The 56,426-nt window shown below is 63.2% G+C and carries 50 protein-coding genes and 3 pseudogenes (1 of these 53 running past the window's edge); 27 read left to right on the forward strand and 26 right to left on the reverse strand.

All coding sequences use genetic code 11. From position 1 onward, the window contains the following. Positions 1-118, forward strand: a pseudogene (locus MUW49_RS08510) (ISAs1 family transposase); the annotation flags it as partial. Between the two features lie 8 nt (positions 119-126). Here MUW49_RS08510 and MUW49_RS08515 read toward each other — a convergent pair. Next, positions 127-1,194: an integrase arm-type DNA-binding domain-containing protein gene (locus MUW49_RS08515; protein ID WP_244812618.1), complete on the reverse strand. Its 1,068-nt coding sequence runs from the start codon at positions 1,192-1,194 to the stop codon at positions 127-129. A gap of 183 nt (positions 1,195-1,377) precedes the next feature. Then, positions 1,378-2,241 carry a YicC/YloC family endoribonuclease gene (locus tag MUW49_RS08520; protein ID WP_052815767.1) on the reverse strand — a complete coding sequence of 288 codons (864 nt, stop codon included), beginning with the start codon at positions 2,239-2,241 and terminating at the stop codon, positions 1,378-1,380. Positions 2,242-2,387: 146 nt separating this feature from the next. Between MUW49_RS08520 and rph the strand changes: the two genes are divergently transcribed. From rph to MUW49_RS08565, 9 genes are all read left to right on the forward strand, one after another. After that, positions 2,388-3,104 carry a ribonuclease PH gene (gene rph, locus MUW49_RS08525; RefSeq protein WP_052815768.1) on the forward strand — a complete coding sequence of 239 codons (717 nt, stop codon included), beginning with the start codon at positions 2,388-2,390 and terminating at the stop codon, positions 3,102-3,104. A gap of 341 nt (positions 3,105-3,445) precedes the next feature. After that, the gene (gene pyrE, locus MUW49_RS08530; RefSeq protein WP_010676102.1) at positions 3,446-4,099 is read left to right on the forward strand and encodes an orotate phosphoribosyltransferase; all 654 of its coding nucleotides are present in this window, start codon (positions 3,446-3,448) and stop codon (positions 4,097-4,099) included. A 179-nt stretch (positions 4,100-4,278) separates the two neighbouring features. Then, a complete protein-coding gene (locus tag MUW49_RS08535) occupies positions 4,279-6,708 on the forward strand; it encodes a heavy metal translocating P-type ATPase (RefSeq protein ID WP_244812620.1) in 2,430 nt (809 codons plus the stop codon). Next, positions 6,705-7,094: a Cu(I)-responsive transcriptional regulator gene (gene cueR / locus MUW49_RS08540; protein ID WP_010676100.1), complete on the forward strand. Its 390-nt coding sequence runs from the start codon at positions 6,705-6,707 to the stop codon at positions 7,092-7,094. The genes MUW49_RS08535 and cueR overlap by 4 nt, the downstream gene beginning before the upstream one ends. A 153-nt stretch (positions 7,095-7,247) precedes the next feature. Continuing rightward, complete coding sequence (locus MUW49_RS08545) at positions 7,248-8,402, forward strand: diguanylate cyclase (protein WP_039039690.1); 1,155 nt, start codon at positions 7,248-7,250, stop codon at positions 8,400-8,402. A 30-nt stretch (positions 8,403-8,432) separates the two neighbouring features. Then, positions 8,433-8,696, forward strand: a complete 264-nt coding sequence (locus tag MUW49_RS08550; RefSeq protein WP_052815770.1) for a YihD family protein — start codon at positions 8,433-8,435, stop codon at positions 8,694-8,696. 197 nt (positions 8,697-8,893) lie between these two features. After that, positions 8,894-10,342, forward strand: a complete 1,449-nt coding sequence (gene ccoG, locus MUW49_RS08555; protein WP_052815771.1) for a cytochrome c oxidase accessory protein CcoG — start codon at positions 8,894-8,896, stop codon at positions 10,340-10,342. 74 nt (positions 10,343-10,416) lie between these two features. Then, positions 10,417-11,406, forward strand: coding sequence for a serine/threonine protein kinase (locus MUW49_RS08560; protein WP_039039688.1), 990 nt, complete (start codon positions 10,417-10,419; stop codon positions 11,404-11,406). 209 nt (positions 11,407-11,615) lie between these two features. After that, positions 11,616-12,224, forward strand: a complete 609-nt coding sequence (locus MUW49_RS08565) for a thiol:disulfide interchange protein DsbA/DsbL (RefSeq protein ID WP_043153379.1) — start codon at positions 11,616-11,618, stop codon at positions 12,222-12,224. An 80-nt stretch (positions 12,225-12,304) separates the two neighbouring features. On the opposite strand, the gene phnE is transcribed toward MUW49_RS08565, so the two are convergent. The 5 genes from phnE to MUW49_RS08590 all read right to left on the reverse strand — a co-directional run bounded on the left by phnE (position 12,305) and on the right by MUW49_RS08590 (position 17,383). Further along, entirely contained in the window at positions 12,305-13,852 is a 1,548-nt protein-coding gene (gene phnE / locus MUW49_RS08570; RefSeq protein ID WP_043153383.1) for a phosphonate ABC transporter, permease protein PhnE, read from the reverse strand. Further along, complete coding sequence (locus MUW49_RS08575) at positions 13,840-14,601, reverse strand: ATP-binding cassette domain-containing protein (RefSeq protein ID WP_043153387.1); 762 nt, start codon at positions 14,599-14,601, stop codon at positions 13,840-13,842. Before MUW49_RS08575 ends, phnE begins: the two co-directional genes overlap by 13 nt. Beyond that, positions 14,598-15,443: a putative selenate ABC transporter substrate-binding protein gene (locus MUW49_RS08580; RefSeq protein ID WP_043153390.1), complete on the reverse strand. Its 846-nt coding sequence runs from the start codon at positions 15,441-15,443 to the stop codon at positions 14,598-14,600. The genes MUW49_RS08575 and MUW49_RS08580 overlap by 4 nt, the downstream gene beginning before the upstream one ends. Positions 15,444-15,567: 124 nt before the next feature. Next, the gene (gene pncB / locus MUW49_RS08585; protein ID WP_244812622.1) at positions 15,568-16,746 is read right to left on the reverse strand and encodes a nicotinate phosphoribosyltransferase; all 1,179 of its coding nucleotides are present in this window, start codon (positions 16,744-16,746) and stop codon (positions 15,568-15,570) included. Position 16,747: 1 nt separating this feature from the next. Further along, positions 16,748-17,383, reverse strand: coding sequence for a nicotinamidase (locus MUW49_RS08590; protein ID WP_043153394.1), 636 nt, complete (start codon positions 17,381-17,383; stop codon positions 16,748-16,750). A gap of 74 nt (positions 17,384-17,457) precedes the next feature. Between MUW49_RS08590 and MUW49_RS08595 the strand changes: the two genes are divergently transcribed. Both MUW49_RS08595 and MUW49_RS08600 read left to right on the forward strand, forming a co-directional pair. Further along, positions 17,458-18,108: a DNA mismatch repair protein MutT gene (locus MUW49_RS08595; protein ID WP_029314880.1), complete on the forward strand. Its 651-nt coding sequence runs from the start codon at positions 17,458-17,460 to the stop codon at positions 18,106-18,108. A 76-nt stretch (positions 18,109-18,184) separates the two neighbouring features. Continuing rightward, positions 18,185-18,673 carry a DUF523 domain-containing protein gene (locus MUW49_RS08600; protein ID WP_052815772.1) on the forward strand — a complete coding sequence of 163 codons (489 nt, stop codon included), beginning with the start codon at positions 18,185-18,187 and terminating at the stop codon, positions 18,671-18,673. Here the strand turns inward: MUW49_RS08600 and MUW49_RS08605 are convergent. From MUW49_RS08605 to MUW49_RS08615, 3 genes and pseudogenes are all read right to left on the reverse strand, one after another. Next, complete coding sequence (locus MUW49_RS08605; RefSeq protein WP_052815773.1) at positions 18,616-19,563, reverse strand: acyltransferase; 948 nt, start codon at positions 19,561-19,563, stop codon at positions 18,616-18,618. The genes MUW49_RS08600 and MUW49_RS08605 overlap by 58 nt on opposite strands. A gap of 7 nt (positions 19,564-19,570) precedes the next feature. Next, positions 19,571-20,470 carry an acyltransferase gene (locus MUW49_RS08610; protein ID WP_052815774.1) on the reverse strand — a complete coding sequence of 300 codons (900 nt, stop codon included), beginning with the start codon at positions 20,468-20,470 and terminating at the stop codon, positions 19,571-19,573. 132 nt (positions 20,471-20,602) lie between these two features. Beyond that, positions 20,603-22,121: pseudogene (locus tag MUW49_RS08615) on the reverse strand (YifB family Mg chelatase-like AAA ATPase). Between the two features lie 385 nt (positions 22,122-22,506). Between MUW49_RS08615 and ilvG the strand changes: the two are divergent. The 6 genes from ilvG (at position 22,507) to ompA (ending at position 30,328) form a co-directional block, all read left to right on the forward strand. Continuing rightward, complete coding sequence (gene ilvG, locus MUW49_RS08620; protein ID WP_052815776.1) at positions 22,507-24,153, forward strand: acetolactate synthase 2 catalytic subunit; 1,647 nt, start codon at positions 22,507-22,509, stop codon at positions 24,151-24,153. Further along, positions 24,150-24,407, forward strand: coding sequence for an acetolactate synthase 2 small subunit (ilvM, locus tag MUW49_RS08625; protein WP_052815777.1), 258 nt, complete (start codon positions 24,150-24,152; stop codon positions 24,405-24,407). The genes ilvG and ilvM overlap by 4 nt, the downstream gene beginning before the upstream one ends. Before the next feature lie 12 nt (positions 24,408-24,419). Beyond that, positions 24,420-25,364: a branched-chain amino acid transaminase gene (locus tag MUW49_RS08630; protein WP_052815778.1), complete on the forward strand. Its 945-nt coding sequence runs from the start codon at positions 24,420-24,422 to the stop codon at positions 25,362-25,364. A gap of 146 nt (positions 25,365-25,510) precedes the next feature. Next, entirely contained in the window at positions 25,511-27,352 is a 1,842-nt protein-coding gene (gene ilvD, locus MUW49_RS08635; RefSeq protein WP_052815779.1) for a dihydroxy-acid dehydratase, read from the forward strand. A 64-nt stretch (positions 27,353-27,416) separates the two neighbouring features. Beyond that, on the forward strand, positions 27,417-28,949 hold the full coding sequence (gene ilvA, locus MUW49_RS08640; protein ID WP_244812623.1) for a threonine ammonia-lyase, biosynthetic: 1,533 nt from the start codon (positions 27,417-27,419) through the stop codon (positions 28,947-28,949). A 248-nt stretch (positions 28,950-29,197) separates the two neighbouring features. Beyond that, positions 29,198-30,328, forward strand: coding sequence for a porin OmpA (gene ompA / locus MUW49_RS08645; protein ID WP_041211986.1), 1,131 nt, complete (start codon positions 29,198-29,200; stop codon positions 30,326-30,328). A gap of 52 nt (positions 30,329-30,380) precedes the next feature. On the opposite strand, the gene MUW49_RS08650 is transcribed toward ompA, so the two are convergent. Next, positions 30,381-30,776 (reverse strand): HPP family protein, encoded by a 396-nt coding sequence (locus MUW49_RS08650; protein ID WP_171864758.1) that lies wholly within the window; start codon positions 30,774-30,776, stop codon positions 30,381-30,383. A gap of 368 nt (positions 30,777-31,144) precedes the next feature. Between MUW49_RS08650 and MUW49_RS08655 the strand changes: the two genes are divergently transcribed. Beyond that, positions 31,145-31,684: a TetR/AcrR family transcriptional regulator gene (locus tag MUW49_RS08655; protein ID WP_052815780.1), complete on the forward strand. Its 540-nt coding sequence runs from the start codon at positions 31,145-31,147 to the stop codon at positions 31,682-31,684. Here the strand turns inward: MUW49_RS08655 and priA are convergent. After that, positions 31,681-33,888, reverse strand: a complete 2,208-nt coding sequence (gene priA, locus MUW49_RS08660) for a primosomal protein N' (protein WP_080990014.1) — start codon at positions 33,886-33,888, stop codon at positions 31,681-31,683. The genes MUW49_RS08655 and priA overlap by 4 nt on opposite strands. Positions 33,889-34,035: 147 nt before the next feature. On the opposite strand from priA, the gene rpmE reads away from it, so the two are divergent. From rpmE to MUW49_RS08675, 3 genes are all read left to right on the forward strand, one after another. Then, positions 34,036-34,251, forward strand: coding sequence for a 50S ribosomal protein L31 (gene rpmE / locus MUW49_RS08665; RefSeq protein WP_010676078.1), 216 nt, complete (start codon positions 34,036-34,038; stop codon positions 34,249-34,251). A gap of 116 nt (positions 34,252-34,367) precedes the next feature. Next, positions 34,368-35,801, forward strand: a complete 1,434-nt coding sequence (locus MUW49_RS08670) for a DUF2867 domain-containing protein (RefSeq protein ID WP_010676077.1) — start codon at positions 34,368-34,370, stop codon at positions 35,799-35,801. A gap of 179 nt (positions 35,802-35,980) precedes the next feature. Next, entirely contained in the window at positions 35,981-37,237 is a 1,257-nt protein-coding gene (locus MUW49_RS08675; RefSeq protein ID WP_052815781.1) for a malic enzyme-like NAD(P)-binding protein, read from the forward strand. 72 nt (positions 37,238-37,309) lie between these two features. Here the strand turns inward: MUW49_RS08675 and MUW49_RS08680 are convergent, their stop codons facing one another. The 5 genes and pseudogenes from MUW49_RS08680 to trmA all read right to left on the reverse strand — a co-directional run bounded on the left by MUW49_RS08680 (position 37,310) and on the right by trmA (position 41,207). Continuing rightward, entirely contained in the window at positions 37,310-37,492 is a 183-nt protein-coding gene (locus tag MUW49_RS08680; RefSeq protein WP_010676075.1) for a hypothetical protein, read from the reverse strand. 54 nt (positions 37,493-37,546) lie between these two features. Continuing rightward, positions 37,547-38,872, reverse strand: a complete 1,326-nt coding sequence (gene rstB, locus MUW49_RS08685) for a two-component system sensor histidine kinase RstB (protein ID WP_052815782.1) — start codon at positions 38,870-38,872, stop codon at positions 37,547-37,549. 113 nt (positions 38,873-38,985) lie between these two features. Continuing rightward, positions 38,986-39,075: pseudogene (locus tag MUW49_RS08690) on the reverse strand (two-component system response regulator RstA); the annotation flags it as partial. 25 nt (positions 39,076-39,100) lie between these two features. Next, positions 39,101-39,808 (reverse strand): two-component system response regulator RstA, encoded by a 708-nt coding sequence (rstA, locus tag MUW49_RS08695; RefSeq protein WP_010676073.1) that lies wholly within the window; start codon positions 39,806-39,808, stop codon positions 39,101-39,103. Positions 39,809-40,073: 265 nt separating this feature from the next. Further along, a complete protein-coding gene (gene trmA, locus MUW49_RS08700; RefSeq protein ID WP_244812625.1) occupies positions 40,074-41,207 on the reverse strand; it encodes a tRNA (uridine(54)-C5)-methyltransferase TrmA in 1,134 nt (377 codons plus the stop codon). A gap of 169 nt (positions 41,208-41,376) precedes the next feature. Between trmA and MUW49_RS08705 the strand changes: the two genes are divergently transcribed. Both MUW49_RS08705 and MUW49_RS08710 read left to right on the forward strand, forming a co-directional pair. Next, entirely contained in the window at positions 41,377-42,498 is a 1,122-nt protein-coding gene (locus MUW49_RS08705; protein WP_161469590.1) for a DUF5610 domain-containing protein, read from the forward strand. Between the two features lie 94 nt (positions 42,499-42,592). After that, complete coding sequence (locus MUW49_RS08710) at positions 42,593-43,126, forward strand: ATP--cob(I)alamin adenosyltransferase (protein ID WP_104452114.1); 534 nt, start codon at positions 42,593-42,595, stop codon at positions 43,124-43,126. A gap of 152 nt (positions 43,127-43,278) precedes the next feature. On the opposite strand, the gene malZ is transcribed toward MUW49_RS08710, so the two are convergent. From malZ to MUW49_RS08755, 9 genes are all read right to left on the reverse strand, one after another. After that, the gene (malZ, locus tag MUW49_RS08715; RefSeq protein WP_029314873.1) at positions 43,279-45,108 is read right to left on the reverse strand and encodes a maltodextrin glucosidase; all 1,830 of its coding nucleotides are present in this window, start codon (positions 45,106-45,108) and stop codon (positions 43,279-43,281) included. 245 nt (positions 45,109-45,353) lie between these two features. Continuing rightward, positions 45,354-46,202 carry an HDOD domain-containing protein gene (locus MUW49_RS08720; protein WP_113977665.1) on the reverse strand — a complete coding sequence of 283 codons (849 nt, stop codon included), beginning with the start codon at positions 46,200-46,202 and terminating at the stop codon, positions 45,354-45,356. 69 nt (positions 46,203-46,271) lie between these two features. Next, positions 46,272-46,691 carry an META domain-containing protein gene (locus MUW49_RS08725; protein WP_010676067.1) on the reverse strand — a complete coding sequence of 140 codons (420 nt, stop codon included), beginning with the start codon at positions 46,689-46,691 and terminating at the stop codon, positions 46,272-46,274. Positions 46,692-46,869: 178 nt separating this feature from the next. Further along, positions 46,870-48,231 carry a molecular chaperone gene (yegD, locus tag MUW49_RS08730; RefSeq protein ID WP_039039669.1) on the reverse strand — a complete coding sequence of 454 codons (1,362 nt, stop codon included), beginning with the start codon at positions 48,229-48,231 and terminating at the stop codon, positions 46,870-46,872. Between the two features lie 104 nt (positions 48,232-48,335). After that, a complete protein-coding gene (locus MUW49_RS08735) occupies positions 48,336-49,325 on the reverse strand; it encodes a 2-hydroxyacid dehydrogenase (protein WP_052815787.1) in 990 nt (329 codons plus the stop codon). 77 nt (positions 49,326-49,402) lie between these two features. Next, entirely contained in the window at positions 49,403-49,882 is a 480-nt protein-coding gene (locus tag MUW49_RS08740) for a CreA family protein (protein WP_041214236.1), read from the reverse strand. A 21-nt stretch (positions 49,883-49,903) separates the two neighbouring features. Beyond that, a complete protein-coding gene (locus MUW49_RS08745) occupies positions 49,904-50,350 on the reverse strand; it encodes an Mpo1-like protein (RefSeq protein ID WP_043153437.1) in 447 nt (148 codons plus the stop codon). A 227-nt stretch (positions 50,351-50,577) separates the two neighbouring features. After that, complete coding sequence (locus MUW49_RS08750; RefSeq protein ID WP_010676062.1) at positions 50,578-51,438, reverse strand: hypothetical protein; 861 nt, start codon at positions 51,436-51,438, stop codon at positions 50,578-50,580. Between the two features lie 156 nt (positions 51,439-51,594). Continuing rightward, positions 51,595-51,981, reverse strand: coding sequence for a TraR/DksA C4-type zinc finger protein (locus MUW49_RS08755; protein WP_010676061.1), 387 nt, complete (start codon positions 51,979-51,981; stop codon positions 51,595-51,597). Between the two features lie 462 nt (positions 51,982-52,443). Here MUW49_RS08755 and MUW49_RS08760 point away from each other — a divergent pair, with 462 nt between their 5' ends. The 3 genes from MUW49_RS08760 to MUW49_RS08770 form a co-directional block, all read left to right on the forward strand. Further along, positions 52,444-53,775 (forward strand): glutamine synthetase family protein, encoded by a 1,332-nt coding sequence (locus MUW49_RS08760; protein ID WP_010676060.1) that lies wholly within the window; start codon positions 52,444-52,446, stop codon positions 53,773-53,775. A 291-nt stretch (positions 53,776-54,066) separates the two neighbouring features. Next, positions 54,067-55,428: an aspartate aminotransferase family protein gene (locus tag MUW49_RS08765; protein ID WP_244812627.1), complete on the forward strand. Its 1,362-nt coding sequence runs from the start codon at positions 54,067-54,069 to the stop codon at positions 55,426-55,428. Positions 55,429-55,482: 54 nt separating this feature from the next. After that, on the forward strand, positions 55,483-56,426 hold the 5' portion of the coding sequence (locus MUW49_RS08770; protein ID WP_029314872.1) for a polyamine ABC transporter substrate-binding protein. 154 nt of this gene lie beyond the right edge of the window; 944 of the gene's 1,098 nt are visible here — the first part of the coding sequence; it begins with the start codon at positions 55,483-55,485; its stop codon lies beyond the right edge, outside the window.

Consider the following 56,426-nt stretch of genomic DNA (forward strand, 5'->3'; position numbering starts at 1 on the left):
CAGGGCCGAGACTTCACGCAAGGCGAGCGTAAGACGGAAGCAAAAAATCGCAGGAATGAGCAGTGAATATCTGGAAACGGTACTCAATGCGGGTCTCAAAAAACTGGGTGAAATTTAACAAAATGTTCACGCTCTCACCCTGCCGGCTTCACCAAGCACATTGGCTAATGGCTGTTTCTTACTATCTACTTTTTGGCCAAACAGCTTGGCAATGGCATGGTTCAAGGTGTCGTCAGAGATATAATCTCGCCGCTTGCTGGCCCGCCGTGATGGAAACACATAGGGCGATCCGCAGGCCCGTACTTTAAGTTCGGCAAACCATTCGAGGCTGGCTGAGCTCAGCGGGATAGTGATCGCGGTGGCAGTCTTACTTCGCTCGGCTGGAATGCACCACGTTCCCTCGTCAAAATTGAGCTCACTCCACATCGCCGCAATCAACTCACCTTTACGCACCCCTAGATGAACCAACAACGCGATTGCCAGGTAGTTTTCACGGACGAACTGGTCCCGGTGTTTGCGAAGAACAGTGAACAGTAAATCCAGCTCATCAAGACCAAGAATGCGCTTCCGGCTCTTTTCCTGCCCACCAGCATCCGACATGGTGAAAGCCTGGGCAGGGCTGTAGTCCAGTAGGTTCAGCTTGATCGCATGCTTGAAAAGCTGCTTGCAAACCATCAAGGCATCATTGGCAGTTGCATTGCGTCCTGAGTTGGCGACTTTATGGATGATGGCACGGATATCGCGAGCATTAACGTCTTTCAATGCCAGCTTGCCAATTTGTGGGGCAATCTCTTTTTGGTAGAGGCGCTTGGGGATCTGCGGGTGCTTCAGCCGTCTGCTGACATCATGCTGATACCAGTCGAGAAACAGTTGCTCGACGGTTTTGATGGTTTCTTGTTGATCGCGTTTGCGCTCTGCTGATGGGTCTTTGCCATTTTCCACATCTGCGTTGAGGCGGGCGGCCTCACCGCGAGCTTGCGCGAGAGACAGGTGAGGATATGACCCTATCGTGAACCAGACTCGCTTCTTGGCGATATTGGTATAACGGAGAACCCATTTGCGGGTACCGCTGGGGAGTCTTCGAAGATACAGGCCATCACCCACATTGATGTTACTGGTGGCACCTAGCTTGCCCTCCTTTTCATCTTCAGCATCTTGCTCTTTGATCTTCTTGGCGAGTTCACTGGCTCTCATACGGAGTCCTTCGGCTAGTGGTATCACGTTCAGAAAAAGGTGGTATCACGCTGCGTCGTGATACCAAACGTGATACCACTTTATCAGAACATCAGCGGACATCTCAAATCACCCAAAAACAACAAGCCCCTGAAAATCAGGGGCTTGTGAGTCATCTGAAACATCGGGAAACGCCAAAAAACGTCATTCTATATTCTGGATCTGCTCGCGCATCTGCTCGATGAGGACCTTCAGCTCGACGGCGGACTGGGTCACCTCGGCGTTGATCGATTTGGAGCCGAGGGTGTTCGACTCGCGGTTGAACTCTTGCATCATGAAGTCGAGGCGACGGCCGCAGGCGCCACCCTTCTTCATGATCTTGTTGGTTTCGCTGATGTGCATCTCCAGACGATCCAGCTCTTCGGCCACGTCGATCTTCTGGGCCAGCAGCACGATCTCCTGCTCGATGCGGGCCGGATCCAGCTCCACCTTGGCCTCGGCCAGCCGGTCGGTGAGCTTCTGGCGCTGCCACTCGATGATCTGCGGCAGGTGCTCGCGCACCTTCTTCACTTCCACCTGGATGCCGGCCAGACGCTGTTCGATCAGCGCCTTGAGGTTGGCCCCTTCGCTGGCGCGGGAGGCGAGGAAGTCTTCCATGGTCAGGTCGAAGCCGGCCATCAGCTCGGTGGCGACCACGTCCATGTCCTGCTCGGCGGCAGCCATGACCCCCGGCCAGCGCAGCACGTCCACCGGATTGAGCTGACCTTGGCCCGCCTCTTTCATCACCCAGTTGGCGCTCTCGATGATGAGTTTGGCCAGATCTTCATTGATGTGGAGCTGGCTGGCGGCGGCCTGGGCGGCCTCGAAGCGCAGGTTGCACTCCACCTTGCCGCGCTGCAGCTTGGCGCGGAAGCGCTCACGCAGAACCGGCTCCAGGCTGCGCAGTTGTTCCGGCAGGCGAATGTAGGTCTCCAGATAGCGCTGGTTGACCGAACGAATTTCCCAAACGGCTGTGCCCCAGTCGCCCTTGAGTTCCTTGCGGGCGTAGGCGGTCATGCTGTGAATCATTGATTGTTCCGGGCTTGATGAAGTGTGCGGCCAGTATACTCAGCCAGGCCTGCTCCGTCAGCCGACGAGGTGGTTTTAGCGGCTGATATTTGAGTAGCGATCGCTTATACTCCTGCGCCAATTCAGCCAGCCCAGAGGTCAGTCCCATGTCCCGTCCCAGCGATCGCAGCGCCGCCCAGGTGCGTCCGGTAACCATCACCCGCCACTTCACCAAGCATGCTGAAGGGTCCGTGCTGGTGGAGTTCGGCCACACCCGCGTGCTCTGCACCGCCAGCGTCGACACCAGCGTGCCGCGCTTCCTCAAGGGCAAGGGGCAGGGGTGGGTCACTGCCGAGTACGGCATGCTGCCGCGCTCCACCCACTCCCGGATGAACCGCGAAGCGGCCTCCGGCAAGCAGAGCGGCCGCACCCTGGAGATCTCCCGTCTGATCGCCCGCTCCCTGCGCGCGGCGGTAGACTTGAATGCCCTGGGCGAACACACCATTACCGTTGACTGCGACGTGTTGCAAGCCGACGGCGGTACCCGTACCGCCGCCATAACAGGTGCCTGCGTGGCGCTGGTGGATGCGCTGAACTGGATGGTGGAGAAGAGGCTGATCAAACAGAGCCCGCTCAAGCAGATGATCGCGGCCGTCTCCGTCGGTATGTTCGAAGGGGAGGCCATCTGCGATCTGGAGTACATCGAAGACTCCGCCGCCGAGACCGACATGAACGTGGTGATGACCGAAGATGGTCGCATCATCGAGGTGCAGGGCACCGCGGAGGCCGAACCCTTCACCCACGAGGAGCTGCTGGAGATGCTGGCCCTCGCCAAGGGCGGTATTGCCGACATTATTGCGCTGCAGAAGCAGTCACTTTCCTGATACCAGGACCTGTTGATGTTTCGGCACAAGTCGCGTTGCAGTGTCAAAGGATGCCAGGCTAGGCGCAGGATGCCGCCAATGGTTATTCCCTTGGCAAGTCCTGCAACAACGCATGGCATCCTTTGCCACGCAACCCGTAGGGACGGGTCTGTTTTTGTGCATAACGTCGTTATTCGATGCCTCGTTTGGATTACCAAACTTCGCATCTCATGCCTAGTTCTGCGCAAAAACCGACTCCGTCGCGGCTGTGACGAAGCGTCAACAGATCCTGCAAACGCGGCATTGACCGCGTTTTTTTATACCCCCACACAAGTAAACGACAAGCCAAGCAAGGAGCCAGAATGAAAGCCTACCAGCGTCAATTTATCGAGTTCGCCCTGGAGAAACAGGTTCTCAAATTCGGTGAGTTCACCCTGAAATCCGGCCGCAAGAGCCCCTACTTCTTCAACGCCGGCCTGTTCAACAGCGGTCGCGATCTGGCCCGCCTCGGCCGCTTCTATGCCGCCGCCCTGATGGACGCCGGCATCGAATTCGACGTGCTGTTTGGCCCGGCCTACAAGGGGATCCCCATCGCCTCCGCCACCGCGGTGCAGCTGGTGGAGCAGCACGACGTGGACGTGCCCTGGTGCTTCAACCGCAAGGAGGCCAAGGATCACGGCGAGGGCGGCAACCTGGTGGGCAGCCCGCTCAAGGGGCGCATCATGCTGGTGGACGACGTCATCACCGCCGGCACCGCCATCCGCGAATCCATGGATCTGATCCAGGCCAATGGCGCCTCCCTGGCAGGGGTGCTGATCGCCCTGGATCGCCAGGAGAAGGGCAAGGGCGAGCTCTCCGCCATTCAGGAAGTGGAGCGTGACTACGGCGCTCACATCATCGCCATCATCCAGATGAGCGACTTGATCCAGTATCTGGAAGAGAAGCAGGCCGAGCAGCCGGAGCTGGCGGCGCAACTGGCCGCCATGAAGGCTTACCGCGCCCAGTACGGTATCTGAGTCGCCGCGTATACCGCGCAATAGTTGAAGGCGGCGCCCGTTTGTTCTCTGGCAGCAAACGGGCGCCGTTTTTTCATCTGCAAAAAGTGGATCATGTGGCTTGAGCTTACCCTTACGGTAAAGGTTAGGGTTTGCCAGTCGGCGTTTTGTGGTGCCGACGGGTTCCGGGGAGGAACAACATGAGCACTCATCTTCAATCACCCATTCATCTGCAGTTGCCGCTCAGCGGTATGAGCTGCGCCAACTGCGCCGGCCGCATCACGACCGCCCTCAACAAGCTCGACGGGGTATCGGCCACCGTCAACTTCGCACTGGAGCAGGCGGCCATCGACCTGACCAGCCCCGATCGCCTGCCAATGGTGCTCGACAGCATCAAGAGTCAGGGTTACGACTACGGCAGCGAGACCATATTGTTTCAAATCACCGGCATGACCTGTGCCGGTTGCTCGGCCCGTCTGAACAAGATGCTGGCGGCGCTGCCCGGCGTCATCTCCGCCGACGTCAACTTCTCCATCGAGCAGGCTCGTATCGTGCTGGTATCCGGGATGCAGACCCCCGCCGCCCTGCGCGAGCAGATCGAAGCCCTCGGCTTTGGCGCCCAACTGGCGCAGGGCTCCGCCAGCGGCCGCCGTCAGCAGTTGCTGGAGCGGGAAGCGCAGGAGGCCGCCACTGCCCATCAGGCGCAAACCCGGGTCATCGTCTCGGCCCTGCTGACCCTGCCGCTACTGGTGGGGATGCTGGCCATGGCCGGACTGTTCCCCTGGCATTTGCCCGCCTGGCTGGAGCTGGTGCTCGCCACCCCGGTACAGTTCTGGATCGGGGCCCGCTTCTATCGCGGCGCCTGGCTCGCCATCAAGAACCGCTCCGCCAATATGGACGTGCTGGTGGCGACCGGTACCAGCGCGGCCTACTTCTACAGCCTCTATCTGCTGCTTAATCTGGGGATGGCCGCCAGTGGCCAGCTCTACTTCGAGGCGAGTGCCATCATCATTACCCTGATTTCCCTCGGAAAACTGCTGGAAGCGCGAGCCAGACGCAGCACCCAGTCCGCCATTCGCGAGTTGATGGCGCTGCGGCCGGAAACCGCCACCGTCTGGCGCGGCGAGCGCTGGCAGAGCGTCGCCATCGACGAGGTGCTGCGCGGCGACAGGCTGCGGGTGCTGGTGGGGGAACGGGTACCGGTGGACGGCAGAATCGTGAGCGGTGAGAGTGAGCTGGACGAGTCGATCCTCACCGGTGAGAGCCTGCCGGTGCCGCGCGGTGAGGGCGACAAGGTGCTGGGCGGTGCCATCAACCGCTCCGGTGTGCTGGAAATTGAAGCCACTACGGTGGGGGAGGACTCCAGCCTCAGCAAGATCATCGCATTGGTGGAAAACGCCCAGATGGGCAAGGCGCCGTTGCAGCAGCTGGTGGACAAGGTCTCCGCCGTGTTCGTGCCGGTGGTGATGGCCATCGCCCTGTTCACCCTGCTGGTGTGGTACGCCATCACCAGCGACTTCGGTCAGGCGCTGCTGGCGGCGGTAGCCGTGCTGGTCATCGCCTGTCCCTGTGCGCTGGGGCTGGCGACGCCGGCGGCCATCGTCACCGGTACCGGGGTGGCGGCGCGCCACGGCATTCTGATAAAAGATGTCGATACCCTGCAGAAGGCCCACACCATCAAGGCGCTCATCTTCGACAAGACAGGTACGCTCACTCAGGGCAGGCCCGTGCTGGCGAGCTGGAGCGGCAACGATGAGCAACTGCGCCTCGCTGCCGCTCTGCAGCAGGCGAGCGAACACCCGCTGGCGCTGGCCATGCGCGAGGCGGTCGGCAAAGAGGCGATGCTGCCCCAGCCCGACGCGGTCGAGGTGCGGGTCGGTGCCGGTATTGTCGGTCAGGTTGCCGGTCACGCAGTCGCCATCGGCAATGGATCCCTGCTGGCCCAGCTCGGTATTGAGGTGCCCGCGCAGGATCAACAGCCTGCCGACGGCGCGACCCGGGTCTGGGTGGCCATCGACGGCGTGGTGGCTGGCATCGCCGCGCTGGCCGATACCCTGCGCCCCGAGAGCCCGGATGCCATCGCCACCCTGCGCCAGCGCGGCATCGCCAGCTGGCTGGTGAGCGGAGATGCGCCGGCGCCGGTGGCCCATATCGCCGCCAAACTGGGGCTGGACGGGGCCTTTGACTCCGTGCTGCCAGCCGGCAAGGTGGAAAAAGTCGAGGCGCTGCGGGCGCAAACCCGTGGGCTGGTCGCCATGGTGGGAGACGGGGTGAACGACGCCCCGGCGCTGGCGGCGGCGGATGTGGGTATCGCCATGGGCTCCGGCTCCGACGTGGCGATGGAGACCGCCTCCATCACCCTCATGCGGTCTGATCCGCGGCTGGTGGCCGATGCCATCGACATCTCGGCGGCCACTTGGCGCACCATCCAGCAGAACCTGTTCTGGGCCTTCGTGTTCAACATCATCGGCATTCCGCTGGCGGCACTGGGTTACCTCAGTCCCGAGCTGGCGGGGGCGGCCATGGCCCTGAGCAGCATCACCGTCTTGAGCAATTCCCTGTTATTGAAGCGCTGGCAGCCCCGGGCGGGCAGCCTGCGTGCATCTGAATCCCAAAGGAGTCATTCATGAACATCAGCAAGGTCGCCAAGGCCACCGGCCTGACCGCCAAGACCATCCGCTACTACGAGAGCATCGGCCTCATCTCGTCGCCAGTGCGCAGCGACAACGGGTATCGCAGTTATACGGATGCCTCCCTGCGGGAGCTGCGCTTCGTCAAGCGGGCGCGGGAGACCGGCTTCAATCTGGAGGAGTGTCAGGAGCTGCTGGCGCTCTATCGGGACGAGCACAGAACCAGTGCCCAGGTGAAGAAGCTGGCCCAGGAGAAAATCGTCGATCTGCGCTCCCGCATCGCCGGTTTGCAAGCCATGCTCAGCGCCCTCGAGGAGGTGGTGAGCTGCTGTCACGGAGATGCGAATCCCCAGTGCCCCATCCTCGACGAGCTGGAGAAAGGGTGAGGGAGGGTTGCGCCATTCGACCCTGCAGAAAAGGGACTGTCGGGGCCTGTGCGGGAGAGGACGCGCTGAGTGGCAGCTTAATAGCGGTCGATTGATTGTTGAGCAGGAAAGGGGAGTGTTAAACTGTGCGGCTCTTGTACAGGGAGTACCCAGTTGACACAGAGTGTGAAATATCAGGTGCGGCGGGCCATCATGGTCCAGCTCTATACCCATGCCTCCTTCAGCCTGCCTTGCCTGGGGCTGCTGGCGATCAGCTGGAGCCTGCTGTTCCACGATTACCTGCCGGCCAGCGAGTCGCTGGGCTGGCTCGGTCTGGTCCTGCTGCTGTTGCTGGGGCGCTGGTGGCATCTGCGCTGGCGCCAGCCCAGGCTGGCGGAGCTTCCGCTGCCGGTGCTCGAGCGCGAGCTCTTTGTCGGGGTGACCATCACCTCCATCGTCTGGGCACTGGGCGTGCTGCTCTACATGGACAAGCTGCCCGACACCTATCGTGCCGCCATGATGATGCTCTCCAGCCTGATCCTGACCGGCAGTGCCATCATGCTGTTCGGCAGCCGTCGTACCCTCTATGGGGCCGTGCTGCCCCTCGGGTTTGCCATGTTGTTCGAGCTCAGTGGCGGCAACACCCAGGAGCGTATCGTCTCCTGCATGCTGGCGGGGTATCTGTTCGTCTTTCTGCCGACCCTGCTGCGGCGCCTGCGGCGGGATCAGGTGGCCTCTCTCTACCACAGTTTTTCCAATGCGGACCTGGTGGCCGAGCTGAAGGCGGTCTCCGAGCACCTCAAGCTCACGTCCCGCCTCGACGGTCTGACCGGCATCGCCAACCGGGCCCATCTCGACGACTCCCTGGCGCGCGCCTGGCGTCGCTGCCACCGTGCCAGGGCGCCTCTCTCTCTGGTGCTGGTGGATGTGGACTACTTCAAGCAGTTCAATGATCACTATGGTCATCAGGTGGGGGACCAGTGCCTGCAACAGGTGGCGAGCCTGCTGGCCGAAGTGCTGCGGCGGGAAGACGATCTCGCTGCCCGTTACGGCGGAGAGGAGTTCGCCCTGCTGCTGCCCTGCACCACCTTGCAGGGGGCCATGCAGATCGCCGAGCAGGTGCGTACCTCGTTGCGAGCCCTCGGCATTCCCCACCACAAATCCCGGGTCTCGGGGCGGGTCAGTTGCAGCTTCGGGGTGGCGACCCTGGTGCCGGATCAGCATCACTCCATTGCCGAGCTCATCCAGAAAGCGGATGCGGCGCTCTATCAGGCCAAGCATAATGGCCGGGATCGTATCGAAGTAGCCTTGATGGGTAAGGTTGCCTGAGTTTCACAAGACAGATTAAAGAGGTCGTCTATGCAATGTCATCGTATCGAAGAGCTGCTGGAACTGCTGCAGCCTGCCTGGATCAAGGAGCAGGATTTCAGCCTGGTGCAGTTTGTTGCCAAACTGGCCGAGGAGGCGGGATTTGACGGTCCGCTGTCCGCACTGACCGACGACATGCTGATCTACCACCTCAAGATGCGGGAATCCGACAAGCAGGCGATGATCCCGGGGCTGGCCAAGGATCACGTGCCCGACTTCAAGGAAGCCCTGCTCAAGGCCCGCGGCATCAAGTAATCCGGGCGTCACATCGCCATCAGAGAAAGGTTTCAAGAGAATCTATTAAAAGGCGCATAGTCAACTGGCTATGGGCCTTTTTTGTTGCCTGAAATTGCGACGGGACTCGAACTATAGATACATTTAACCCACACAATTAGCAGGTTGTTTAAGATATAATCGCTTTCATAACAATATGAGTGGAGCGATGTGTTGCAATGGCCGACAAGGACAAGATCGACATCAAGGATGTGACCGGTGACGTCACCGGGACTTTCAATCCCAACACCTTCAAGGCGGGAGATGACAGGTTCAACCCCGGCAACCGCATCTATGTCCGCTCCCAGACCGGCTACTGGCAGCGGGTGCGCAAGGCCATGGGCTGGTTCTTCGTCGCGCTCTTTGTCCTCCTGCCCTGGCTGCGTTATGACGGCCGTCAGGCGGTGCTGTTCGATCTGGAGCACCAGCAGTTCCATATCTTCGGTGCCACCATCTGGCCGCAGGATCTCACCCTGCTGGCCTGGGTCTTCATGATCGCGGCCTTCGCCCTCTTCTTTGTGACCACCTTCCTGGGCCGGGTCTGGTGCGGCTACCTCTGTCCCCAGACGGTGTGGACCTTCCTGTTCATCTGGTTCGAGGAGAAGCTGGAAGGGGCCGCCAACAAGCGTCGCAAGCTGGATGCGGCACCCTGGAGCGGTGAGAAGCTGGCCCGGAAGGGCGCCAAGCACCTGGCCTGGATCCTGCTGTCGCTGGGTACGGGGCTGACCTTCGTCGCCTACTTCCAGGATGCCTTCCACCTGGTGCCCGATTTCGTCACCCTGCAGGCGGGAGGCTGGGTCATCTTCTGGGTGCTGTTCTTCGCCGCCTGCACCTATGGCAACGCCGGCTGGATGCGCGCCATCATGTGTATCCACATGTGCCCCTATGCCCGCTTCCAGTCCGCCATGTTCGACAAGGACACCTACATCGTCGGCTATGACAGCCAGCGTGGCGAGACCCGCGGCGCCCGTGGTCGCAAGGCCGATCCCAAGGCTCTGGGGCTGGGGGACTGCATCGACTGCGACCTCTGCGTGCAGGTCTGCCCGACCGGCATCGACATCCGTGACGGTCTGCAGTACGAGTGCATCAACTGCGGCGCCTGTGTCGACGCCTGCGATCAGACCATGGAGCGGATGGGGTATCCGAAGGGGCTCATCAGTTACACCACCGAGCACAAGCTGGCCCACAGTGAAACCCAGGTAGCGCGGCCCAAGCTGATTGGCTATGGCCTGGTGATGGTCGTCATGCTGGGGGTCTTCGTCTATAATGCCATGTCCATCATGCCCATGGGGCTCGACATCCTGCGGGATCGCAACCAGCTGTTCCGGGAAAACAGTGAAGGGCTCATCGAGAACACCTATACCCTGAAGATCCTCAACAAGACCCTGAACTCCCAGACCTACCGGCTGGACGTGGAAGGGCTGCCGGAGTACCAGTGGTTCGGACCCCGCGAGGTGACCCTGAAGGCGGGCGAGATCTATACCCTGCCGGTGAGTCTGGCGGTGGATCCCTTCAACCTGAAGCGCCCCACTCTGGACGTCCAGTTCGTGCTCAAGCGGGAAGGCGCGGCGCCGGATGACAGCAAGGGGACCTTGCGCCAACCGAGCAAGTTTATCAGCAGGTTGTGACGGCAAGGCGCACCGCCATGCACGGCAACGGCAGACAGTGGTGATAGAATGGGGCGCAACAGCGCCCCTTTTCTATGGTGGATGACATGCGTTTCAACTATTCCGACCTCAATCCCGATCTCATCATGGATGCCATCGATCTCAGCGGCTTGCGCATCGACTCCGGCCTTATCGAGCTCAACAGTTACGAGAACCGCGTCTATCAGTTCCAGGATGAGGATCGCCGTCGCTACGTGGTGAAGTTCTACCGCCCCGGTCGCTGGAGCCGGGCCCAGATCCTGGAAGAGCACGCGTTTGCCGCTCGCCTCTGTGAAGCTGAGATCCCGGTCGCCGCTCCCATTGCCTTTGCCGGCGAGACCCTGCTGGAGCATCAGGGCTACCCGTTTGCCATCTGGCAGAGCGTCGGGGGGCGTCAGTTCGAGGTGGACAACCTGGACCAGCTGGAGTGGGTGGGGCGTTACCTCGGTCGCATCCACAGCGTCGGTGCCAGCCATGCCTTTCATCACCGGGTTCCGCTGGATGTGGAGAGCATGCTGCACGAGCCGCGTCAGTTGCTGGCGGCAGGCGAGTGGTTGCCGAGCGGGCTGGCCAAGTCCTTCTTCGGGGTGCTGGACGAGCTGATCCGGCACGTATGCGACGCCATGACCCTGGATGTGGCACGCATCTCCCTGCATGGGGACTGCCACCCGGGCAACATCCTGTGGCGTGACGGCCCCCTGTTTGTCGACCTCGACGATTGCCGCACCGGCCCCGCCATCCAGGATCTCTGGATGATGCTGAACGGGGAGCGTCATGAGCAGCAGATCCAGCTCGATACCCTGCTGGCGGGGTATGAGGAGTTCATGGAGTTCGACCCGCGGGAGCTGGCGCTCATCGAGCCGCTGCGCGCCATGCGCATCGTCCACTACATGGCCTGGCTGGCAAGACGCTGGGAAGATCCCGCCTTCCCCCGCCACTTCTCCTGGTTCAACACCGAACACTACTGGCGCCAGCAGATTGCGACCCTGCATGATCAGCTCGAGGCATTGAAGGCCCCGCCGCTCAGCCTGATGCCGCAGTGGTAGGGGCGCGAACCCGGCAGATCGCCACGCCACGGGGCGTTCGTTGGTGGTGTCGCCCGCACCATTGCCACAGCGGCAAGGTGCCCGTGGGAGGCGGGATGGCGGTCCCGCCTGTCTGCCTTTGCCATTGACGGCACGAGGGTGAGGCAATAGGCTTGGACTGCTTCGGTTCGCCGGGCGTGCCTCACAGTGATCCCTTAACAGGAAACGTCATGAAAAAAGTACTATTTTTCCTCGCTGCCATGCTGATGATCCCCATGGTTCACGCCGCCCCGCAATTCAAGGAAGGTGTCAACTATGACGTGGTCAGCCAGACCGGCAGCGCCCAGCCGGAAGTGATGGAGTTCTTCTCCTATTTCTGCCCGCACTGCGCCAAGTTCGAGCCGATTGCCGAGGATCTGAAGAAGAGCCTGCCGGAAGGCGTGCCGATGAAGAAGAACCCGGTGGCCTTCCTGGGCCGTGAAATGGGCCCCGAGATGCAGCGTGCCTACGCCGTCGCCAATCTGCTGAACGTGGAAGGCAAGCTGACCCCGGCCATCTTCGACAAGATCCACACCCAGCGCCAGATCCCCCAGAGCCGCGCCGACGTGAAGCAGGTTTTCGTGGACAATGGCGTGCCGGCTGAGGAGTTCGACGGTGCTGTCGACAGCTTCGCCGTCTCCGGCATGGTCTCCCAGTTCGACCGCAACACCGAGAGCTACAACGTGCGCGGCGTGCCGGCCTTCCTGGTGAACGGCAAGTACATGGTGAAAATCGAATCCATCACCTCCCAGGAACAGTTCAACCAGCTGGTGCAATTCCTGCTGGCGAAGAAAGACTGATCCAGACTGACCTCGTGAAAAAAAGCCCGCCGGTGCAAACCGGCGGGCTTTTTGTTTATCAGGGCCATGCAAGGCGGGCCTCAGATCTGGCAATCCCGCTGGCTGGGGGCCGGGCGAGGCAAACGGGTGCGGCGGCTGAGGGCCTCCGCCAGCCAGACCAGCAGCAGTATGGCCAGCAGCAGGGTGGCGGTCTGGTCGTAGCGGAACAGGCTGAGCGAGACATAGAGCTGCTGTCCCAGGCCGCCGGCGCCAACCACGCCGAGTATGGTGGCGGCCCTCAGGTTCATCTCGCCGCGATAGAGGCTGTAGGCCAGCCACTGGCGCGCCACCAGGGGGAACACCCCGTACCAGAAGCAGGCCGTAGGGCCGGCCCCGCTCAGCTGCAAGGCGAGGCGAGGGGCGGGATCCGCGTTCTCCAGGGTCTCCACGAACAACCGCGCCAGCACCCCGGTGGTGTGCAGGGTCAGCGCCAGTATGCCCGCCACCGGCCCCAGTCCGACCGCGATCACCAGCAGGCTGGCGAAGATGAGTTCGGGCACGGAGCGCAGCAGGTTGAACAGCAGCCGCAGCGGCCAGCAGTGGCGCGCGAGGCAGGCCAGCGGCAGGGCCAGCAGGGCGCTGAAGAGGGTGCTTAGCAGCGCCATCTGCACCGTATCGAGCAGGCCCATAGCCACTGTCTTGAGGAAGGGCCATGACCAGTCCGGTCGCAAAAACTCTCCCAGGAAGGTGCCCAGGCCCCCCAGTGAGAAGCTCAGCATGCGCCAGTCGAGCTGATACAGCGCGAGGACAGCGGCCAGCCCCAGGCAGATCAGCAACAGCAGGCCGGGGGAGCGGCTGTGGCGCAGCCAGGCGCTGAGGCCATCCGCGAGCGTCACCAGCAGGATGAAGGCCAGCAGCAGGGTCACCACCTCGCCACCGGCAAACATGCGCAGGGAGAGTTCGAGCTGCTGACCGAGCCCGCCGGCGCCGACGAAGCCCATGATGACGGAGGCGCGCAGGGCGCACTCCCAGCGGTAGACGGTGTAGGAGAGCAGTTCCTGACGCACCGCAGGCAGCACGCCGTACCAGAGCGCCTGCAGCCGGCCGCTACCGCCCAGCAGCAGGGCGCGGGCCGGTTGCAGGGCACCGCTCTCCATGATCTCGTTGTAGACCTTGGCCAGCATGCCGCCGTAGCTGACGGCGATGGCCAGGATGGCGGCGAGCGGCCCGAGCCCCGACAGACGCACGAACAGCAGCGCCCAGATGAGCTCGGGCAGGCTGCGCAGCACGATGGCGACGAGGCGCGAGAGGGCCCGCAAGGCGCCGCGCAGCGGGCTGGGCACCGGCCCCAGTTCGGCCAGCGACAGGGCGCGGGAGCCGAGCAGGGCGAACGGCACGCCGAGCAGCAGGGCGCCCGCCAGTCCCAATGTCGCCACCGCCAGACTCTCCAGGGTCGCGGTCAGGGTCAGGACGAGGAAGTCCCGATCCATGCGGGGCGGCCAGCTGGTGGCGAGGACGTTGCCCATCTGCCGCCAGCTCTGGCCGTCGAACAGGCCGAGCCAGCCGTCGGCCTGTTGCCACAGGCTGTAGCCGATGAGCAGCAGCAACCAGGGCAGGGGATGGCGCCAGCGGCTAGTCAAATTGAACACGCCGCCGCCTCGTCATCACCGGCGTAGAGCTCGGCCAGCATGGCCGGGGTGACGGCCGCCGCCGGACAGTCGAACAGCACTCGCCCCTCCCGCAGGCCGATGATGCGGGGGAAACGGCCGAGCGCCAGCTCGACCGCATGCAGGTTGGCGATGAGTGTGCTGCCCCGGGCGCGGGCCTGTGCCAGCAGGGCATCCAGGCTGCCTTGGGCGAGCACGGGATCGAGGGCGGAGACGGGCTCGTCCGCCAGGATCAGATCCGGCTGCTGATAGAGCACCCGTGCGATGCCGACCCGCTGCAACTGGCCACCGGAGAGCTCGCCGCAGCGCTGTTGCCACTTGTCGGCGAGGCCGAGGCGCGCCAGCTCGGCTAGCGCGCCTTCGGGGTCGCAGGGGCGCAGCAGGGAGAGTAAGGAACGGCCGAGGGACCACTGACCGAGCCGGCCGGCCAGCACGGCGGTCACCACCTGCTGGGAGGCGGGCAGCGGCGGTTGCTGCCAGACCATGCCGATCCGGCTGCGCAGCCGCTGGCGGTCCCGGGTGGAGAGGGTCCAGGGATCCTGGTCCCAGAGGGTGAGCCTGCCTTCGCCGCGCAGCTCGGTGCCGAGCAGCCGCAGCAGGCTGGTCTTGCCCGCGCCGCTCGGCCCTATGATGGCCACGCACTCGCCTGCCGTTATCTGCAGGTTGAACGGCTGCAGGATGCGGCTCTGGCCGAGCCGCAATCCTTCCCCGTCCAGCGCGACGGCGATCACTTCAGCAGGCCGGCCTGGGTGGCGGCGGCTTCGATGCCCAGGTAATTCTCGGGCTTGGTCTCGATGAAGCGGGTAGCGCGTTGCAGCTTGAGGATCTCGGCCTGGGCGGGCACCGCCGGATCCAGGCTGAGGAAGGCTTGCTTGATCTTCTCTTGCAGGGCCGGATCCATATCACCGCGTACTGTCCAGTTGTAGTCAAAGTAGGTCGGGGTGGTCCAGATCACCTTGACCTTGGTGGTGTCGACCTTGCCCTCTTCCACCAGTTTCTCCCACACGGAGGCATTGAGCGCACCGGCCGGCACCTTGCCGGAGGCGACCCAGGCGACGGTGGCGTCGTGGGCGCCGGAGAAGGCGACGTGGGCGAAGTCACGTTCTGGGTTGATGCCCTGCTCGGCCAGGAAGTGGCGTGGCATCAGGTGACCGGAGGTGGAGGAGGGGGAGCCGAACGCGAAGTCCTTGCCCTTGGTGTCGGCCAGGGTCTTGATGCCGCTGTCGGCATTGGCGATGAACTTGGAGGTGAACTGGGCATCTTCCTGACGCTGCACCAGGGGTACCACCTTGTCGGCACGGCGGTGTGCCTGCACATAGGTGAAGCCCCCGAGCCAGGCCATGTCCAGCTTGCCGGCGGCCAGCGCCTCGACCACGGCGGCGTAGTCGTTGACCGGCACGAACACCACCTCGCGGCCTGTTTTCTCGGCCAGGTAGTCACCCAGGGGGGCAAACTTGCGCTGCAGCTCGGTGGGGGCTTCGTCCGGGATGGCGGAGACCCGCAGCGGTTCGGCGGCGACGGCGCTCAGGCTGGCGAGCAGGGTGGTGAGGGCGAATATCCATCTGGAGGTCATGAGTGGTTCCTTGTGGTCTGGCGTTCGAACAAGCGAAAGGTCCGACGGGGGCCGGACCTTTCAGGTGAGTCATGGTAGGGGGCCATCGGCGCAGTGCGCAAGATGGGACACTCAAAAAGGCGTCTTATACCCCGACGTGGAAGGCCTGCTTGAGGTTGCGGATGAAGTCCGCGTCCCGGCACAGGGTCTTGCCCGGGCTGTCGGAGATCTTGGCGACCGGGCCGCCGTTGCACTCCATCAGCTTGAAGACGATGTTCATCGGGGTGACGCCTGGCAGATCGCAGGTGAGCTTGGTGCCGATGCCGAAGCTGGTGTTGATGCGACCACTGAAGTGGCGGAACAGCCGGACTGCCTTGTCGAGGTCGAGGCCGTCGGAGAAGACCAGCGTCTTGGTGGCGGGATCGATACCGAGGCGCTGGTAGTGGCTGATGGCCTTCTCGCCCCAGACCACGGGGTCACCGGAGTCGTGGCGCAACCCCTGATATCGGCTCGCCAGCTCGAAGTCGAAGTCGCGCAGGAAGGCATCCATGGTGATGCAGTCGGTCAGGGCGATGCCGAGGTGGTTGGTGAACTCGTCCAGCCAGCTGGTGAGGGCCGCGCGCTGGCTGAGTTCCAGCGGGAAGCCGAGTTGCTGGTGAGCCTGGAACCACTCGTGGGCCTGGGTGCCCACCGCCGGCAGCCGGTATTTCTGGGCCAGCTGGTAGTTGCTGGTGCCGCGAAACGCCGGCAGCCGATCCTGGAGGCGGCCCACCACGGCATCCTGCACCGCATGGGAGAAGCGGCGGCGGGTGCCGAAGTCGATGAGGTTGAACTCGGTCATCTCCTCCCGGCTCAGCTCCCGTTCCAGCTTGTCGATCTTCTGGTCGAGCCGCTCCAGTGCCTGGCTGACGCCGAACTGGGGGTAGCGGAAGCGGTTGCGCATCTCGCTGATGATGGCGAGCACCGGGATCTCCCACAGGATGACGTCCTGCCAGGGCCCTTCGACCCGCACATTGATGCGGCCATCCTGCTCGAACACCTTGAGCAGGGAGGCATCCAGCGGCTTGCGGCGCAGGTGATCCAGATAATCCGGGGTGAAGAAGGGGCGCTCGGCCAGAAAATCGAGCTCGGGTCTGGTCAGCCGCAGGGAGCCGGCGAGGTGCAGCTGCTCCTCGATCTCGCCCATCATGGGCAGCAGATCCTCTTCGTTGCGGCTGTAGAATTCGGCCACCACCTCGGCATCCGGGTAGCGATGGAACACAGCCTGCTGCATGTGCAGCTTGTAGGCATCGGTGTCGAGCAGGCTGTTGAGGATCGGGGGCATATCAGGCGTCCAGCAGGCGTTGTACATCGGCCAGGGTCTGGGCCAGCTCGGCGCCGGCCTCGATCATCTGGGCACGGGCCTGGGCGATCGTCTCGGGGGCGATGCCGCGGCAGGCATCGAGGTGGACGATGACCCGGAAGCCGGCGCGGAGCAGTTGCAGCACGCTGGTCTTGACGCAGTAGTCGGTGGCGAGGCCGCCGACCAGCACGGTCGCGACGCCGCGGGCCTGCAGGAACTCGATGAGCCCGGTGCTGCGACGCTCGGCGAGGTCGTGGTAGCAGGCGCCATAGGGGTGCAGATCCGGCTCGACCCCCTTCCAGACGAAGAAGTCGTAGTCGATGGGGGCGGGCAGGCCGTCGAGCAGCTCGAAGCCAGGGGTGCCCGGCACGCAATGGGCCGGCCAGGTGAGGTCGGCGTTGGGCAGATCCAGCGGTTGCAGCATGGCGGCCGGCTCGCTCACGACCCAGGCAGCGTTCGCGGGGTGGGCGTCCTTGCTGCCGACTCGCAGGGTGGCGAGGGCGGCCTGGGCGTTGAGCGCCGCCACAATATCATCCCCGCCTGCGACGGGCAGCTCGTTCGGACAGAGCGGAGTAAACCCCTTCTGCGCATCAATATCCAGGCTGGCGATGGTTCCCATGGGTGACTCCTGCACATAATATTCTTGTGATATTATCTACCAAACATTATTAGAAGGCGAGCAGGTCGACCAGGATGCCGAGAATGAGTCTGGATATGGTGGTGCTGCGGTTGCGCGAGGAGCGGCTCGAACTGCTTCTCGAGACCCGGGATCGCCCCCCCTTTGCCCACTGCTGGCAGTTGCCGGCCCTGCGCATCGACGAGACCCGGGATCGGGATCTGGACGCGGCTCGCCATCGCCTGCTGGCAGAGTGGGGGCTGGAGCACTGCTACAGCGAGCAGGTCTGTACCCTCGGCAACCTGGAGCGGGATCCCCGCGGCTGGTCCACCACCCTCGTCTATCTCTGTCTGGCGGATCCCGATGGGGGGGCGGTGCGCGGTCGCTGGCATCCTCTGGACGATCTGCCCGGCCTGCAACTCGCCTTCGATCACGGCAAGCTGGTCGCCATGGGGCTGGAGCGGCTGCGCATCAAGAGCCGTTACAGCACCCTGCCGCTGCATCTGCTGGGGGCGGAATTCACCCTCTCCGAGGTTCAACGGGCGTTCGAGATCGTCCTGCAGACCCCCATGAACACGGCCGCCTTTCGCAAGCGGCTCCACCGTGCCGACATCCTGGTGGACACAGGGCGCAAGCGCACCGGCAAGCAACGTCCCGCTATCCTCTATCGGCTGGAGACCCCCTGTTGCGTCATGTTCGATCAGGTGATGCACGGTGCGGAAGCATAAGCCGATGTCTGCGAAAGCCGGATTGTCGCCCCATAGCGGGTCTGGTGCACTGGCACCTCACACAGGAAGTGAAAGCATGGGAGAGACGGGAATGCACAAGGTGCTGGTGAGCGCCTGTCTGCTGGGGCAGCCAGTGCGTTACGACGGCCAGAGCAAGGGGATTGTCAGCGACTGGCTGCAGGCGCTGGGAGCGGAGGGGCGGGTGCTGGCCTTCTGTCCCGAGGTGGCGGGGGGGCTGCCGACCCCGCGACCACCCGCCGAGCGGCAGGGTGAGTCTGTAGTCACCGAAAGCGGGCTGGATGTGACGACCGAGTTCGATCGCGGCGCCGCCCTGGCGCTGGCGCTCTGCCAGCAGCAGGGCATTCGCTTCGCCCTGCTGAAAGAGGGGAGCCCCTCCTGCGGCAGCGGCCGTATCTACAACGGCCGCTTCGAAGGGGTCTCGGTGGCGGGCGAGGGCAAGACCACCGCCCTGCTGCGCCGCCACGGCATCGCCGTGTTCAGCGAGGATCAGCTGCCCGAACTGGCGTCGGCGCTCTCCTTGGCGGTCAATGGGATGGGCGCCTGAGCCCGCTGCCAGCCTTCCAGTATTTCGTCCTTCTCCTGCCAGCGCTGGTTCAGCCACTCCTGGAAGCCGCGCTTGAACTGCTTGTCGTTGAAGTAATCCCCTACCAGTTGCTCGTCCACCGGCAGCTCCTCGATCCGCACCCGGATGCGCTTCATCCGCCCCATCAGGAAGTCCTTGAAGGGGGTCTCGGTGTTGTCCGGGTAGCTGATGGTGACGTTGATCAGGCTGTCGAACTGATCGCCCATGGCCGCCAGGGTGAAGGCGAGCCCGGCCGCCTTGGGCGGCATCAGGTGGCGAAAGCGGGAGCGGGAGGCGTCACGCTTCTGTTCGGTGAAGCGGGTCCCCTCCACGAAGTTGATGACGGTGGTGGGGATGTGGCGAAACTTCTCGCAGGCGTTGCGGGTGGTCTCGATGTCCTTGCCCCGCAGGTGCGGATTGCGCAGCAGAAACTCTCTCGAATAGCGGCGCATAAAGGGCATGTCCAGCCCCCAGCAGGCGAGCCCCAGCAGCGGGATGTAGATGAGCTCGTGCTTCATGAAGAACTTGGGCACCGGCAGCCGGTCGCGGAAGAGATGGCCCAGCACGACGATGTCGGTCCAGCTCAGGTGGTTGCTGATGATGAGATACCAGCCATCCTTGCGTAGCCGGGTGTCGTCCTCCACCTGCCAGTCGATGCGGGTGGTGAGGCGGATCACCAGGGCGTTGCAGCCGAGCCACAGGCGCATGAAACGGTTGTTGAGGCGACTGCAGGCACGACCGAAGGCCGGCACGGGGAGCAGCAGCTTGGCCAGGGACACCAGCAGGATCAGGCTGGCGCACAGGGCGGTAAACAATATGGCCAGGCCGGTGCTGATGAGCAGCACCAGGGGGCCGGGGAGCAGGCTTAGCATGAGTGTCTTACTGCGTCTTGTCCGCCAGTAGCTGGCCCAGGGTCTGGTCTTTCTCGCACCAGATCCCGTTCAACCACTGCTGAAACTCTTGTTGGAACTCGGGGTCATTGAAGTAATCCCCCACCAGATTGCGTTCGATCGGCAGAAAGCGGACCCGAACCTTGATCTCCCTGACTCGACCGCACATGAAGTCCCAGTAGCTGGGGATGCCGCCTGGATAGGCGATGGTGACATCCACCAGTTTGTGCAGCTGATCCCCCATGGCCGCCAGGGTGAAGGCGACGCCACCCGCCCTCGGGTGCAGCAGGTGACGATAGGGAGCGCCCTGTTTGTCGTGCTTGCTGGCGGTGAAGCGGGTGCCCTCGACGAAATTCATCACGCTCACCGGAATGTGGCGGAATTTGGCACAGGCCTTTCGCGTGGTTTCTATGTCTTTTCCCCTCAGATGTGGGTGCTTTTCCAGAAATTTTCGGGAATAACGCCGCATGAATGGGAAATCCAGCGCCCACCAGGCCAGACCGAGAAAAGGTACCCAAATCAGTTCTTTCTTGAGGAAAAACTTCAGGAAGGGGATTTTTTGATTAAAAATCCGCTGCAATACCAGTATGTCGACCCAGGATTGGTGGTTGGCAATCACCATATACCACTCATTCCGGCGCCCTTTGTCCACTCCGACCACATCGAAAGGGGTGTTGATGATGGTTTTCTGGATCAGATTGTTAAAACCTATCCAGTGGGTGGCGCAGCCGTCCAGGAGGGTGTTGCAGAGACGTCGCGCCCCCTTGAAGGGCAGCAGCAGCTTGATGAGGCCAAGCAGCAGGACGGGGACAAACCAGAACAGGGTGTTGATGAAATAGAGCAGGGTCGAGAGGCTGCCGCGCAGTCGCTCTATCAGCTTGTTGAGCATGGTGGAATCCGTCTTCGTATCGGTGGATGGCAACCAAGTGGTCAGATCTGTTGCCATAATATCAGCCGGCCCACGACTAGACCATGGTGGCGCCCTTTCCGGGTCGGGAGGTGGCTGCTGCCGTTTCCCCGCTCACTGGCCCCCGCGCAGCCGTGACAACAGCCTATCCATGGCACGATAGCCCAGGGCTTCGATCAGATGCGCTCTCTCGATAGTGGCGTGTCCCGCCAGATCGGCGATGGTGCGCGATACCCGCAGGATGCGGTGCCAGGCCCGGATGCTGAGCCCCAGCTTCTGGATGGCACCCTCCAGAAACTCGGCATCCTGTGGCGATAATCTGCAAACATCTTCGATTTCACGACTATCCAGCAGGTTGTTGAGTTTTCCGCTGCGACTCAGCATGCGCTCTCGCGCCCCCAGCACCCGTTCGCGTATCTGCTGGCTCGATTCCCCCCGCTCCGCCTTGCCGGTCAGGCTCCCCCTGGGCAAGAGCGGGACCTCTACCGTCAGATCGAACCGATCGAGAAAGGGGCCGGAGAGCTTGCCCAGATAGCGCAAGATCTGATCCGGGCTGGAGCGGGTCTGGCCGTCGCCATAATGGCCGCAGGGGCTGGGATTCATGGCACCCACCAGTTGGAAGCGGGCGGGAAAATCCACCTGGCGGGCGGCACGACTGATGGTGATGTGCCCGGTCTCCAGCGGCTCGCGAAGGGAGTCGAGCACCTTGCGCTCGAACTCCGGCAGTTCATCCAGAAACAGTACCCCGTTGTGGGCGAGGGAAATTTCGCCAGGCCTGGGATGGGTACCCCCGCCCACCAGCGCCACCGCCGAGGCACTGTGATGGGGCGTGCGATACGGCCTGTGGTGCCAGTGGCCGGCGCGGGGGGTGAGGCCGCCGATGGAGTGAATGGCGGCGGTCTGCTGCGCCTCCTGTTCACTCAGCGGTGGCAGAATGCCGGGCAGACGGCTGGCCAACATGCTCTTGCCGGTGCCGGGGGGGGCCGATGAACAACAGGTTGTGGCTGCCGGCGGCGGCGATCTCCAGCGCCCGCTTCGCCTGGGACTGACCGATCACGTCCTGCAGATCCGGCACGTCGGGCAGGGTCTCCGCGCTCTGGGGTTCCGGCAGCGGCAGTTCGTACTGGCCCGCCAGCCAGGCGGTGACCGCCAGCAGCTGGTGGGCGGTGCGCACCTCGGCATCCTGTATGAGGGAAGCCTCCGGACCGTTCTCCCGTGGGACCAGCAGGGTGCGCCCCGCGTCGCGGCAGGCGAGCACCGAGGGGAGCACCCCAAGCACGGGGCGGATCTCGCCCGTCAGGGCCAATTCCCCTAAAAATTCGTGATCGAGCAGGTATTTTGCGGGTATCTGCTTGGATGCTGCGAGAATGCCGATGGCGATGGCCAGGTCGAAACGGCCCCCCTCCTTGGGCAGATCCGCAGGGGCCAGGTTGACCGTGATGTGCTTGGCCGGAAATTCGAAATTGCCGTTGAGCAGGGCGCTGCGCACCCGATCCCGCGACTCTTTCACCGAGGTTTCCGGCAACCCCACCATGTTGAAGGCGGGCAGGCCGTTGGAGAGGTGCACTTCCACAGTGACTTGCGGCGCCGCTATCCCCAGGCTGGCACGGCTATAAACAACAGCTAATGACATAAATACCGTCCTTGGTTTGATGTAAATGCTGGTTAACCGTTTTTTATTAGTTTTTTGTTCCAGTCGTCAGGTTTCAGAGCAGTCAAAATCAGAGTCTTGTCAGGTAAAAAGTGCTTGCCCAATAAAAATCACCGTGCTAGTTCTAATAGCCATTCGCGGCAAGCTCCGCTCCCATTTCACAGGATTTCCGGTTGTAACTATGAACATGGCCTCCCGTTTCGTCAGCATTATTGTGGTCCTAGTGGTGATTATTATCTCACCGCTCGGGGCTCGTTTGGCTGCACGGAACAAGGGATAGACCCACCACCGGACAGAACGAAACAAGCGACCCCCGAGCCTCACGGCCCGGGGGTTTTTTTTTCGACCAAAGGACAGGATTTTCCACATGAACGGCGCGCAGTTTTTGGTACAGGCTCTCAAGAAACAGGGTGTGACCCAGGTGTTTGGTTACCCGGGCGGAGCCATCATGCCGGTCTACGACGCCCTGTATGACGGTGGCCTGGCCCATCAGCTCTGCCGCCACGAGCAGGGTGCCGCCATGGCTGCGGTGGGTTATGCCCGCGCTTCCGGTCAGGTGGGGGTCTGCATCGCTACCTCTGGCCCCGGCGCCACCAACCTGGTCACCGGCCTCGCGGAGGCACTGCTCGATTCGGTACCGCTGGTGGCCATCAGCGGCCAGGTGCCCTGCGCCGCCGTCGGTACCGATGCCTTTCAGGAAGTGGACGTGCTCGGCATGTCCCTTTCCTGCACCAAGCACTCCTTCATGGTGACGGACCCGGCGGATCTGGGACGGGTCATTGCCGAAGCCTTCGCCATCGCCACCGAAGGGCGTCCGGGTCCCGTGCTCATCGACCTGCCCAAGGATGTGCAGCTGGCCGCCGTTCCTTCTCAAAGCCCGCTGTTTGCCGTGGAGGAACCCGAGCCCCTGAATCAGGCCGAGCTGACGGCCGCCCGCACCCTGCTGGCCGGTGCCGAGCGTCCGGTACTCTACGTCGGTGGTGGGGTGGGCATGGCCAATGCCGAGCAGCAGCTGCGCGACTTTGCCGCCACCACGGGGATGCCGGCGGTCACCACCCTCAAGGGGATAGGTGCCCTCGACCCCGACAGCCCCGTTTATCTGGGCATGCTCGGCATGCACGGTACCAAGGCCGCCAACCTGGCGGTACAGCAGTGCGATCTGCTGGTGGTGGTAGGCGCCCGTTTCGATGATCGGGTGACCGGCAAGCTGGAGGAATTTGCCCCCGAGGCGAAGGTGATCCACCTGGATGTGGACGCCGCCGAGTTCGGCAAGCGCCGCGCCGCCGATGTGGGGATCACCACGGATCTCAAGCGTGTGCTGCCCGCCCTGGCGATGACGCTGACCCTCGACCCCTGGCGCGAGCACTGCGCCACCATGGCTCGGGAATACGCCTTCCGCTACGACCATCCGGGTCAGGCCATCTACGCCCCGGCTCTGCTCAAAGAGCTTTCAAGCCAGCTGCCTGACACCAGCGTGGTGGCCTGCGACGTGGGTCAGCACCAGATGTGGGTGGCCCAGCACATGCGTTTCACCAGCCCGCGCAACCACCTCTCCAGTGCCGGCCTCGGCACCATGGGCTTCGGCCTGCCCGCCGCCATCGGCGCCAAGATGTCGCGCCCCGATGACGAGGTGGTGCTGGTGAGCGGGGACGGCTCCTTCATGATGAACGTGCAGGAGCTCGGCACCATCCGCCGGGCCCGGCTAAAGGTGAAGATGGTGCTGCTGGACAACCAGCGCCTCGGCATGGTGCGCCAATGGCAGGAGCTGTTCTTCGACGGTCGCTACAGCGAGACCAATCTGTCCGACAACCCCGATTTCGTCGCCCTGGCTGCCGCCTTCGGCATTCCCGGCGAGACCATCACATGCAAGGAAGAGATAGGTCCGGCACTGGATCGCCTGCTGGCGAGCGAGAGTGCCTATCTGCTGCATGTGGCTATTTCAGAGGAAGAAAATGTCTGGCCCCTGGTTCCGCCAGGAGTCGCCAACCACAAGATGATGGAGCAACGCCCATGAACCAGCTCAATACCAGCACCCTGGAAATCCATGCCCAACCCAGACCCGAAGTGATGGAACGGGTGCTGCGGGTGGTCCGTCACCGCGGTTTCAATCTCTGCGCCCTCAACATGGAGCAGGATTGCCAACAGCTGCGGATCACGGTTACTGTCGAATCGGTACGTCCCATCCAGCAGTTGTGGTGCCAGCTGGTCAAGCTGGTGGATGTCTCCCGGGTCGATGCACTGGAACAGCAACCCCGGATCAGAGCTTAAGGAGCCAAGCCAATGTCACAGCCTTCCCAATCCGCCGCCCACCCCCAATACATCTGGTTCAACGGCAAGCTGGTCCCCTGGCAGGATGCCCAGGTGCATGTCATGAGCCATGCCCTGCACTACGGCTCCTCGGTGTTCGAGGGGGTGCGGGCCTATGACACTCCCAAGGGGACCTGCATCTTTCGCCTGCAGGAGCACACCCGACGCCTGTTCGACTCCGCCAAGATCTACTGGATGGACGTCCCCTACAGCGAGACCGAAGTGAATGAAGCCTGCCGCACCGTGGTGCGCGAGAACGGCCTGAAGAGCGGCTACCTGCGCCCGCTGGCCTTTGTCGGCAACGTGGGGCTGGGGCTGCATCCGCCGCTGGATGCCAAGGCCGACCTCATGGTCGCGGCCCTGCCCTGGGGCGCCTACCTCGGAGAAGAGGGGCTGAAAAACGGGGTGGATGTGTGCGTCACCTCCTGGAACCGGCTCGCTCCCAACACCATCCCGACCGGTGCCAAGGCGGGGGGCAACTATCTCTCTTCCCAGCTCATCAGCCGCGAGGCCAAGCGCAACGGCTTCGCCGAGGGGCTGGCGCTGGATGTGAACGGCTATCTGAGCGAAGGGGCGGGGGAGAACCTGTTTCTGGTGAAGAACGGCGTGCTGTTCACCCCGCCCGCCACCGCCGCCATCCTGCCCGGCATCACCCGCGACACCATCATGACGCTGGCGCGCGACTTGGGTTACGAGGTACGCGAGCAGGCGCTGCCCCGTGAAGCGCTGTACGTCGCAGACGAAATCTTCATGACCGGCACGGCGGCCGAGGTGACCCCGGTGCGCTCGGTGGATCGGATGAAGGTGGGCGCCGGTTGCCGTGGCCCGGTGACCGAGCAGTTGCAGAACGCCTTCTTCGGCCTGTTCAACGGCAAGACCGAAGACAAGTGGGGCTGGCTGACGCCGGTCAACGACTGATGAGAGCGGGGAGGCGTCACGCCTCCCCGAGTCGCTTCCGGTGAAGGCTCCCCGAGGTGCCTTCACCAGGATCGATTACCGATCCGCGAATCACACATTCATGTTGAAAGACAATGCGCCCCAGGGGCATTCAGGGAGTAGAGACAATGCCGAAGTTGAGATCCGCCACCACCACCCACGGACGTAACATGGCCGGGGCCCGCGCCCTCTGGCGTGCCACCGGCATGACCGATCAGGATTTCGGCAAGCCCATCATCGCCGTGGTCAACTCTTTCACCCAGTTCGTGCCGGGCCACGTCCACCTCAAGGATCTGGGCCAGCTGGTCGCCCGCGAAATCGAGGCGGCTGGCGGGGTCGCGAAGGAGTTCAACACCATCGCCGTGGATGACGGCATCGCCATGGGCCACGGTGGCATGCTCTATTCCCTGCCGTCCCGGGAGCTCATCGCCGACTCGGTGGAGTACATGGTCAACGCCCACTGCGCCGACGCCATGGTCTGCATCTCCAACTGCGACAAGATCACCCCGGGGATGCTGATGGCTGCCCTGCGCATCAACATCCCGGTGATCTTCGTCTCCGGCGGACCCATGGAAGCGGGCAAGACCAAGCTTTCCGACCAGATCATCAAGCTGGATCTGGTGGACGCCATGATCCAGGGTGCCGACCCCAAGGTCTCCGACGCCCAGAGCGACCAGATCGAGCGCAGCGCCTGCCCCACCTGCGGCTCCTGCTCCGGCATGTTCACCGCCAACTCCATGAACTGCCTGACCGAGGCACTGGGTCTCTCCCAGCCGGGCAACGGCTCCCTGCTGGCGACCCACGCCGATCGCGAGCAGCTGTTCAAGCTGGCGGGCCAGCGCATCGTCACTCTGGCCAAGCGCTGGTATGAGCAGGACGATGCCTCGGCACTGCCGCGCAACATCGCCACCAAGGCGGCGTTCGAGAACGCCATGGCGCTCGACATCGCCATGGGCGGCTCCACCAATACCGTGCTGCACCTGCTGGCGGCAGCCCAGGAGGCGGGCGTCGACTTCACCATGTCCGACATCGACCGCATGTCCCGCAAGGTGCCCCAGCTGTGCAAGGTGGCGCCTTCCACCCAGAAGTACCACATGGAAGACGTGCACCGCGCCGGCGGCGTGGTTGCCATCCTGGGTCAGCTGGAAAAAGCGGGCCTGGTGCACGGGGATACCCGCAACGTGCTGGGCACTTCCCTGGTGGAGCTGCTGGCCGAATATGACGTCAGCCGCAGCAATGACAAGGGGGTTCACGACTTCTACCGTGCAGGCCCTGCCGGCATCCGTACCACCAAGGCGTTCAGTCAGGATTGCCGCTGGCCCGAGCTGGATCTGGACCGCGCCGAGGGGTGCATCCGCTCCTTCGATCACGCCTACAGCCAGGAAGGTGGCCTGGCGGTCCTCGCTGGCAACCTCGCCCTCAACGGGGCCATCGTCAAGACCGCCGGGGTGGACGAGGAGAACCTCACCTTCCGCGGCCCGGCCCGGGTATTCGAGAGCCAGGAGAGCGCGGTGAGCGGCATTCTGGACGGCACGGTGAAAGCCGGTGAAGTGGTGGTGATCCGCTACGAGGGCCCGAAAGGGGGCCCCGGCATGCAGGAGATGCTCTATCCCACCACCTATCTCAAGTCCATGGGATTGGGCAAGGCGTGTGCCCTCATCACCGACGGTCGCTTCTCCGGCGGTACCTCGGGTCTCTCCATCGGTCATGTCTCCCCGGAGGCGGCCTCCGGTGGCACTATCGGTCTGGTGGAGGATGGCGACATCATCAACATCGACATCCCAGCCCGCAGCATGGTGCTGGAGGTGGCAGACAGCGTGCTGGCTGCTCGTCGCGCCGCCGTCTCTGCCCGTGGCTGGAAGCCGGTCGATCGTCAGCGCGAGGTCTCCTTTGCCCTGCGCGCCTACGCCATGTTCGCCACCAGCGCCGACAAGGGCGCGGTGCGCGATCGCACCCTGCTGGGGGAGTGAGAGAATGAACTGTCATGATATGGGCGCATTGCGCGCCCTTCGCCACGAGACGGGGGTATAAACCATGGTCTCTGCGGCGGATTATCTACGCAAGGTACTGCTCTCCCCCGTCTACGAGGCGGCGAGGGTCACCCCTTTGCAAACCCTGAAGAAACTCTCCGAGCGGCTCGGCAATCACGTCAGCCTGAAGCGGGAGGATTTGCAACCGGTTCACTCCTTCAAGCTGCGCGGCGCCTACCACAAGATCGCCACCCTGACCCAGGAGCAGAAAGAACGCGGCGTCATCGCCGCCTCTGCCGGCAACCACGCCCAGGGGGTCGCCCTGTCGGCCGCCAAGCTCGGCATCAAGGCGATCATCGTGATGCCCAAGACCACGCCGGACATCAAGATCGACGCGGTGCGCCGTCAGGGCGGCAACGTCATGCTGTTTGGCAACAGCTTCGATGAGGCCTACGGCGAGAGCCGCCGACTCGCCGAGTTGGAGGGCTACACCCTGATCCCGCCGTTCGACGACGTCGAGGTGATCGCGGGCCAGGGCACCATCGGCAAGGAGCTGCTGGAGCAGGATACCCACCTCACCCACGTCTTCGTGCCGGTGGGCGGCGGCGGCCTGGCCGCCGGGGTGGCGGTCTACATCAAGCAGCTGCTGCCGGATGTGAAGGTGATCGGGGTGGAGGCGGATGGGTCCGCCTGCCTCAAGGCGGCGCTGGCGGCTGGCGAGCCGGTCAATCTGGACCGGGTCTCCCTGTTTGCGGACGGGGTGGCGGTCAAGCGCATCGGCGAGGAGACCTTCCGGCTGTGCAACCAGTATCTGGACGAGGTGGTGACCGTCTCCAACGACCAGATCTGCGCCGCCCTGAAAGACATCTTCGATGACTGCCGCGCCATCGCCGAGCCGTCAGGGGCCTTGTCCCTGGCGGGCCTCAAGGCCTACAGCGAGCGAGAGCAGGTGAAAGGGGGGCGGATGGCGGCCATTCTGTCCGGCGCCAACGTCAACTTCCACAGCCTGCGTTACGTGTCGGAGCGCTGCGAGATCGGCGAGAAGCGCGAGGGCATGCTGGCGGTGACCATCCCCGAGCGCAAGGGGGCCTTCCTCGACTTCTGCCGTCAGCTGGGGCCCCGCATGGTGACCGAGTTCAACTACCGCTACGCCGATGCCGAGCAGGCGTCGCTGTTCGTCTCGGTGCGCCTCACCGGCGGTGACGAGGAGCTGGGCCAGATCATCGATCAACTCGGCGGCAACGGTTATCCGGTGGTCAACATGACCGAGAGCGAGCTGGCCAAGAACCACGTGCGCTACATGATTGGCGGCCGCCCGGCCCGGCCCCTCGGTGAACGCCTCTACAGCTTCAAGTTCCCGGAGCAGCCGGGGGCCCTGATGCGCTTCCTCGAGACCCTGGGCTGTCGCTGGAACATCAGCCTGTTCCACTACCGCAACCACGGCGCCGACTACGGACGGGTGCTCTGCGCCTTCGAGCTGCCGGACGAGGACGTGGCGGCTTTCCACGACTACCTGCACGAGATTGGCTACGGCTGGAAAGAGGTGAGCGAGGATCCCGCCTACCGCCTGTTCCTGGCGAGCCAGGGCAGTCAGTGAGCGGGGAGCCATCCCCTTGCCAGATGAAAAACGAAGAGCCCGGCTCTTCGTTTTTTTATGGGCAACGCGCCGGCCCCCATGATTGGGGGCACGGTGGCCGATAATGTCGCCAATATCACACTCCTGAGTCCCTGGTCGTTTGAGGCTGGTTGCAGATGGGATAATCTGAATGCGGGGCTTGGGTTCAGGGCCCCGTCAGGGAAGAGAGACGCAGCCGCGTCATAACAATTCATTGCAGGGGCTCATCCATGAACAGATCTATGCTCGCCGTCCTGATCGGCGCTTTGATGGCAACAGGGACGGTGCAGGCTGCCGCCCAGGACAACACCTGGTATGTCGGCGGCAAGGCCGGCTGGTCAAATTATTACGGGGTGGATTACAACGCTCAGGTCGAAGAGCTGTTCGATGCGACCAAGGTGAACGAGAACAGCGATGATCTCGGTCTGGGGCTGTTTGCCGGTTATCAGGTAAACAGAAACGTGGCGATTGAGCTCGGCTATGACTGGCTCGGCAAGTATCAGGTGGACAAGCACTACTCGGGCAACGGGGTTGATTTCGCACTCGATGGCGAGGCCAAGGCCCAGATGGTGCAGGCCACCATGAAGATCATCCTGCCTGCAACCTCGGCACTGGATATCTACGGCCGTCTCGGGGGGGCCTATGCCTGGACCGAGAGCTCACTCAACGTCAGGGCCAGCGATGGCACCAGCAGCCTCTCCGAATCCCATGAGGGCAACAAATATCATGGTGCCGCCTTTGTCGGGGCGCTGGGGGTCGAATACGCCATCGACAAGGATTGGGCCGCCCGCCTCGAATACCAGTACACCACCCCCCTTGGCAAGACTTCCCTCGACGAGTCAGGCATCGAGATGGACAACGGCCTGCTGTCGGTCGGCATGCTCTATCGCTTCGGCCAGATCGGCGACGAGCCGGTGGCACCAACGCCTGCGCCCGAACCTGCGCCCGCCCCGGCCCCCGTGCTGGTGGAGAAACAGTTCAGCCTGGATTCCGATGTGCTGTTCGAGTTCAACAAGGCGACCCTGAAGCCAGCCGCCAGCCAGGCCCTCGACAACCTGTTTGCCCAGATCCTGGCGGCCAATCCGAAAGACGGGGTGGCGACGGTGATCGGTCATACCGACCGCATCGGCTCGGAGGCCTACAACCAGTCCCTCTCCGAACAGCGTGCCCGCACGGTGGCGGATTATCTCATCGCCAAGGGATTGTTTGCCGACAAGGTGCGTGCCGAAGGGCGGGGAGAGTCTTCGCCCGTGACCGGGGGCAGCTGCCCTGATGGCGCCAAGGCGCAGATGATCGCCTGCCTGGCCCCGGATCGCCGGGTCGAGGTGCGCCTGACCGGGGTCTCCCAGGTCGCCGAATAAGCCATCTTTGCCTTGCTATTAAACAACGAGGGGGCCTTGGCCCCCTCGTTGTTTATGTGGGTGTGAGCCGTGACGTTTGCAGCCGCTTGGCGCAATGACTCACCATGATCAGCAGCAAGGCGCCGGGCAGCACTGTTTGCCAGAGGAAAGGCCAGGACTGGGTGGTGAGCAGGATCAACAGTGGATTGGCTCCGGCGGGGGGGTGGATCAGCCCCAGTCCCTGCATGAGTGCAATGGACAGGCCCACACCCAGCGCCAGCTTGAGTTCCATCGGTAGCGGGAGCAATTGCACCACCAAACCCACGGTGGCCGATAACAGGTGGCCTCCCAGCACGTTCTGCGGACGGGCCAGCGGACTGTCCGGCAGTGAGAAGAGCAGCACACAGCTTGCCCCGAACGGTGCCATCAACAGGGTTGACTGCCAGCTCATGTCCAGCCAGCCGAGCAACATTATGGCCAGGCAGGCACCGCAATGCTGTTCACTTAAGAGAATTTGAGTTCCAGTCCACGTAGTATCAGGACAAAAAATCGAGGGAGGCATGATGCCTCCCTCTTTCTATTGCAAGCCCCGCTGGATAAAGGCTGGAGGAAGATCGACTGGACACAGCCTTGCCCCCTCAACTCAAATCCAATTTATGAATAATCAGTCAAAAAAGTGCTTATCTGAACAGCATTGAGGCAGGCACCGAGCCCTGCCAGCCAGGCACTTCGCCATCGTCTTGTTTCCATCTCCTGTCTCCTTGTCTGTGCCGGATCACTTGATCCAGCCTGCGACATTAGGTAGACAGATCGGTGTACTTCAAGAGGAAATTCACCATGAGCGAAAAACGGCAACAGCTGATGACGACAGCCTATCGGCTGTTCAATCGTCACGGCTTTCACGCCACCGGCATCGATCGCATCTGGGCCGAGGCGGGCAGTACCAAACGCACCCTCTATCGCCACTTCCCCACCAAGGATGCCTTGATCGAAGCCGTGCTGATGGCACGGGATGCGGAGTTCTTTGCCCTGCTCGATGCCAGGATGGATGGGGTGTCGGGGCGGGAGGCCAGGTTGCTGGCGCTGCTCGATGGCTTTGCAGACTGGTTTGGCCGCCGCGACTTCTACGGCTGCAACTTCATCAACGCGAGCGCCGAGTTCTCCGATCCTCGCCACCCGGTGCGCAAGCTGGTGGTGGCCCACAAGCGTGCGTTGCTGAACTGGGTCAGGGAGGCCCTCGAATGCACCGAGGTGCAGGCCACCGGGTTATGCCTGCTGCTGGAAGGGGCCGTGGTGATGGCCCACAGCTATCAGCAGCCTCTGGCTCTGGAACAGGCCAGGGTGTTGGCGGAGGCCGTGCTGGCAGAGCCGCGCTAGTTCAGTTCCGTGGGGTCGATATCCAGACTCCAGCGCACCCGCTTGGTCTCGGGCCACCCCTCCAGCTCCTTCACCGCCCAGTCGAGCAGCTGGGCCAGCGGTGCCCGGCTGGGCCCCTGCACCAGCAGCTGCATGCGAAACTTGCCCGCCTTGCGCTCCATGAAGCCGCTGATGGGCCCCAGCACCTGCACCTGGGGATAGCGGGCGCTGCGCAGGGTATCGGCGAGACGACTGAGGAACAGCTGTACCTCGTCGCGGCCGTTGGCCTCGGCCCGGAACAGTCCCTGATGGCTGAACGGTGGCAGCCCCAGCAGGCGGCGCTCTTTCAGCGCCGTGTCGGCGAAGTGGCCATAGCCGTTCTGGGTCAGATCCTGCAGCAGAGCGTGTTCGGGATGGTGGCTCTGCAGCACCACCAGCCCCGGTTTGCTGGCGCGACCAGCCCGGCCCGCCACCTGGGTGTAGAGCTGGGCCAGCTTCTCGGCGGCGCGAAAATCGGCGCTGAACAGGGCGCCATCCACGTCCAGCAGGCCCACTAGCGTCACGTCGGGGAAGTGGTGGCCCTTGGCCAGCATCTGGGTGCCGATCAGGATCTTGTACTTGCCCGCCTTGATGTCGCCGAGGTGCGTCTCCAGCTCCCCCTTGCGGCGGGTGTTGTCCCGGTCGATGCGCACCACCGGATATTGGGGAAAAACGGTGCCAAGCAGCTGCTCCAGCTGCTCTGTGCCGACCCCGGATCCGATCAACTCGCTGCTGCCGCACTCTGGGCAGTGATGGGGCAGAGGGCGCACGCTGTCGCAGTGGTGGCAGTGCAGCCGTCGCCCGGCCTGGTGCCAGGTGTACCAGGCGTCACAGCGCTCGCAGGCGGCACTCCAGCCGCACTGGTGGCAGATGAGTGCCGGCGCATAGCCGCGGCGGTTGAGAAACAGCATTACCTGGTTGCCCGCTGCCAGATGCTCGGCCATCAGCTGTTCCAGCTGGGGGGAGAGCCCCGCCTGCAGCCGCACGTTCTTGATGTCCAGGATCACCTGGCGAGCGGTCTGGGCGTTGCCGGCGCGGCGAGTGAGAGTGAGGTGGTGATACTTGCCGCTGCGGGCGTTGTGCAGCGTCTCCAGCGACGGGGTGGCAGATCCAAGTAGGATGGGAATGCCGGCGCGATGGGCCCGCATCACCGCCAGATCCCGCGCGTGGTAGCGAAAGCCGTCCTGTTGCTTGAAGGAGCCGTCGTGCTCCTCGTCGATGATGATGATGCCGAGGTCCTTGAACGGCGTGAACACCGCGGATCGGGTGCCGATCAGAATGGCGGCACCACCGTCGCGGCAGGCGAGCCAGGCATCGAGCCGCTCCCTGTCGTTCATGGCGGAGTTCATCGCCACCACGGGCACGTTGAAGCGGCGGCGAAAGCGGTTGATGGTCTGGGGGGTGAGGCCGATTTCCGGCACCATCACCAGCGCCTGCTTGCCCGCCTTGAGCAGGGGCTCGAGGATGCTGAGGTAAACCTCGGTCTTGCCGGAGCCCGTGATGCCGTCCAGCAGGAAGGCTCCGAACTTGTTGCTCTGGCTGGTGACGGCGGCCACCGCCAGCGCCTGCTCGCCGTTGAGGCGCAGCCCCTCACCCGGCTCGAAGCGGGTGGCCCAGTCGCCATCATGGCTCGGCTCCAGCGAGCGCTTCTCCAGCAGTCCCTTCTTCTCCAGCGCGGTGAGGGCCGCGCTCTGGATCTCCTCCTGTTTGAGGGCGGAGGGGGTCTGCGGCCCCTTGCGCAGCAAGGCGAGGGCCTGCTGCTGCTTGGCCGCCCGTTTGAGCTCGTTGAGGTCGATGGCCATGCCGGCCTCGGTGGCAAACCAGAACTCCAGCTCCCGATAGGCGGCGGGCTCACCCTTGCGCACCAGCACCGGCAGGGCATGGGGCAGCACTTCCCCCAGCGGATGCTGGTAGTAACCGGCGCTCCAGGCCATCAGCGCCAGAATGTCGGGCCCCAGCACGGGGGAGCTGTCGAGCACCCTCTTCAAGGGTTTTAATTTGTTGCGGGGGACCTGGCTCTCGGTCGGGTGATCCACCACCAGACCAACCAGGGTCTGCGGGCCGAACGGGATCTCGACCCGGCAACCGGGGGCAGGCAAGGGCAGGGGAGAGAGATAGTCGAAATGACGGCGTAACGGCACCGGCACAGCCACACGAACCAGATCCAGCGTTTGGGAAGAATTCACCAGGGGTTGCCTATTTTTTCTGCGAAGCCACTTGCCTGATCTCAGGCGTTTCCTATATTATTCGCAGCCTTTGAAACTGTGTTCAACAATCGTGTGGTGTCCGACAAGAGATCGGATGGCGACACGGCCTGATAATTGAGGTTGTCCATGAAAGCTGGTATCCATCCTGACTATGTAGCCATCACCGCCAAGTGCTCTTGCGGTAACGTCATCAACACCTTCTCTACCATCGGTAAAGATCTGAACCTGGACGTGTGCTCCGAGTGCCACCCGTTCTACACCGGCAAGCAGAAAGAAGTTTCTAGCGGCGGCCGCGTAGACAAGTTCAACAAGCGTTTCGGTGGCTTGACCTCCAAGAAGTAATCTTGCTTCTGAAGAATTCTGAAAAAGGCGCCCATCGGGTGCCTTTTTTATTGGCCGCCATTCTGTAATTCCCCGCTTTGCCCTATGGTGTTGGCTCAACCAAGGGAGAAGAGCCGATGCGCACATGTCTGGTGATGGGAGCTGCCGGGTACATAGGATCCTACCTGGTGCCTCATCTGCAGGGTCTGGGGTACAGGGTCATCGCCGGGGCCCGTCGTCCCTGCCGTCTGCCGGAGGGGGTGGCGTTTCGCCTCGCCGACAGCCTCAAGCCTGCCACCCTGCCCCCTGCGCTGGCGGGGGTCGACACCGTCTTCTATCTGGTACACGCCATGGGGGCGGGGGCCGGTTTTCACCGGCTGGAGCAGCAGGGAGTGAAAAACTTCGCCGCCGCCGCCCGTGCCGCCGGGGTGCGCCGCATCGTCTATCTCGGGGCCATCCAGCCCGAGCCCTGCAACAGTCGCCACCTCAACTCCCGGCGCTACTGTGGGGAGCTGTTTCGCAGCGCAGGGGTGCCCACGGTAGAGCTGCGTGCCGGCATCATCATAGGCCCCGGCTCGGCGGCGTTCGAGGTGATGCGGGATCTGGTGTACAACCTGCCCATGATGGTGACGCCCAAGTGGGTGCGTTCCCGCACGCCCCCCATCGCCCTCTCCAACCTCTTGCACTATCTGGGCGGGCTGGTGGAAGCCGACGGGGTGGATGGCCAGATCTTCAATGCGGCCGGCCCCGAGCTGCTCAGCTACCAGCAGCAGCTCCAAAAATTCGCCGCCCATATCGGCAAACGCTGCCCCATCATTCCGATCCCCTTTTTGAGCCCCCGGCTCTCCGCCTGGTGGCTGCAGTTCGCCACCTCGGTTCCCCAACCCATCGCCAAGGCGCTGGTGGGGGGGCTCAAGCACGACATCCCGGCGGATGACGGCCCCTTGCGCGCCCTGTTGCCCCAGCATCTGCTCAGCTTCGACGAGGCGCTGGCGGAGAGCCTGGCGCTGGAGCAGAGGCTCGGTGCCGAGCAGCACGGGGAGGAGACGCCCCTTGGTCTGCGCTGGCGCCATCCCGAATATGGCTTCTACGACCGCACCGCCAGCGGGGAGGCGGATTGCCTCGCCGCCCCCGAGGTGGTGTGGCAGGTGTTGCAGCAACTGGGGGGTGAGCAGCGCTACTTCTACATGAACGAGCTGTGGGTGGTGCGCGAATGGATGGATCATCTGATCGGCGGCCCGGCCCGGACCCGGGGGCGCACCAACCCGGATCGCTTCGTGAAGGGGGACATGCTGGACTCCTGGCAGATCCTCGGGGTGGATGAAGGACGCAGGCTGGATCTGTTGTTCAACATGAAGGCCCCCGGCGTCGGTCGGCTGGAGTTCAACATCCAGCCCCTGGAGTCCGGCCTGACCCGGCTGCGGGTGACGGCCCACTGGCATCCGCAGGGGGCCTGGGGGCTGGCCTACTGGCTTGCCATGCTGCCGTTTCACCTCTTCATCTTCCAGGGGATGACGGAGGCCATCGCCCGGCAGGCAGAGGCAAAAGCCGGCATTCCAGTCATGGATTGAAATCGAATCTATAACTAATTGGGTAATTATGGGTGGCATGACATGCTACTGACTAGCGTGTCATTGCTATCCAGCGATATTTTATGCTGTGAAAGGGCGGGGGATTTCTTTATGATCCTCAGCCCTCGCCCGCTGGCGAGCCAACGCATCACTCATTCATTTCCGTATCGGGGTCCCCCATGTCCGATCAGCAGCACGATCTCCGCCAACAGGCACTCGACTACCACGCCCAACCCGTTCCGGGCAAAATCGCCATCGCCCTCACCAAGCCCGCCGAGACCGCTCGCGATCTGGCGCTGGCCTACAGCCCGGGCGTAGCCGAACCGGTACGCGAGATCGCCGCCAATCCGGCCGATGCCTACCGTTACACCGGCAAGGGCAACCTGGTGGCCGTCATCTCCAACGGCACCGCCATCCTGGGGCTGGGCAATCTGGGCCCGCTGGCCTCCAAGCCGGTGATGGAGGGCAAGGCCCTGCTGTTCAAGCGCTTTGCCGGCATCGACGCCATCGACATCGAGGTGAAGCACGAGACCAGCGCCCAGTTCATCGACACGGTGGCCGCCATCGCCGACACCTTCGGCGGCATCAACCTGGAAGACATCAAGGCCCCCGAGTGCTTCGAGATTGAAGAGGCGCTGATCGCCCGCTGCGACATCCCGGTGTTCCACGATGACCAGCACGGTACCGCCATCGTCACCGCCGCCGGGCTGCTCAACGCGCTGGAAGTGCAGGGCAAGGAGATTGGCACCAGCCGCATCGTCTGCATGGGCGCCGGCGCCGCCGCCACCGCCTGCATGGATCTGCTGATCAAGTGCGGGGCTGCGCCGCACAACATCTTCATGCTGGACCGCCAGGGTGTGATCCACAGCGGCCGCACCGATCTCAACCAGTACAAGCAGCGTTTCGCCAACGACACCCCCCTGCGCACCCTGATGGAGGTGATCGACGGGGCTGACGTCTTCGTCGGCGTCTCCGGCCCGGACGTACTGCCCGCCGAGGCGGTGGCCCTGATGGCCCCCAACCCGGTGATCTTCGCCTGCTCCAATCCGGACCCCGAGATCAAGCCTGCCCTGGCTCACGGAGTACGCGGGGATCTCATCATGGGAACCGGCCGCTCGGACTACCCGAACCAGATCAACAACGTGCTCTGCTTTCCCTTCATCTTCCGCGGCGCCCTCGACGCCCGTGCCAGCCGCATCAACGATGCCATGAAGATCGCGGCAGTGGAGGCGATCCGCGCCCTGGCCAAGGAGCCGGTGCCCGCCGAGGTGCTGACCGCCGCTGGCGTGAGTGAACTCGCCTTCGGCAAGGATTACGTCATTCCCAAGCCCATGGATGCCCGCCTGCTGCCGCGGGTTGCCCGTGCCGTGGCGCTGGCGGCGGTTGCCTCCGGGGTGGCCCGCATCGAACTGCCAGGGGATTACATGCTGGGTTGAGTCACGGCAAGCGCGCAAAAACAGAAGGGGCCCCCTGTCGGGGGCCCCTTTTTCATGGTGGAAGCGGGCAGCTTACTTGGTCTTGGGAGCAACCTTGACGGCCGGCGCCTTGGCGTGGGCAGCCTTGTGATGCTTTTTCACGACCTTGGTCTGGGTGGCGTGGGGAGCGGCGGCCTTGGTCGGGGTGGCGGCCATGGTGAAGCCGGAGGTCAGGGCGAAGACAGCGGCCAGAGTCAGGGGGATCAGCTTGTTCATATTCCAGTTCCTCGTTCGGTTTGATGACATGGAGCGTTTCTCCATGACTTCATCCTAGGGCTGTTCGACCTGCGGTTCAGTGAGCGACTGGTGACGGTTTGTATCCAAATGTACGGGCAGGGTCAGGCAGAAACGGGCACCGCTGCTGCTTGGCAGCAGTTGCACCTCGCCGCCGTGGTGGCGGGCGATGCTGCGCACGATGGCCAACCCCAGCCCGGCGCCGCCGGTGCGTCTGTCCCGGCTCTGATCCAGGCGCACGAAGGGCTCGAAGATTTGCGGGGCCAGCGCGGGATCGATGCCGGGGCCATCGTCGGCGACCTCCAGCAGATAGTCGTCCCCCTGTCGCGCTATGCAGAGGCTTGCCTGGCTGGTGGCATGGCGCAGGGCGTTGCCGATGAGGTTTTCCAGCGCCCGGTCCAGCAATCGGGTGTCGCCGCGCCAGGGCAGAGCCATGGCCGGGCGCACGAAGTCGAGCCGCTTGTCCGGTCGCAGGGCCTGCCAGTCGGCCAGGCGGCTGCCGGCCCAGCTGCCGAGCTCCAGATCGCTGCATTGCAGCGGCAGTTCGGGGCGATCGAGCCTGGCATAGGTGAGCATCTCCTCGATGAGGGCATCGAGGGCGCCGAGGTCCCGCTCCAGTCCCTGCTGCTCCTCGGGTGAGGGAGGCTCGGCCAGCATGGCGAGGCGATAGCGCAGCCGCACCAGGGGGGAGCGCAGCTCGTGGGCGATGGCGTCGGTCAACTGCTTGCGACTGGCCAGCATGGCCTGCAACTGCTCCGCCATCTGGTCGAAGGTGCGGCCGACCCGGCCCAGGCTGCTGCCGGGCGGCAAACCGGTGCGACAGGAGAGATCCCCGTCGCCGACCCGGCGGGCGGTCTGTTCGAGCTGTTGCAGGCCGCGCCAGTGGGGGCGCAGCCAGAGCAGGATGGGCAGGCCGAGGGAAAGGCCGATGAGCAGCAGCAGCCCCACGTCCACCCAGTGCAGTTCGTGCAGGTAGGAGAGGTAGGGGACGGGACCGACGATCAGCACCTTGTCGGTGTTCGGGATGCGCTGCAGGAAGGTGTCATCCTCTTCGACGATGACGATGTTGCCCACCTCGAGGAAGGCCTGATCCTCGCTGGCCAGGGGCTGGTTGGCGAGGACGCCGATCTGCAGCGGCAGATTGAGCTGGCGGCTCTGCTCGCCGGTGCGGGTGGCCCAGTGTTCCGGCGGCAGCCGGGCCAGCTCGCCAGTGAGCAGGCCGAGGGAGCCTTGCATCATCCGCTCCAGATAACGGTCCCCCGCCCGCTCTGCACTGACCTGATAGACCAGCCCGATGAGCAGAATGGCGAGGGTGAAGCAGCCTATCAGCAGCAGATAGAACTGGATAAACAGGCGTCGCATCGGGGCTCTCCTCTTGCCTGGATTGCGTCTGGGCATTGCCTTGTTGCCCCTCATCCCCAACCCTTCTCCCGCAAGGGGAGAAGGCTGAGTGCATCAAGGTCATTCGGCGGGGCTTATTCCCAGGCCTGGGGCACCAGCAGGTAACCTTTCTGGCGCACCGTCTTGATCCAGATCGAGTTGTTGCTGTCATTCCCTGGCTTCTGGTGTGCAGGCGTGTGAGACACCAGCTCATTCCCAAGCTTGGGGTACGAGTAGATAACCCTTTTGGCGCACCGTCTTGATGCGGGTCGGGTTGTTGCTGTCATCCCCGAGCCGGCGGCGCAGACGGGAGATGGCCACGTCCATGCTGCGATCCTGGCCGTCGTAGTCGCGCCCCCGCAGGCTGCGAAACAGCGCCTCCCGCCCCAGGATCTGGCCCGCGTGGCAGGCCAGCTCCCACAGGAGGTCGAAATCGGCGGTGGAGAGGGGAATGCTCTCCCCATCGAGGCGCACGTCCCGACCCGGGCCGTCTATCTGGAGGCGGCCGAACTGCAGGCGCTGGGGCGGGGCGGCGGGGACCACGGCCTGCTGGCTCTGCCCCTGCTGGCGAAACTGGACTCGTAGCCGGGCCAGCAGCACCGGGGGGGGCGTGGTCTTGAGGATGTAGTCGTTGGCCCCCAGCTCCAGGCTCAGGATCTGGTTCATGTCGCTGTCGAGCGAAGTGAGCATGACGATGGGGCCGGCAAAGCGCGGGCGCAGATCCCGGCACAGGGAGAGGCCATCCTGCCCCGGCAGCATGATGTCGAGCAGCACCAGATCCGGCTGCTCGGCCAGGGCCCTGTCGAGTGCCCGGTCACCCCGGGTCTCCAGCAGCACCTCGATGTCGTGGCGACCGAGCCAGCTGCTGATGAGCTGGCCTATCTCGGGATCGTCTTCAACAAACAGAACGCGTGGCATGGTGGCGTGGTTCCCCGGTCATGGCGTGAGTGGACGTGTCGCCAGCATAACGGCTGCGTCCGCGCTCTGCACCGGGATAACTAATCAATGCGGGGGTTTTTGCCCCTTCTCCCGGGGGAGAAGGGGGGACAGGATGAATCGGTTGGTATCGGGCCGCCCCCACTTGTCCCGTGGCGGGTCGGGGCAGCGCGATGAGGCAGGATCCGTGCCCTTCAGTGGCCATAGCGGCTCCGGCTGCCATGGAGCAGCCGGGGAACAGCCCGGATCAGCCGCCCTTGCGCTTCAGGTACACCCCGGCTTCCATGTGGTGGGTCCAGGGGAACTGGTCGAACAGGGCGAAGCGGGCGATCTCGTGGGTTTCACCGAGCACGGCCATGTTGGCCTGCAGTGTCTCGGGGTTGCAGGAGATGTAGAGGATGTTGTCGTAATCCTGCACCAGCTTGACGGTGGCGTCGTCCAGACCGGCCCGGGGCGGGTCGACGAAGATGGTGTTGCACCGGTAGGCGCCAAGATCGACCCCCTTGAGGCGGTTGAACTCCCGCTCACCGCGCATCGCCATGGTGAACTCCTCCGCCGACATGCGCAGGATGATCAGGTTGTCGACACCGTTGGCGGCGATGTTGAACTGGGCGGAGTCCACGCTCGGCTTGGCGATCTCGGTGGCCAGCACCTTGCGAAAGTTCTGCGCCAGAGCGATGGAGAAGTTGCCGTTGCCGCAGTAGAGCTCCAGCAGGTCCCCCTCGCTCTCTTTGGTCACGTCCAGGGCCCAGCCCAGCATCTGCTCGTTGATGGCGGCGTTGGGCTGGGTGAAGCTGTTTTCCACCTGTTTGTAGACCAGCTCGCGCCCCTGCACGGTCAGGCGTTCGATGACGAAGTCATCCCCGAGGCAGATCTTCTGCTTGTGGGCGCGGCCAATCAGTTGCAGCTCGAACCCCTTGGCACGCAGGTCGGCCTGCAGCGCCTCGGCGGCCGGCTGCCACTCGTTCTCCAGCTTGCGGTGGTAGAGCAGGCTGACGCAGATCTGGCCGGACTGGGTAGAGAGGTAGTCGATCTGGAACAGCTTCTTGCGCAGCACGGGGTGCGGGCGCAGCCCGGCCAGCAGCACAGGCATCAGCCGGTTGATGAGCAGGCTGGCGGTGGGGAAGCTGTCGACCCGGATGATCTCCTTGGTGGCCGGTGCATACATGCAGTGGAAGAGGTCATCCCCCTCGTGCCAGATGCGGAACTCGGCGCGCATCCGGTAGTGCTCGGCGGGAGAGGCGTGCAGCTCCAGCGCGGGCGGATTGAAGGGGGCGAACAGCTGGGTGAGGCGATCGCGCTTCTCGTCGAGCTGGGCCTGGTAGTCGGCAGGAGTCCGTCTGCCCTGGGCGTCGGCGGAAGAGGGCTGGGATTGAGTCATGGATACCTCGCATGCACCGGGCTGAGCCGGGGAAAGACCGGGGGAAGGCCGCAGCCAACCAAAGGGTGGGGATTTTAAAAGGCCGTTGCGGATTGTCCAAGTTTTTTGTGGTCAAGAAGTGGCCAGTCGGGCCGATAACCGATCCACCACTATAGGCGGGAGAGTAATGATGCAAATTGATGGCATGGGCGCAGCCCAACCCAAGGGAGTGGGCATTGCTCCCAAATCGCCTCAACAGACGGAGTCGAAGACGGCGGACAAGGGGGATGAGGTCTCCCTGAACAAGCCCCCGAAATGGGCCCAGGTGCTGATCCAGCAGGCGCTGCAATTTGCGCTGGAGATCAACGGCCAGGGCTACAAGGCACCCAAGGTGCAGGAGCCCCAGGAGGTTACTCCGGAGACCCTGTTCGATTTCCAGTCGGTGGCGGACAACGTGTTGCAGTTCGTCACCGGGCGGATAGGCGCGGCCCGTGCGGACGGCAAGTCCGACGACGACCTGACCAAGATGATGGAGCAGGCCCGCAAGGGGGTGGACAAGGGCTTCGGTGACGCCAGGAAGCAGCTCGGTGACTGGGCGGACAACGAGGACATCAAGACCGGCATGGATCAGAGCTACAAGATGATCCAGAAGGGGCTCGACGAGTTCGAGAAGGAGTTCTTCGGCAAGGTGTCGACCACGGATCTGGGGGATGCCAGGATGGCCAGCCACCAGCAGGCCCTCCTCGAGATCGAGACCCGGGACGGGGACAAGGTGATGCTGCGCTTCAGCGACAGCTGGCAGTTCAAGTCCCAGAGCGATGGGGGTGGCAGCCAGTTCAGCCTCAAGTCGAGCCAGAGCTTCGACTTCTCCCTGGAGGGGGATCTCGACAGTGCCGAGATGGATGCCATCGGCACCCTGGTCAAGGGGCTGGACGAGCTGGCCGGGCAGTTCTTCAAGGGGGGCGACGGCAAGACCCTGGCGGACGGGCTGAGCGGGCTGCAACTGGATGACAGCCAGCTGGTCTCCTACTCCCTCAAGCTCAAGCAATCGGCCAAGTTGAGTCAGACCTACCAGGGGGCCAGTTCCCTGCAGGAGAGCCTCAAGCCCCTGGCGGACTACCTGCCGAGGCTCAGCCGGTTGCAGCAGCAGGCCGATGCCCTGCTGGCCCCTTCCCAGCAGGAGGCGCTGACGCCCACCGTGCTGGCGGCGCGGGGTCAGGACGGGGCGACCCAGGGGGCAGGCTTCATGGGCTTCAACCAGCGGATGCTGGAGGCCATGCGGCTGCTTGGCCAGCAGATGGCGACCGGCTAGTCTGGCGACGCCCCCGTGATGCTGGCGGGGGCAGGGTGTTTGCCAGCCCGTCCCCGGGCTGGCACACTGCCCTTTTCCCCAGCCCGGCGATGCCATGAACCCCAAGAAGCCAAGAGACAAGCGCGAGCTCTGCTACCCCTTCATCTTCGAAACCCAGTTCCAGTGCGACTACGAGATCGCCACCGACGAGCTCTGCTGCCAGGTGGGGGCCGTGCTCTCTCATCTGATACCGGATGAGGATACCCAGCCCGTGATGGCGGATCTGGCGACCCTGCAGCGGCTCATCTACAACCTCAACGGCTCGGTGCGGGGACGGCTCGGCATCTTCGAGGAGGATCTGGACTGGCTGAAGGGACGGTACGATCACTACAACGAGGCGAGTCGCGGCCGGGTGACCGGCTTCGTGCTGCCCCAGGGGCCCCAGCCCATTCCCACCCTGCACCTGTGCCGCTGTGGCAGCAAGAAGGTGGTGCGTCTGCTGGTACGCCTGGAAGAGAGCGGCGTGCGCTTCGATCCCATCCTCTATCGCTTCGCCAACCTGCTGGCCAACTTCTTCTTCGTGCTCACCGTCTACCTCAAGCAGGCGTGGGATGTGACCGAAGTCCCCTATGTCAGCATCAACTACTGATGAAGAGATGATGTTTGATGTATTCGTCGCATCACACATGGCGGCGTAGGGCTATCGGATCGAAAAACAGCGATGAGGCAGCATCCGCCACTTCGGGGGATGCAGGCATAAAAACCGGCGCCCCGAGCGCCGGTTTTCTATTGCCGCTATCCCTAGCTCGACAGCAGTACCCTGGCGGAGTTGGCCGGGATCGTGAGCTGCACCTCCCCCTGCACCACCTCGAACTTGTCGCCGTTGAAGGCGTCGGTGAAGCGGCTGGCGGGGCTGGCGGTCTGCCACAGGGGCAGGCTGATGGTGCGCGGCTCCGTGGGGTGGCGGTTGCAGGCGACCACCACCTGATCGCTTTGCAGGGTACGGGCGAACACATAGCTGTGGGGGCCGGCGTAGAGGGTCTGGATGTCTCCCCGACGCAGGGCCGGGCGCTGGCGGCGCAGCTGGATCAGGCGGCGATAGTGGTCGTGCAGCACGTGATCCCAGTCGGTGGTATCCCAGGGGAAGCAGCGGCGGCAGTCCGGGTCGTTGCCGCCGGAGAGCCCCACCTCGTCGCCGTAGTAGATCGAGGGCACACCGATGTAGGTGATGAGCAGGGTGGCGGCGAGTCGCATCCGCTGCTTGTCTTCCCCCAGCAGGTGCAGGAAGCGGGCGGTGTCGTGGCTGTCCAGCAGGTTGAACTGGGCCAGCTGGTTCTTGAACGGAATATGGGCCCGCGCCAGCTTGAGCCAGTGATCCAGCTCGGTGGCGCTGATCTTGATGGGGTGATAGGCGATGTCCTGCCCCGCCAGGAAGGCGCGGATGGGGTGGGCGAAGCCGTAGTAGTTCATCGCGCCGTCCTCCTGATCCCCCTGCAGCCACTGGCTCGCCTCGAAGAAGTGCTCGCCGAGGACGTAGGCGTCCGGATTCTCCTGCTTCACCGCGCCGCGAATGGCGCGCACATGGCCGCGATTGCCCTCGGCAGTGCCCCGCTCCCCCAGCATGTGGATGACGTCGAAGCGCCAGCCATCGATCTGATAGGGGGCACGCATCCAGTAGCGCAGAATGGCGTTGTCTGCCCGATAAACGGCGTCCTGCACCTGTTCACTTGAGAAATCCAGCTTGGGCAGGCTGCGGATCCCTTTCCAGCTAACATAATCCCCTTCTTGATCGAAGGTGTAGAAGCTGCGCCAGGGGGAGTCCGGGTTGCTCTGGGCGCCCAGCGGCGGGCAGAACCAGGGGTGCTCGGTGGAGGTGTGGTTGACCACCGCATCCAGGATGATCCTCATGCCGCGCTGGTGCAGGTTGCGGGTCAGCTCGGCAAACTGGGCATTGGTACCGAGGTGCGCATCCACCTTGAAGTAGTCCTGGGTGTCGTACTTGTGGTTGCTCGGCGAATCGAAGATAGGGTTGAGGTAGAGCGCCGTCACCCCCAGGGATTGCAGGTAGTGCAGTTTGGCGTCGATGCCCGCCAGATCCCCGCCGTAGAATTCACAGGCGCCGTGCCCCTCTTCGTGGCGGCTGACCGGCTCGCCCCAGGCCTTGCTGATGACCGCCTTGCCCCTGTACTCGTACTCGTGATGCTTGACGCTCAGCGACGGGTCGCCGTTGCAGAAGCGGTCGGGGAAGATCTGGTAGAACACCTGATCCTGCACCCAGGCCGGGGGCTGGTGATGGCTGTTGAAGCGGAAATGCTGCTCCCGCGGCGGCATGGCGGCACTGACGCCTGCCCCGTGCAGCCACCACTGCTCCTCGTCGGTGAGGCACTTGAAGCAGTAGAGGTGGATCTCCTGCCCCCTGGCCAGCGGCAGTTCGACCTGCCAGACCTGAAGCCTGTCCCGGGTGGCGACCGGCGTCATGGCGACCAGATACTCCTCGTTGTCCGGCTCGTGGCGCAGCCACACCTCGCGGATGGGGGCGTCCAGCTCGCTGAACAGGGTGAGCTGCAGGGTGTCGGCACTCTCTTTGAACCAGGGTGCCGCCTGGGGGTGAAACAGGAAGGGATGGGTCATGGTATCTACTGTGTCAGAGAGGCTCAGGAATGGGGGATGGGCGCAGGCCATCTTATCCCGTCCATGGGCGTGTGTATGTGACAACCGGCCAGAATGAGACGGTGCTTCCGGCTTGGCTGGGCGGTCTGCCGTGACGCGATTGGGTCAGCAAATCGGCCAGGGCGTTGCCCTGTTCGTGCAGCTGTTCGAGCTGATCCGCCAGAATGAGACGGGGATCCGGCTCCTGCTGATCGGCCGTCGTACATCTACTGGGTCAGCAAATCGGCAAGGGCGTTGCCCTGCTCGTGGAGCTGCTCCAGCTGATCCGCCAGGCTGGCGGGATCCAGCCCCAGCTGGTCAGCCAGGGTTCTGGGGAAACGGGCGATGATGGCCTGTGCCGGTACGCCGGCCTGCCAGGCGAAGGAGACGAAGACGGCGAGCCGGATGAGCACGGCCTCCTTGCTGACCGGATCGTGGGAGAGGGGGTCGAGCTGCTGGTCGATGGCATCCACGAAGGCGGGCGACAGGTTCCAGCGCCGCGCCAGCTCTGCGCCGAGCTGGGCATAGTCGTAACCCAGCATCTCCCGCTGGGCATCGACCCGGCTGCTGCCTTTCTCGATGGCCAGATTGATGAGCCCCGCCTCTTCCGGCAGGGTGCTCTGGATCAGCAGCTCGCCAATGTTGTGAATGAGGGCGCAGGTGAAGGCGGTCTCGGGATCCACCGAGGTGGTCTGCTGTGCCAGGGTGCGGGCAATGGTGGCGACCTGGAAGGTCTGGGTCCAGAAGTGGAGCTTGTCAAAGCCGGGAGGGGCCTTGAAGCTGCTGATGATGCCGGAGGCGACCACCACGGAGCGCAGGCGGTTGAAACCGAGGCGGATCACCGCCTGTTCGATGGAGGTGATTTCATTGCCACGGCGCAGGGCAGCGGAGTTGGCCATCCGCAGTACCTTGACGCTGATCACCTGGTCCATGGCGATCTTGGCCGCGATCTCGTCGATGCGGGCATTCTCGTCGTTGAAACTCTGCATCAGCTCGTGCAGCAGTTTCGGAATTGTGGGCAGTTGCTTGATCTTGCCAAACAGGCGATCCATCGACATGGCTGAGGCAGCCTCCATTGCTAACAATGCCTCATATTGTGCCACAGCCTGGCCAGTTGTTCCTGCTGGCGAGCGGTTTTGTGAGCCCTAGTACACCCAGTCTTGAAGCCTGTATTCCAAACGGTGCCGTTTTCCCTGGAGGATCAGGGTCTGGGTGGAACCGCTCAGTGTGGCCCCCTCCGTCAGGGTGGCGAGCACGGCCTGCTCTATCAGATCGAGTTCGGGGGGGCAGGCCATGGCGGTGCTGCCGAGGCTGGTGACCCAGAGCTTGTTCCCCTTGAGGTGACCCTGGCCGAAGTAGCGGTTGCAACCGGCGATGCCGTTGACGGTGAAGTGTTCACCGATCTCGATGTCGGGGGGATTGCTGCGGCGGCTGGCGATGGCCTGGCCATCCAGCCGATCGAGCACCCAGTGATGGTGTTGCAGATCTTGCGAGGCAAAGCGGGGAGCACTGCTGCAGGCGCTGAGCAGAAGCAGGGCGAGCAGCAGTAGCAGGTATCTGGGCATTGAAGGGGCTCCGGTGGTGGGTATGACAAGCATACCCGTCCCCGGGCCCGGGCGGCAGGGTGAGGGGGGAGGAGCCCGACCGCTTCTGTCGCCCCGGGGGAAGAGGGGGTGTCGGCAAATGGCAACATCCGCCCCGAGCGAACCTGTCTACCGGTTGCCCATGGCTCCCCTGGCCGTCTCAGTCCGCAAACAGGCGCTCGGCATAGCGGGCGAGGCCCGAGGCCACCGAACCGAAGTCATCACCCCCCTCCAGCGGTACCTTGGGCAGTTTCTGCTGGATGAAGGCCTTGATGAGGGGGGAGCGGGCACTGCCGCCGGTGACGAAGACCCGGTCAGGCTGCACGCCTGCCGCCAGGATAGCCTCGTCCATCAGCTCGCCAATCTTCTCCAGCAAGGGGGCGGAAGCACTGGCCAGCTGGGGGCGGGTGAGTGCCGCCTCCAGCCCTTTTTCCAGCTCGTTCAGGGTCTGGTGATTGTGCTCGTGGTCGGAGAGGGCGATCTTGCCCTGCTCGGCGCGCCACACCAGTTGATGGCTCAGCTTGTGGGCCCGCAGGCTGGCGAGGCGCGGGAGCTTGCTGCCGGGCTGGCTGTCGAGCTGGAGATCCTGCAACTGGCGGGCGGTATCCAGGCTGTAGAAACGGCTCTGGGCACTGACGTCATTGATGGCGGCGGCGTCCCAGAACAGGGGATGGGGCAGCGGCTTGCCGGTCTTGAGGGTCTCGTGCATGCCGAGCAGCGGCATCATGCCCTCCACGGTCAGGCGGATGTCGAAGTCGTTGCCCCCGATGCGCTGGCCGCTGTGACCGAGCAGATCGCCGCTGCGATCCAGCTGGTCACGGTGGCTCGGGCCCATGCGCAGTACGGAGCAGTCGGTGGTCCCGCCCCCGATGTCCACCACCAGCACCACCGCATCCTCGGTGAGGCGCGCTTCGAACTCGAAGCCGGCGGCCACCGGCTCATAGAGGAACTCCACCCGCTCGAACCCGGCGAGGCGTGCCGCCTCCCTCAGGATGGCGATGGCCTGGCGGTTGCTCTCTTCCCCCGCCAGTCCCTGGAAGTTGACCGGTCGGCCGATCACCGCCTGGCGGATGGTGCTGCCCGTCTGCTGCTCCGCCTCCCGGCGCACGTGCAGCATCATGGCGCAGACGATGTCCTCGAACAGGGCGATTTGGGGAGCCTTGAGGCCATAGGCCCCGAGAAAGGATTTGGGGGACTTGATGTAGTAGCCCTCGTCCGGCTCTTCCAGATAGCGCGCCAGCGCCGCACCGCCGAAGCTCAGCTCGTCGATGAGTCCCTCTTCGCGCATCTGGCGGCGCACCGCCTGGGCCCGGGTCACCACGGGACCGCGCAGCTTGAGGTATTCGCTCTGCTGGACGGGGGCCAGGCCTTCGGCCAGGAGGCCGGCGATGGCGTCCCGGTGGGGGGCGTGCAGGGTGGAGGGAAGGTAATGGGAACCGGAGAGGGTCAGCAGCCTGGGGCTGCCCTGTTCCATCACGGCGACGGCACAGTTGGAGGTACCGTAATCAAATCCGATGAACATGCTGGCCAGACTCCTGTACAAAAAAGGGCTGGTAGCCTACCCGATGCCGCCGGGTCTCACAACCCGGCGGCGGGATCAATGGCGTGGCGACAACGCCTCAGGGATCACTCCACTTCGTTGTCAGAGCGGCCCTGGCTCTCGATGGCCTGGATGTTGCTGAGGGTGGTGTCGGCGATGGCGTGCAGCGCCTCCCGGGTTAGGAAGGCCTGGTGACCGGTGAACAGCACGTTGTGACAGGCAGACAGGCGGCGGAAGACGTCGTCGGTGATCACCTCGTTGGACTTGTCCTCGAAGAAGAGGTCTTCCTCCTCCTCGTAGACGTCCAGTCCCAGGGCGCCGATGCGGGAGGTCTTGAGGGCCTCGATGGCGGCGTTGGAGTCGAGCAAGCCGCCCCGGCTGGTGTTGATGATCATCACCCCGTCCTTCATCTTGGCGAAGGCCTCCTTGTTCAGCAGGTGATAGTTCTCCTTGAACAGGGGGCAGTGCAGGCTGATGACATCGGACTGACGGAACAGAGTATCGAGATCCACGTACTCGGCACCCAGATCGATGGCCGCCTGGTTCGGATAGGGATCGCTCACCAGCAGGCGCATGCCGAACCCCTTGAGGATGCGCAAGGTGGCGATGCCGATCTTGCCGGTGCCTATGATGCCGGCGGTGCGGCCATGCATGTTGAAGCCGACCAGCCCCTCCAGGGAGAAGTTGGCGTCCCGGGTGCGCTGATACGCCTTATGGATGCGGCGGTTGAGGGTCATCATCAGGCCCACCGCATGTTCGGCAACGGCCTCGGGGGAGTAGGCAGGCACCCGCACCACCTTGAGTCCCAGCTCCTTGGCGGCGGCCAGATCCACGTTGTTGTAACCGGCGCAGCGCAGGGCGATGACCCTGGTGCCGTACTGCGCCAGCTCGGTCAGCACTTCGCGGTCGGCATCATCGTTGACGAACAGGCAGACCACGGGGAAGCCGTGGGCGAGACGGGCCGTCTTGGCCTCCAGCCGCACGTCGAAGAACTCCAGTTCATAACCGTACTGGGCGTTGGCCTGGTGGAAATGTTCCTTGTCGTAGCTCTTGGTACTGAAAACGGCGACTCTCATGGTGCGCTCTCCGTAGATAATGATGTGGTTAAATTACAACAAATAGTGACCGTCATCACGGGATAAGTGGTGCTGTTTCAACCCCAGGGCATGATGGGGACGGCACTCACTGCACTCTTGTACGAACCATCCACCAACTTGGTGCTGTAAGTCAGATAGACAAGGGCATTGCGCTTCTCGTCGTAAAAACGCACCACCTTCTGCTCCTTGAACACCAGCGAGGTGCTGACATCAAACACCTCTTCCCCCGCCTTCAGCTTGGCGGGCAGGGTGATGGGGCCGATCTGGTGGCAGGAGAGGGAGGCGTGGGAGGGATCTTCCGCCAGCCCGAGTCCACCCTTGACGCCGCCGGTCTTGGGGCGGGCCAGATAGCAGGCGACACCGGCGATTTTAGGGTCGTCGAACGCCTCCACCAGGATCTTGTGGTTGGGTCCGAGCAGCTTGAAAGCGGTGCTCACCTCGCCGACGGGATCGGCCTTGTCGGCCAGCACCGGGCCGGCCATCAGTGCCCCCAGCAGCAGGGGCAGGGTGCGAGCAAGGGTCTGAAGATGTCTCATGGTCTCTCCTGTTAGCCTCCCTCAGAAAGGGATGCCCAAACGACGATAGAGGCTGGCCAGCACCCAGGCGGGGCCTACCAGCAGAAATTGCAGGTCGGTGAGAAAGGAGGGGCGTTTCCCCTCGATATGGTGACCGACGAACTGGGCTATCCAGAACAGCACGAACCCGATGAGGGCAGGCCACAGCAGCGGCCCCTGCCAGACGTGGCAGAAGGCCAGTCCCAGGGCGGTCAGGGCCGTCATCCCCGTAAAGATCGTCAACGACAGCCGCAGGTAGAAGACCAGCACCGGGATGGCCGCCAGCTCCGCCCAGTTGAGGGACGCTGGCAGGGGACCTGCGGGCAGGCACCAGAGCAGTGCCAGGATGCAGAGGTAGATGCCTGGCACCGCCACCTTGTGGATGGCCACATTGACGGGGTGTTGATGGCTCTGGCCATAGTCGCGAAACCAGTCATCCAGTCGTTTCATGGCACCTCCCTGGTGCGCGTATTGAGGCCGGGCGACCTCGCGTTCCTGTGCGTCTGCCCACCGGATGGGATGACCCGCGGCTGATCACGCTCCCGGCGGCGGATATTCCCAATGCCGGGATACCGTGTCCGTTCATGCTCCCGGCGGCGGATATTCCCAATGCCGGGATACCGTGTCCGTTCATGCTCGCAGCGGTGGATATTCTCAACGCCGGATATCGTGTCCGTTTACTCCTGCGACGGTGGATACTCCCAATATTGGGCCGGAATGCTTTTGAGCAAGGGGGTCATGTCGGGATTGGGCAGGGCGATGGTGACTCTCTGCTCCAGATTCGCGCTGGCCAGGGCCTCGCGGATCTTGGGGTTCTCCCGAAAGAACGCCATGAAGCTGCCGTCGGCATAGGCGCGCTCGAGGCCGGTCTGGATCGCCTTGGCCAGCTTCGGCGACTCCGGGCTGACGAAGAAGAACTCGGCGAAGGGGTAGCGGATCAGCAGGTGCTGATCGATCACCAGGTTGGGATATTGTGCCGCCAGCTCGCTGCGTTCGGCGAAGATTTCCACCAGGCCACGGGGGAAGAAGTCCAGCTTGTCGCCGTCATTCATCAGGCGAAACAGGTTGCTGTAGCGCCCGGCATAGGTGGGAATGCCTGCCAGTTCCAGGATCTTGTTGTCGGCCCAGCCCACCCCCTGTGCGGCTTTCAGTTTCTTGAGGTCTGCCAGGGTGTTGATCTGGTTGAACCGCTCCTGGGCATCGGCGTGGATGAAGGAGAGGCGCAGCCCTTCCAGGCCACGAAACAGCGGGATTGGCACTGCGGTGAGGGAGGATTCCAGCGCGCTGGAGGTACCCATCCAGAACACATTGATGACCTTGCCCTTGGCAAGCGCCTGCTGGAGGCTGTACTGGTTGAGATTGAGGTCGACCCGCTCCAGCTTGTAGGGCTGCCCGGCGTGGTTGAGCGCCAGTTCCAGCAGCTTGAGCTGGTATTCGTTGTCGAGATCGTTGATCGGTCGGCTGGGGACCTTGACGGTGAGCGTCTGTGCTTGTGCCAGCAATGGCAGGCACAAGCACAGCCTGATGAGCCATTTCACGCTTTGATCTCCTGTAGGATCCGGGACTTGCCCGGAGTCTAACAGAAGTTGTCACGCTCTTGCTGTGAAAGGGGCCGGGGATCACCCGGCCGCGTCATCTTCGGGCATGGCTTGCCCTGTGCCCGGCTCGTACCGAGGCCGGGCTTGTTCGCCGCATCAGGCGACGCGGCGGAACACGTGGGTATCGTTAAATTCCTTGGTGCTCTGGCACTCGACGCAGAAGCGGGACTCGGGCCGCGCCTGCAGCCGCTTGAGGGAGATCTCGTCGCCGCAGGATTCGCAGTAGCCGAAATCCCCTTCGTTGATGCGCTTGAGCGCCCCCTTCAGCTTGCGCAGATGCAGCTTGTCGTGCTCGATGCGGTTCAGCTCCAGACGGCGGGCCTCCTCGACGCTGGCGCGATCGATCTCGTCCGCCATCTCGTTGGTATCGGTGGCGATAGCCTGGCTGGCCTGGGAGTTGAGACGTTCTTCGAGCTCGAGGATCTGCCGCTCGATCTGGCCCTTGTAAAAGGTCAGTTGGTCTTCTGTCATGAAATCACACATACGGTTTGCTACCAGTCAGTTTCCCAATGTTACCCATTGATGGGGGCTGTCTGTCGTCAGACCAAGCCCTTGTATCCCGATTTGCACCAAATCCAGGCAGGAGAGTGCAAATCAGGGCGGGCCTTGTACCAAAAAAATGCAGGCATGCAAAGAAAATTGGATAAGGAGTGTGCGCCCTTGCAAAGAAATGAGCCTTCTCCGACAGGGGCTGACTGAGTATCGCGCAGCGGCTGTTCGCTATTGGCATCCGGCTTGCAGTGGGCTGATCGTGACACAAAGTGTTTAGTATTTGGTGCCGTCTTGGTCATTTTACAGGCCGTTGTTTATAGTTTTTTAAACACCACCGCTTGACAAATGGCTTTATGGCGGGCTTTCATGGTATTGTCGATTACATTTTCTTAACAAGGGTGTTCCTTATATTAGACACCCTTGCCTATGACAACCGTAGAGTCGGGGTTTAACATGGACAGTATCAAGGGCTGGATGGAGAGCAATCGCATCACGGAAGTGGAGTGCCTGTTCCCGGATTTCACCGGCAATGCCCGAGGCAAGATCATTCCAGCCAACAAATTTCTGCGCGAGGGGGGCATGCGGTTGCCCGAGGTCATCTTCACCCAGACAGTGACCGGCGAGTACCCGGATGACGACAGCATGATAGACCCGCTGGAGCGGGACATGCAGCTCTATCCCGATCCCAACACTATTCGTTTCGTACCCTGGGCGCTGGAGCCCACCGCCCAGGTGATCCACGACTGCTTTGACGTCAACGGCAAGCTCATCGACATCGCTCCCCGCTCCGTGCTGCGCCGGGTTCTGTCATTCTACGAGAAGCAGGGCTGGAAGCCGGTGGTGGCGCCGGAGCTGGAGTTCTACCTGGTGACCCGCAACGAAGATCCCGACTATCCGTTGGTGCCGCCGGTGGGTCGCAACGGCCGCCCGGAAACGGCCCGCCAGTCGTTCAGCATCGATGCGGTGAACGAATTCGACCCCATCTTCGAGGACATGTACGACTACTGCGAGGCCCAGGAGCTTGAGGTGGACACCCTGATCCACGAATCCGGCGCCGCCCAGATGGAGATCAACTTCCTGCACGGGGATGCCATCGATCTCGCCGACCAGGTGTTTCTGTTCAAGCGCACCATGCGCGAGGCCGCCCATCGCCACGGCATCTATGCCACCTTCATGGCCAAGCCCATGAGCAACGAACCGGGTTCCGCCATGCACATCCACCAGAGCCTGGAAGACATGGATGGCAACAACCTGTTTGGTACCAGCGAAGGGGGCAACTCCGATCTGTTCATGCATTTCATCGCCGGCCTGCAGAAATACACCCCGGCAGTGACCGCCCTGCTGGCGCCGAACGTCAACTCCTACCGCCGCCTCACCTTTGGCGAGAGTGCGCCGCGCAACGTGCAGTGGGGGGTGGAAAACCGCACCTGCGGCCTGCGGGTCCCCTTCTCCGAACCGAGTGCACGCCGGGTCGAGAACCGCTTCGCCGGGGCCGATGCCAATCCGTATCTGGCTCTGGCCGCCACCCTGGCCTGCGGCTACCTCGGCATGCTGGAGAAGCTCGAACCCATGCAGGAGATGAAGGCGAGTGCCTATGACCTGCCCTACAGCCTGCCCCGCTCGCTGGAGGAATCGCTGAGCCACCTGGAGCAGTGTGAACCCATCAAGGACATGCTGGGGGAGCGCTTCATCCGCGCTTTCGTGGCCGTCAAGCGCAAGGAGTACGAGACCTATTTCGGCGTGATCAGCCGCTGGGAACGGGAATTCCTGTTGCTGAACGTCTGATCTGTCCCCGGGGGAGGCGAGGCCTCTCCCCGTCATATCGCAAGCAAGGGGCCGAAGGCCCGCCTCGCGGCGGCGCCCGCGACCCGGAAGGCACCGAGTATAGGTGAGGCCCGCTCCCGCAATGGAGAGGGGCGTCACCTGCAATCAACTGGCGACGATGTTCGCCCCATGGAAAGGCATCGAGCAGGCAAGAGAGTGCCAGCCCCGTGAATGGCAGTGACCGGGCAGGCCATCCGTGCCCTCATGAATGGCGACAAGATTCGCCGAATCGAAGGAACCGAGGAGCAAGCAATGCAGCACACCACCCGTGAGTGGCAGCAACTGGAAGCCAGCCATCATCTGCATCCGTTTACCGATTTTCAGGCCCTGAACAAGAAGGGTAGTCGCATCATCACCAAGGCCGAAGGCGTCTATCTGGAAGACTCCGAAGGCAAGCGCATTCTGGACGGGATGGCGGGCCTGTGGTGCGTCAACATGGGCTACGGCCGTCAGGAGCTGGTGGATGCCGCCACTCGCCAGATGCAGCAGTTGCCCTACTACAACCTCTTCTTCCAGACCAGCCACCCCCCTGCTGCCGAGCTGGCCACCCTGCTGGCCGAGATCACCCCTTCCCACCTCAACCACGTCTTCTTCACCGGCTCGGGTTCCGAGTGCAACGACACCGTGCTGCGCATGGTGCGCCACTACTGGGCCAGCAAGGGACAACCTGACAAGCAGGTGATCATCAGCCGCCACAACGCCTATCACGGCTCCACCGTGGCGGGGGCCAGTCTGGGGGGCATGAAGGGGATGCACGCCCAGGGCGGCTTGCCCATTCCGGGCATAGTACACATCGACCAGCCCTATCACTTCGGTGAGGGAGAGGGCATGAGCGCCCACGAGTTCGGTCTGGCCCGTGCCCGCCAGCTGGAAGAGAAGATCCTGGTACTGGGGGTGGACAAGGTAGCCGCCTTCATCGGCGAGCCTATCCAGGGTGCGGGGGGGGTCATCATTCCACCCGAGAGCTACTGGCCCGAGATCCAGCGCATCTGCGACCACTACGGCATCCTGCTCATCGCCGACGAGGTGATCTGCGGCTTTGGCCGCACCGGCCACTGGTTTGCCAGTGAAGGTTTTGGCATCAAACCCGATCTCATGTGCCTGGCCAAGGGCATTACCTCCGGCTATCTGCCGATGGGCGCCGTGATGGTGGGGGACAGGGTAGCCAGGGTGCTGGTGGAAGAGGGGGGGGAGTTCAACCATGGCTTCACCTATTCCGGCCATCCTGTCGCCTGCGCCGTGGCCATTGCCAACATCCAGCTTATGCAAAGGGAGAGCATAGTTAAGCGAGTTCATGATAGTATCGGCCCCTATTTGCAGCGCCGCTGGGCTGAGCTGGCGGACCATCCGATGGTGGGGGAAACCCGTGGAAAAGGCCTGGTCGCCGCGCTGGAAATAGTGCAGGACAAGCAGACGAAACGTCGCTTCCCGGCCGAGCTCCATGCCGGGATGACCTGTCGGGAGTTCTGTTTTAACAATGGCTTGGTGATGAGGGCTGTCGGCGATACCATGATCATATCGCCCCCCTTGGTGATCACCGAGGAACAGGTGGATGAATTGGTCAAACTGGCCAGGCTCAGTCTGGACCTGACGGCTGCAAAGCTGCGGGAATAGGCGGGAACCGGGCAGGTTGGCTTACGCATACGATTTGCTTAGGAGACAAGGACTATGTCTTTTAAAAAGGGAATGATGGCTGCTTCCGTGGCGCTGGTCATGATGAGTACCGGGGCGATGGCCGACGAGAAGGTGCTGCACGTCTACAACTGGAGCGACTATATCGCGCCGGATACGCTGGAAAACTTCCAGAAGGAGACGGGCATCAAGGTGGTCTACGACGTGTTCGACAGCAATGAAGTGCTGGAAGCCAAGTTGCTGGCTGGCAAGTCGGGCTATGACATCGTCGTACCGTCCAACCCCTTCCTGGCCAAGCAGATCAAGGCAGGTGTCTTCCAGAAGCTGGACAAGTCCAAACTCTCCAACTGGCAGAACCTGGACGTCGACCTGCTCAAGGCGCTCGAACCGAGCGATCCGGGCAACCAATACTCCATCCCTTACCTGTGGGGCACCATCGGCTATGCCTACAACGCCGAGAAGGTGAAGGCCGTGCTGGGGGCCGATGCCCCGGTGGACTCCTGGGATCTGGTGTTCAAGCCGGAGAACATGGCCAAGCTGAAGGAGTGCGGTGTCTCCTTCCTCGACTCGCCGACCGAAATGCTGCCGGCCGCCCTGCAATACCTGGGCTTCAAGCCGGACAGCCAGAAGCCGGACGAGCTGAAGAAGGCAGAGGCGTTGTTCCTCTCCATCCGTCCCTATACCGCCTATTTCCACTCCTCCAAGTACATTTCGGATCTGGCCAACGGCAACCTGTGCGTGGCAGTGGGTTACTCCGGTGACCTGCAGCAGTCCAAGGCGCGTGCCGCCGAGGCCAAGAACGGTGTCAGCCTGACTTACACCATTCCGAAAGAGGGGGCAGGCAGCTTCTTCGACATGATCGCCATCCCGGCGGATGCCAAGAACGTCGAGGCGGCCCACACCTTCATCAATTACCTGATGAAGCCGGACGTGATCGCGAACATTACCAACGTGGTGCAGTTCCCGAACGGCAACAAGGC

This window comes from Aeromonas sp. LsrichE-8G (assembly GCF_022869435.1).
GTDB lineage: Bacteria > Pseudomonadota > Gammaproteobacteria > Enterobacterales > Aeromonadaceae > Aeromonas > Aeromonas caviae.

What these genes read in the sequence shown, in the direction of transcription:
- MUW49_RS08515 (WP_244812618.1), bottom strand. Translation starts at nt 1,194, where the DNA reads ATGAGAGCCAGTGAACTCGCCAAGAAGATCAAAGAGCAAGATGCTGAA.
- MUW49_RS08520 (WP_052815767.1), bottom strand. Translation starts at nt 2,241, where the DNA reads ATGATTCACAGCATGACCGCCTACGCCCGCAAGGAACTCAAGGGCGAC.
- rph (WP_052815768.1), top strand. Translation starts at nt 2,388, where the DNA reads ATGTCCCGTCCCAGCGATCGCAGCGCCGCCCAGGTGCGTCCGGTAACC.
- pyrE (WP_010676102.1), top strand. Translation starts at nt 3,446, where the DNA reads ATGAAAGCCTACCAGCGTCAATTTATCGAGTTCGCCCTGGAGAAACAG.
- MUW49_RS08535 (WP_244812620.1), top strand. Translation starts at nt 4,279, where the DNA reads ATGAGCACTCATCTTCAATCACCCATTCATCTGCAGTTGCCGCTCAGC.
- cueR (WP_010676100.1), top strand. Translation starts at nt 6,705, where the DNA reads ATGAACATCAGCAAGGTCGCCAAGGCCACCGGCCTGACCGCCAAGACC.
- MUW49_RS08550 (WP_052815770.1), top strand. Translation starts at nt 8,433, where the DNA reads ATGCAATGTCATCGTATCGAAGAGCTGCTGGAACTGCTGCAGCCTGCC.
- ccoG (WP_052815771.1), top strand. Translation starts at nt 8,894, where the DNA reads ATGGCCGACAAGGACAAGATCGACATCAAGGATGTGACCGGTGACGTC.
- MUW49_RS08560 (WP_039039688.1), top strand. Translation starts at nt 10,417, where the DNA reads ATGGTGGATGACATGCGTTTCAACTATTCCGACCTCAATCCCGATCTC.
- MUW49_RS08565 (WP_043153379.1), top strand. Translation starts at nt 11,616, where the DNA reads ATGAAAAAAGTACTATTTTTCCTCGCTGCCATGCTGATGATCCCCATG.
- MUW49_RS08580 (WP_043153390.1), bottom strand. Translation starts at nt 15,443, where the DNA reads ATGACCTCCAGATGGATATTCGCCCTCACCACCCTGCTCGCCAGCCTG.
- pncB (WP_244812622.1), bottom strand. Translation starts at nt 16,746, where the DNA reads ATGCCCCCGATCCTCAACAGCCTGCTCGACACCGATGCCTACAAGCTG.
- MUW49_RS08590 (WP_043153394.1), bottom strand. Translation starts at nt 17,383, where the DNA reads ATGGGAACCATCGCCAGCCTGGATATTGATGCGCAGAAGGGGTTTACT.
- MUW49_RS08595 (WP_029314880.1), top strand. Translation starts at nt 17,458, where the DNA reads ATGCCGAGAATGAGTCTGGATATGGTGGTGCTGCGGTTGCGCGAGGAG.
- MUW49_RS08600 (WP_052815772.1), top strand. Translation starts at nt 18,185, where the DNA reads ATGGGAGAGACGGGAATGCACAAGGTGCTGGTGAGCGCCTGTCTGCTG.
- MUW49_RS08605 (WP_052815773.1), bottom strand. Translation starts at nt 19,563, where the DNA reads ATGCTAAGCCTGCTCCCCGGCCCCCTGGTGCTGCTCATCAGCACCGGC.
- MUW49_RS08610 (WP_052815774.1), bottom strand. Translation starts at nt 20,470, where the DNA reads ATGCTCAACAAGCTGATAGAGCGACTGCGCGGCAGCCTCTCGACCCTG.
- ilvG (WP_052815776.1), top strand. Translation starts at nt 22,507, where the DNA reads ATGAACGGCGCGCAGTTTTTGGTACAGGCTCTCAAGAAACAGGGTGTG.
- ilvM (WP_052815777.1), top strand. Translation starts at nt 24,150, where the DNA reads ATGAACCAGCTCAATACCAGCACCCTGGAAATCCATGCCCAACCCAGA.
- MUW49_RS08630 (WP_052815778.1), top strand. Translation starts at nt 24,420, where the DNA reads ATGTCACAGCCTTCCCAATCCGCCGCCCACCCCCAATACATCTGGTTC.
- ilvD (WP_052815779.1), top strand. Translation starts at nt 25,511, where the DNA reads ATGCCGAAGTTGAGATCCGCCACCACCACCCACGGACGTAACATGGCC.
- ilvA (WP_244812623.1), top strand. Translation starts at nt 27,417, where the DNA reads ATGGTCTCTGCGGCGGATTATCTACGCAAGGTACTGCTCTCCCCCGTC.
- ompA (WP_041211986.1), top strand. Translation starts at nt 29,198, where the DNA reads ATGAACAGATCTATGCTCGCCGTCCTGATCGGCGCTTTGATGGCAACA.
- MUW49_RS08655 (WP_052815780.1), top strand. Translation starts at nt 31,145, where the DNA reads ATGAGCGAAAAACGGCAACAGCTGATGACGACAGCCTATCGGCTGTTC.
- rpmE (WP_010676078.1), top strand. Translation starts at nt 34,036, where the DNA reads ATGAAAGCTGGTATCCATCCTGACTATGTAGCCATCACCGCCAAGTGC.
- MUW49_RS08670 (WP_010676077.1), top strand. Translation starts at nt 34,368, where the DNA reads ATGCGCACATGTCTGGTGATGGGAGCTGCCGGGTACATAGGATCCTAC.
- MUW49_RS08675 (WP_052815781.1), top strand. Translation starts at nt 35,981, where the DNA reads ATGTCCGATCAGCAGCACGATCTCCGCCAACAGGCACTCGACTACCAC.
- MUW49_RS08680 (WP_010676075.1), bottom strand. Translation starts at nt 37,492, where the DNA reads ATGAACAAGCTGATCCCCCTGACTCTGGCCGCTGTCTTCGCCCTGACC.
- rstB (WP_052815782.1), bottom strand. Translation starts at nt 38,872, where the DNA reads ATGCGACGCCTGTTTATCCAGTTCTATCTGCTGCTGATAGGCTGCTTC.
- rstA (WP_010676073.1), bottom strand. Translation starts at nt 39,808, where the DNA reads ATGCCACGCGTTCTGTTTGTTGAAGACGATCCCGAGATAGGCCAGCTC.
- trmA (WP_244812625.1), bottom strand. Translation starts at nt 41,207, where the DNA reads ATGACTCAATCCCAGCCCTCTTCCGCCGACGCCCAGGGCAGACGGACT.
- MUW49_RS08705 (WP_161469590.1), top strand. Translation starts at nt 41,377, where the DNA reads ATGCAAATTGATGGCATGGGCGCAGCCCAACCCAAGGGAGTGGGCATT.
- MUW49_RS08710 (WP_104452114.1), top strand. Translation starts at nt 42,593, where the DNA reads ATGAACCCCAAGAAGCCAAGAGACAAGCGCGAGCTCTGCTACCCCTTC.
- malZ (WP_029314873.1), bottom strand. Translation starts at nt 45,108, where the DNA reads ATGACCCATCCCTTCCTGTTTCACCCCCAGGCGGCACCCTGGTTCAAA.
- MUW49_RS08720 (WP_113977665.1), bottom strand. Translation starts at nt 46,202, where the DNA reads ATGGAGGCTGCCTCAGCCATGTCGATGGATCGCCTGTTTGGCAAGATC.
- MUW49_RS08725 (WP_010676067.1), bottom strand. Translation starts at nt 46,691, where the DNA reads ATGCCCAGATACCTGCTACTGCTGCTCGCCCTGCTTCTGCTCAGCGCC.
- yegD (WP_039039669.1), bottom strand. Translation starts at nt 48,231, where the DNA reads ATGTTCATCGGATTTGATTACGGTACCTCCAACTGTGCCGTCGCCGTG.
- MUW49_RS08735 (WP_052815787.1), bottom strand. Translation starts at nt 49,325, where the DNA reads ATGAGAGTCGCCGTTTTCAGTACCAAGAGCTACGACAAGGAACATTTC.
- MUW49_RS08740 (WP_041214236.1), bottom strand. Translation starts at nt 49,882, where the DNA reads ATGAGACATCTTCAGACCCTTGCTCGCACCCTGCCCCTGCTGCTGGGG.
- MUW49_RS08745 (WP_043153437.1), bottom strand. Translation starts at nt 50,350, where the DNA reads ATGAAACGACTGGATGACTGGTTTCGCGACTATGGCCAGAGCCATCAA.
- MUW49_RS08755 (WP_010676061.1), bottom strand. Translation starts at nt 51,981, where the DNA reads ATGTGTGATTTCATGACAGAAGACCAACTGACCTTTTACAAGGGCCAG.
- MUW49_RS08760 (WP_010676060.1), top strand. Translation starts at nt 52,444, where the DNA reads ATGGACAGTATCAAGGGCTGGATGGAGAGCAATCGCATCACGGAAGTG.
- MUW49_RS08765 (WP_244812627.1), top strand. Translation starts at nt 54,067, where the DNA reads ATGCAGCACACCACCCGTGAGTGGCAGCAACTGGAAGCCAGCCATCAT.